The sequence below is a fragment of the Mycobacterium sp. NGS58 genome (assembly GCF_059812385.1).
Window position 1 is genome coordinate 1 of record NZ_JCALCO010000023.1, and the last position, 56,261, is coordinate 56,261.

Sequence of the window (56,261 nt, forward strand, 5' to 3'; positions counted from 1 at the left end):
CGGTGGTCGCGTGGTGGTAACCGACTGCGGCAACGGCGATTCCGTCGATTCGGACTTCGGTGAGACCGGGGCGGCACTGGTGGGCGCCGGCGGCGGAAGTTCTAGCCGCGACGACTCGACGGGCGGGGTTACGCTGCGCACATGATCGGGGGGTTTCTTCCCAACGCCCCCCAGTCGCACCGCCAGCCCGCCGGCCACGAGCAGCACCAATGCGGCCGCGCCGGCGGCGCTGACGAGCACCGCCAGGCGTCGCAACCATCGCCCTCGCCGCCGTCTGGGTGCAACCGCCGGAGCACCGTGTGATACTTCGGCGCTCGGCGGGGCTGCGGCGACGCCCCCATGGTCGACGGCATCGTCATCGGCTGCAGGTATGGGCAGCTCGCCGGAAGCTTCCTGGGACCAGGCCAGGGCGCGGTAGGTCGCCGACTGGTCGCCGTCGGCGGCCGCTTGCCCCGCGGCGCTGTAGGCGGCCCCGGCGGCCCATGCCGTCGAAGCGACGGCGACGCCTTCCGTCAGCGCGGCCGGCGCCTGGCCGATGGTGGTCGGCGCGGCGCTTGCGGCAGCCGGGCCCGGCGCACCGGCCGGCGAACGAAGTTGGGCCAGGACCGCTGCGCCGATGGCCGCACTCAGCAGAGGTTGCGATGTGGTGATAACCGGCGCCTGCAGGCGCTCCGACAGCAAGTCGGTGACCAGCGGGATACACGCGCCGCCGCCGACGGTGGCGATTGCGGCGAGCCGATGCGCCGGAATTCCATTGCGTTGCAATACGTCTACGATGCAGTCGATAAATCGTTGCAGAGGCTCACAGATGAGCCCCTCGAACTCGCCGCGGGCCAACCGGACGTCCGCTCCGACACCGGGAAGATCGGCCGGGATGACGGCGACCGTCGCCGACGACAGCTGCTCCTTCGCGCTTCGGCATTGTTCGAGGCGACGACCCAGCGGCGCCAGCGGCGCCGTGCCGGCGGCGTCGGCACCGGCGTTCGAGGCGACATGTCGCAGGATTATCTGATCGAGTTCGTTGCCGGAGAAACCGGTGTAGCGCAACGTCGGCGCGATCTGACGGAAGTTGGCGGCCGCATCGACAAGGGTTACGCTGCTGCCGCTCGCGCCGAAGTCGCACAGCACCACAGCGCCGTCGCTGGGAAATCCGGGTTGGGCATACAACGCGGCCAACGCGGCCGTGCCGTCGCAAATGAAAGCCGGTGGCGTTTCGGGCGTGAGGGCGGGGTAGCCACGCAATGCCGCGCGCAGGGCTGCGACCTGACGCTCGTTCCAATGCCCGGGCACCGCGATGGCGGCCGGCGCCCCACAACCGACGCTGCGCGCCATCCCGTCGAGCGCGGCGGCGGTGAGGCCCGCGCTGGAGTAGGGCGATCCGTCGGCGGCCAGTATGGGTTCGCTGTCTCCGACCCGCTCGACGAAGCCGCCGATCAGCAGGCCGGGCTCGTTGAGGCGAGGATTCTCGCCCGGCATGCCCACCTCCGGGGGCCGGTGGCCGAACAGCGTCAAAACCGAGGCACGGGTCAGCGGGGCGCTGCCCGTGCGCGCGGCCACCAGGTTGGCCGTCCCGATCGATAAGCCGAGCGGGCCACTCATGTCTTCCCGTAGTCCTTCCTCGTCGGATCAGGTCGACAAAGCAACGCCGCGACGCCGCGACGATCGATTGCCGACTTTTAGTGAGCGATGGACGGCGGCTTGCCAACCGGCGGATACACGGACTCCGAGTCATCGCGCTACGGCGCAGCCATCCCCCGACTCGGCGCTGTTCGTTTAACGCGATAGCCGCCCTTGACCGGTGCACAATCACAGCCGCAAGGGCATGGCGGATCAACCCTGCCGCAGGCTTCCCGATGCAGGGGCACTTCAAACGCCGTTCGCGAGGCCGCTGTCGCCAGCAAACACGAATGGGGCCGGACGACGCAGCGCGCGACCGCCTAACCGGCAGCCGGCGCCAAAAGCGCGATGGTCCAAGGCGAAAGCTACGGCCGCGCGACGATCGGCGCGGTGGTGGCGATCGCGTTCAGCGGCCCCGAACCCGGCGGTTGTGCTTCTTGATCGCGTCGACCAGCTCCGACTTGTTCATGGTGGACCGGCCGGCGATGTCGAGGCGGCGCGCCAGGTCCAGCAGGTGCTTCTTGCTGGCGTTGGCGTCGACGCCCTCGGCCGACTGCCCGGTTGGCCGCAGCCCACCGCGCTCGGCCCGCTCGTCGGATGGGCCCTTCTGATCCTTGGGCTCCCAGTGGTCGCCGACCTTTTCGAAGCTGTGCTTGACCGCGGCGTACGCCACCCGGTGGGCGCGCTCCTCGCTGCCGTATTCGTCGGCGGCCGCGTCATGGGCTTTGGCGAACGTACGCTGGGCCTTGGCGTTCGAACGTCGCAGCGTGCTGGGCAATTCGCTCTTCTTGGCCGCGCCGCCCTTCGTCGTCTTCGGCATCGAACCTCCTCGTCGACCGCACCCGCTTCGGGTAACCGATCGGTTACCCCGTCGCGGCGCGGACAATCGCGGTCTGAACGATGTGCGCAACGGCCCGGGGGAAGTATGTCAATATCGTTGACATGAATCAGGCCGACGACGCTCCGCTGGGCTACCTTCTCTACCGGGTTGGCGCGGTGTTGCGACCCGAAGTCGCCACCGCTTTGGGTCCGCTGGGCCTGACGCTGCCCGAATTCGTTTGCCTGCGGATACTTTCGATGTTTCCGGGGATGTCGAGCGCCGAGCTGTCCCGCCACACCAATGTCACCCCTCAGGCGATGAACACCGTGCTGCGCAAGCTGGAAGAGGTCGGCGCCGTGGCGCGGCCGTCGTCGGTGTCCTCGGGGCGCGCGCTCCCGGCGAACCTGACCGGCCCGGGCCGCGCCCTGCTCAAGCGGGCCGAAGCAGCGGTCCGCGGCGCCGACGCCCGGATCTTGGCCAGGCTCACCGAAACTCAGCAGCGCGAGTTCAAGAGAATGCTCGAGAAGCTCGGCTCCGACTAGCTGTAGTCGGCCGCGGCGGATGGGGTACCTCCCGCTTGCGCGGGATCAGGTTCGAACTAGCCGGTGGCGTTGATACGCGCCCACGGTCGCGCCTCTTCGAGTTCGTAGGCCAATTCGAGCAGCAAAGATTCCCGCCCCATATCGGCCGACAGCATCATGCCCACCGGCATGCCGTGGGCGGATTGAGCCAGCGGCAGCGAGATCGCGGGTTCGCCGGTGACGTTGTGCAGCGGGGTGAACGAAACCCAGTCGATCAACCGGCTGATGACCTGCTGGTAATCGGTGGGCGCCAAGAATCCGACGCGGGGCGTCTCGTCGGCGACGGTCGGTGTGAGCACCGCGTCGTAGGTACGAAAAAACTGTGCGGTGCGTCTGCGCGCTCGGCGCAGCCGGACGATCGACGTGGGAAGGCGATGGACGTTGCGGCTGGTGTGGCGAAGAAGACCGAGCGTCAGGCTGTCCAGCTTGGTCCGATCGAACGTCTCGCCGAACAGGTGGCGCCCGCCGGTTACCTGGGCCAGCGCCAAAAATCCCCAGTACATGACGAAGTCGTCGGCGAAACTGGCCGCGACCGGGGGCTCGTCGACGTGTTCGACCCGGTGGCCCAACTCCTCGAGCAAGCCGGCGGACTTCAACGTCAGTTCCCGCATCTGCGGACTGCACTCCCGCTGCACCGACCGGGTCAGCACGGCGATCCGCAACCGCTGCCGGCCGGGTGCGGTGACGTCCCCGACCGGCGCCAGCTTGCGGTTGCGCCAGATCCTCTCGGCCTCCCGGTAAAAGGCTGCGGTGTCACGAACCGAACGGGTCACCACGCCGTTGACGACGACACCGACCGGCATCCGGCGCAGCGTCGCGTCCAAAGGCAGCCGGCCGCGCGACGGTTTGAGTCCGACCAAACCGTTGCATGCGGCCGGAATCCGGATCGAACCGCCGCCGTCGTTGGCGTGCGCCATGGGCACCACACCGGCGGCGACGAACGCACCCGAACCCGACGACGACGCGCCCGCCGTGTATTCGGTGTCCCAGGGGTTGCGGACCGGACCCAGCCGCGGGTGCTCGGCCGAGGCGCTGAACCCGAATTCGGACAACTGTGTCTTGCCCACCGAGATCAGCCCGGTGGCCAGGAACAGCTGGGTGAAGACGCTGTCCGCGACGGCATTGGAGCTCGTCCACGCGTCGGTGCCGTGCATGCTGGGCTGACCGGCGACGTCGACGTTGTCCTTGATGAACGTCGGGACGCCGGCGAAGTAACCGCTCGCGGGTTGCGCCGCGGCCGCCCGCGCTTGCGCAAAGGCCGCGTACGCCAACCCGTTCAGCAGCGGATCGACGGCCTCGGTGCGCGCGATCGCGGCCTCGACCACCTCGGCCCTGCCGATTCGACCGGACTTCAGAGCGTCGGCCAGGCCGACCGTGTCCAGATCGCCCAGGGCATCATCACCGAACGCGTGCACGTATCGCATGGCACTGACGCTAGCCCGCGCGCCCGTGCCCCCGGGAGATTTCCCGGCTTGTGCCGGCCGGATCGGGGTCAGGCCCGAGTCACGCCTGACCCACCTCGAAGCGGACGAACCGCGTCACGGTGACACCGGCATCGTCGAGCAGCGCCTTGACGGTCTTCTTGCTGTCCGACACCGACGGCTGCTCGAGCAGCACCGCGTCCTTGAAGAAGCCATTCAGCCGGCCCTCGACGATCTTGGGCAGGGCCTGCTCCGGCTTGCCCTCCGCCTTGGCGGTTTCCTCGGCGATGCGGCGCTCGCTGGAGACCACGTCCTCCGGCACGTCGTCGCGGGACAGGTAGCGGGCCTTGAGCGCCGCGATCTGCAACGCGACGGCGTGGGCCGCCTCGGTGTCCGAGCCCTGGTACTCGACCAGCACACCGACCGCGGGGGGCAGGTCGGCCGCCCGGCGGTGCAGGTAGGTCTCGACGGTGCCGTCGAAGTTCGCGACGCGGCGCAGCTCCAACTTCTCGCCGATCTTGGCCGACAGCTCCGCGATCGCCTGCTCGACGGTCTTGTCACCGACGGCGGCGGCCTTGAGCTCGTCGACGTCCTTGGCCTTCGACGACACGGCCGCGGCGACGATCTGGTCGGCCAGCGCCTGGAACTCCGCGTTCTTGGCGACGAAGTCGGTCTCGCTGTTCAGCTCGATCAGCGCGCCGCCCTGGGCCGCGACCAGACCTTCGGCCGTCGCACGCTCGGCGCGCTTGCCGACGTCCTTCGCCCCCTTGATCCGGAGCGCCTCGACGGCCTTGTCGAAGTCGCCGTCGTTCTCGGCCAGCGCGTTCTTGCAGTCGAGCATGCCGGCGCCGGTGAGTTCCCGAAGCCGCTTGACGTCGGCGGCGGTGAAGTTCGCCATATCAGCCTTCCGTGGGTGTTGGTTCGGGGGTGCCCGCAGCGGCGTCGGTGGGGGCGGTGGTGGTAGCGGAGGCCAGCAGCTCCTGCTCCCATTCGGCGAGTGGCTCGGCGGCCTCGGCCTCGGGCTTGCCGTCGCCACGGCCGACTCCGGCGCGGGCCTGCAGGCCCTCGGCGACGGCGGACGCGATGACCTTGGTCAGCAACGCGGCCGAACGGATCGCGTCGTCGTTGCCCGGGATCGGGTAGTCGACCTCGTCGGGGTCGCAGTTGGTGTCCAGGATCGCGATGACCGGGATACCGAGCTTGCGGGCCTCGCCGACGGCGATGTGCTCCTTGTTGGTGTCGACGACCCAGATGGCCGACGGCACCTTGGCCATGTCGCGGATGCCGCCGAGGCTGCGGTCCAGCTTGTTCTTCTCACGGGTCAGCATCAAGATTTCCTTCTTGGTGCGGCCCTCGAAGCCACCGGTCTGCTCCATCGCCTCGAGCTCCTTGAGGCGCTGCAGCCGCTTGTGCACGGTTTGGAAGTTGGTGAGCATGCCGCCCAGCCAGCGCTGGTTCACGTACGGCATGCCGACGCGGGTCGCCTCGGCGGCAACGGACTCCTGCGCCTGCTTCTTGGTGCCGACGAACAGCACGCTGCCGCCGTGGGCGACGGTCTCTTTGACGAACTCGTACGCCTGGTCGATGAAGGTCAGCGTCTGCTGCAGGTCGATGATGTAGATGCCGTTGCGGTCGGTGAAGATGAACCGCTTCATTTTGGGATTCCAGCGACGGGTCTGATGCCCGAAGTGGGTGCCGCTGTCCAGCAGCTGCTTCATGGTTACGACGGCCATGGTGGTGCCTTACTTGTGTCGGTTGTCGCCTGGCATCGGGTGAGGCCGGGCCCTGGCGGCTGCTGCGATGCCGGACCCGTTGTTGGACGGGACCGCCCGGCATGCGGTGCGAACTCCTCGTGGAACCAGAGACGCGATGCAGACGCGCGAAGTCAGCCCGCGAACGAGCTGCGACCAGCAGTTTACACCGACTCAGCAGGTGGTTTTGCCGCGCTTCCCCAGCCGGGCCGGTTCGTCCACAAGACAGGCGAAGCCGGGTGGCCGGGCCGGCGGTGGCGCGCTGAACTGCCTGGATGCGATGGACGGCGCTGCTGCTATGTGCGGGCCTGGTCAGCGCGGTGCCAGCGGGTGCCGCCGAGGACCGCCTGGACTGGCCGCTGCGCCCGCGCCCTGCCGTCGCCCGGGGATTCGACGCCCCGTCGCCGGACTGGAATCCCGGACACCGGGGCGTCGACCTGGCCGGGGCCGCCGGTCAGCCGGTGTACGCGGCGGGCGCCGGAACCGTGGTGTTCGCAGGGCTTCTGGCCGGTCGGGCGGTGGTGTCGGTGGCCCATCCCGGCGGATTGCACACCAGTTATGAGCCGGTCCGGGCGGCAGTGCGGGCCGGCCAGCCGGTGACGGCCGCGACCGTCATCGGCGAGCTGATGGCCGGGCATGCCGGGTGCCCGGTCGCGGCGTGTTTGCACTGGGGCGCGATGTGGGGTCCGGCGTCGCGTGCGGACTACGTCGATCCGCTGGGCCTGCTCAAGTCCACGCCGATCCGGCTCAAGCCGCTAGGGCCGCCGGTTACCGGCGCGCAAAGTCACAGGAGCCACAGGAGTCGCTGCGCGGGTGGACAGGCTCAGTGCCCGTCTTCGAGCGACAATCCCGTGGCGAGCCGATGATCACCGGTACGGGCCGATGACCCGCGGAAACGGCTTGTCGCTTGGAGGCGGGCACCCGCGGTGCGCCTTCCCGCCTGGGTTTGATGTGGCCGCTGCAACTTGTGGGACGCGAAGCGCGGCGACCCCGGCCACCAGGGCTGCGGGCGGGGCTCACGCCCGAGGGTGGGCCTGATCATGCACCGCGCGCAACCGGGACACCGCGACGTGGGTGTACAGCTGGGTGGTCGCCAGGCTCGAATGGCCGAGCAACTCTTGGACGACGCGCAGGTCAGCGCCGCCTTCGAGCAGATGCGTGGCCGCGCTGTGCCGCAGGCCGTGTGGCCCCATGTCCGGCGCCCCGTTTACCGCGGCGACCGTCTGATGCACGACCGTGCGCGCCTGGCGGACGTCGAGCCGGCGGCCCCGCGCGCCCAGCAGCAGCGCCGGACCCGACTCCGCGGTCGCCAGCGCCGGGCGGCCGTCGGCCAGCCAGGCGTTGAGCGCCTCACCGGCCGGCCCGCCGAACGGCGCGCTGCGTTGCTTGTTGCCCTTCCCGAGGACTTTGACCAGCCGGTGATGGGTGTCGACGTCGTCGACGTCCAAGCCGCACAGCTCACTGACCCGGATCCCGGTGGCGTAGAGCATCTCCACGATCAGCCGGTCCCGCAGTGCCAGCGGATCGCCTTGCTGCGCACCGGATTTGGCGGCGGCCATGGCGTCGGCGGCCTGATCCTGGCGCAGCACCGAGGGCAGGGTGCGGTGGGCCTTCGGAACCTGCAGCCGGGCGGCCGGGTCCCCGGTCAGCAGACCGCGCCGCACGGCCCACGCGGTGAAGGCCTTGACCGCCGAGGTGCGGCGAGCCAGCGTCGTGCGGGCGACACCGGCCGCGGCCGCGGCGGACAGCCAGGAGCGCAGCAGGGGCAGGCTCAGCCCGTCCAGACCGGCGCCTCGCTCCCCGATGAAGGCGAGCAGCGAGCGCAGGTCGCCGAGGTAGGCGCGCCGGGTGTGCGCCGAACGGCCGCACTGCAAATCCAGGTACTCGTCGAACTCGTCGAGGATCGCCTGCACGTCCCCACCGTCGCAGGCGCCGTCGGGGCGCTCTAGTCGACGCGCCGAAGTGTGTCCGGGGTGAGATCTTTGAGCGTGGGGTAGCCGTCGACGGCCATGATGAGGTCGGCTTCGGCCAGGATCGAGCGCAGCACGTGCACGATGCCGTCGGCGCCACCGAGCGCCAGGCCATAGGCGTACGGCCGGCCGATGCCCACGGCCGTGGCCCCCAGTGCGAGCGCCTTGACGACGTCGGCGCCGCTGCGGATCCCCGAATCGAACAGGACCGGCAACCCGTCGGCCGCCTCGACGACTCCGGGCAGGCACGCGAGGGCGGGCAGGCCGCCGTTGGCCTGGCGGCCGCCGTGAGTGGAGCAGTAGATGCCGTCGACGCCGCCATCCCTGGCGCGCCGCGCGTCATCCGGATGACAGATTCCCTTGATGATCAGCGGCAGGTTGGTCAGCGACCGCAGCCAGCCGAGGTCGTCCCATGTCAGCGGGTTTCCGAAGGTGGTCACCCACTGCAGCACGGTGCCCTGCGGGTCCTCTTCCGGCGGGCGCTGCAGGCTGGCGCGGAAGACCGGGTCGCTGGTGTAGTTGCTCAGGCAGAGCCCCCGTAACTGGGGGAAGTTGGCGGTGGTGAGGTCGCGCGGGCGCCACCCCGGAATCCAGGTGTCGAGGGTGACGATGATGCCCTGGTAGCCGGCGGCCTCGGCCCGCCGCACCAGGCTGGCGGCCAGGTCACGATCCTTGGGCGTGTACAGCTGGAAGAAGCCGGGGGTGTCACCGAACTGCGCGGCGACGTCTTCCATCGGGTCGGCGGTCAGGGTGGAAACGACCATCGGGACGCCGGTGGCCGCGGCAGCGCGTGCGGTGGCCAGGTCGCCGTGGCCGTCTTGGGCGCAGATCCCGATGACGCCGATCGGCGCCATGAACACCGGCGACGGCAAGGTCAGACCGAACATCTCCACCGAGAGGTCGCGGGCCGCGGCACCGACGAACATGCGCGGTATCAGGCCCCAGTGATCGAACGCCTCCCGGTTGGCGCGCTGCGTGCGTTCGTCGCCGGCGCCGCCGGTGACGTACGACCAGACCGACGGCGGCATGGCCCGCTCGGCCCGCGCCTCCAGCTCCGCGAACGCCATCGGCAGCGGGGGCGCCACCCCACCCAGGCCCTTGAAGTAGATCTCGTTCTGGTAGTCGCCGAATGCCATGCGAAAGACAATGCCAGGCGGGCGTCACGCTGACGAGTTCGCCGACTCCGCCTGCGCCAGTTCCTTCTTCCATTGCCGGAAGGTCTCCTCGGTGCGGCCGCGACGCCAATACCCCGAGATCGACGACGCCCATCGGGCGTCCACGCCGCGCTCCTTGCGAATGTACGGACGCAGATTGTGCATGACGGCCTGAGCCTCACCGTGGATGAAGACGTGCACCTGACCCGGCAGCCAGGGGGCGCTGGTCACCGCCTCGATCAGGGGCGCGTGGTCGCCGGCACGGTCCTCGGGAACCAGGTCGGCGCGGCCGCCGCGATAGACCCAGTGCACCTCGACGCCTTCGGGTGCGGTCAGCGGGATCTCGTCCTCTTGGCCCGCGACCTCGATGAACGCCTTGCCGACCGCGCTGGGCGGCAACGCTTCCAATGCCGTGGCGATGGCCGGCAACGCCGATTCGTCGCCGGCCAGCAGGTGCCAGTCGGCGGCCGGGTCTGGTGTGTACGCGCCGCCTGGGCCCATCAGGTAGATCGGCTGGCCGGGCTGGGCGGTGGACGCCCATTGACCAGCTATGCCGTGCTCTCCGTGCACAACGATGTCGAGTGTGATGCGGCATTTGTCGATGTCGACCTGGCGGACGGTCAGCGTCCGCACCGAGGGCCTTTTCTCCGGCGGCAGGTCCGCGAAGCTGTCGAGGGTCAGCGGCTCGGGCAAGCCGGCCACGTCGACGTCGTCGGCGACAAACACCAGCTTGACGTAGGAGTCGGTGAACTTGCTCGGCACGAAAGCGCCAAAGTCATTGCTCCCGAGCACAATCCGCATCATGTGCCGTGTGAGTTGTTCGGTACCGACAACCTCGAAGCGTTGCAGTGGTCGACCCGCCACCTGTCCTCCTATCCAAACCCCAACCCCCGGTCGACTATACGAGTCGCGTCGTTGATGCGGCCTGACCTGCGGCGACCCGGACAATTCGCCACCGCCCGCCTTGGCGCTGTACCAACCCGGCGAGCTCGAGCATCGCCAACGGCCCCAGCGCCAGCTCGGGCACCATTCCGGATGCGACCGCGATCTCGTCGACCGTGGCCGCGCCGCGGCCAGGCAACGCCTCGTAGACCCGGCGCTCGGCGTCGCTGAGGCCGTCGAGTGGCGTCGTCGGATGCGGCTCGTCGCGAGCCAGTTCGCCGATGTGACCGACGAGCTCGACGACATGGTCGGCGCGGGTGACCAGCTCGGCGCCGTTGCGCAGCAGGGCATGGCAGCCCGCCGACGCCGACGACGTGACAGGGCCCGGCACCGCGGCGACCACCCGGCCCAACGCGCGCGCCCACGCCGCGGTATTGGCCGCGCCGCTGCGCAGACCGGCCTCCACCACCACGGCGGCCCCGACCACGGCGGCGACCAGACGATTACGGGTCAGGAACCGGTGGCGGGACGGGCGGATACCGGGCGCGTATTCGGTGAAGAGCAGCCCCTGCTGGCCGATCCGGTGCAGCAGTGCGGTGTGACCACTCGGGTAGGGGACGTCGAGCCCGGCGGCCAGGACGGCCACGGTGATGCCGTCGCAGTCCAGCACGGCGCGGTGCGCCGCGCCGTCGATGCCGTACGCGCCGCCCGAGACCACCGCGACGTCGCGCTGCGCCAAACCGGCCGCCAGTTCGCCCGCGACATGCTCGCCGTACGTGGTCGCAGCGCGGGTCCCGACCACGGCCGCGGCCCGGTGCGCGGCTTCATCGAGCCGCACGGGTCCCAGCGCCCACAACACCATCGGCGAAACCATCGGCGCACCGCCACCGGGCCGCGTTGCGGCACCGCGGAATGCGGCGAACGCCAGCAGCGGCCACTCATCGTCGTCCGGCGTGATCAACCGTCCGCCACGGCGGCCCAGTATCTCGAGATCGTCTGCGCTGCGGTCGATTTCGCGTCGGGCTTCGGTGCGCCGGGCCAGGTTGTCGTCGACCAGTCCCCGCCGGATCCGCTCGGCGGCCTCCACCGGGCCGACGTGCTGCACCAGGGCGGCGAGTTCGGCGCAGGGCGGCTCGGCCACCCGGGACAGATAGGCCCACGCGCGCAGCGCGGGATCGTCGAGCGCCGTCGTCATCGCCGCGCCTTTCGCTCCAAGGATCCGCCAAGAGTCCTTCGAGCCCCGCACGCGAATGTGGCGTTGTCAGTCACCCGCCGCACACCGGCCCGCAACGAACGGAACGACCCATGATCCTCGACCTGCCGATGGCGTACCGCGTGTCCGAGCGGCCGGTAAACCCCTGGGCCGTCGCGGCCTTCGCGCTCAGCCTGGTCAGCTGGATCGGTTTCCCGATCCCGATCATCGGCATCGGCCTGGCCTGCATCGGGTTGCGGGAGATGGAACAGCGGGGTGAAAGCGGTCGCGCCATCGCCCAATTCGCCCGCGCGTTCGCGATCCTGGTGACCGTGGCGATAGCGTTGCGGGGCGGGCACACCGATTGGCTGACGCTGGTGCGCTGGTAGCGCGCCGGGCCCGTGGGTCGGGGCGCTCATCGCTGCGCCCCGGGTTGGCGGAAGCTGAGCGCTGCGGCGACTTCGTCGGTCCCGGGAGACGTGCGGCCGGCCAGGTCGCTCAAGCTCCACGCGACGCGCAGCGTGCGGTCGAGGCCACGGATGCTCAGCAGTCCGCGATCCAGCGCCCTTTGCAGCGGCTCCATTGCCGCGTTGCTGGGACGGAACTTTCGGCGCAGCAGCGCCCCACTGACTTCGGCGTTGGTGCGAAATCCGTGTGGGAGCCAGCGCTGGGCGGCGGCCGCGCGGGCCAGCGCCACCCGCTGGCGGACCTGCGCCGTCGATTCGCCGTCTCCGCCCGCGAATGCCCCGGCCTTCACCTGATGCATCTCCACGCGGAGATCCACCCGGTCCAGCAGCGGCCCCGAGAGCTTGCCCAGATAGCGGCGTTTGGCCGCCGCCGCGCAAAGGCAGTCCTGCGGGTCGGCCGGGGCGCACGGGCACAGGTTGGCGGCCAGCACCAGCTGGAATCGGGCCGGGTAACACGCCACCCCGTCGCGGCGGGCGAGGCGAATCTCGCCGTCCTCCAACGGTGTTCGCAAGGCTTCCAGCGCGCTGACCCGGATCTCGGCGCACTCGTCGAGGAAGAGCACCCCGCGATGCGCGCGGCTGACGGCGCCCGGGCGGGCCATCCCGGAGCCTCCGCCGACGAGCGCGGCGACGCTGGAACTGTGGTGCGGTGCCACGAAAGGCGGTCTGGTGATCAACGGCGTGTCGCCCGACAGCAGGCCGGCCACCGAGTGAATCGCCGTGACCTCCAGGGACTCGGCCTCGCTCAGCGGCGGCAGCAACCCCGGAAGGCGTTGGGCGAGCATGGTTTTGCCCACCCCCGGCGGCCCGGTGAGCATGAGGTGGTGGGCTCCGGCCGCGGCCACCTCCACCGCGAACCGCGCCTGCGTCTGCCCGACCACGTCGACCAGATCTGCCGCGGGCTCGCCGTCCGTGGGCTGCGCGTCGATCCTGCCGTCCAGGGCGAGGCCGCCGCTGAGCCACTTCTGCAACTGCCCCAGGGTGCGCACGCCCCACACGTCGATGCCGTCGACCAGGCTGGCTTCGGCGAGGTTGTCCAGGGGGACCACCACGGCCGGCCAGCCGTCGCGCTTGGCGGCCAGCACTGCGGGCAGCACCCCGCGCACCGGCCGGACCCGCCCGTCCAGAGACAGCTCGCCGAGCAGCACCGTTTTCTCCAGCCGGTCCCACGGCGCCTTGCGCTGCGCGGACAACACGGCGGCGGCCAGGGCGATGTCGTAGACCGACCCCATCTTGGGCAGCGTCGCCGGCGACAGCGCCAGCGTCAGCCGCGCCATGGGCCAGGTGTTGCCGCAGTTGGTGACGGCCGCCCGGACGCGGTCGCGCGACTCCTGCAGGGCGGCGTCGGGCAGGCCCACCAGGTGCACACCCGGCAGCCCGGAGGTGATGTCGGCTTCGATCTCCACGATCTGCCCGTCCACGCCGCGGACCGCGACGGAGAACGCGCGTCCCAGCGCCATCAGCCGATCCCTTTCAGGTGGGTGATCTCCGGGGTCCGGCGGCGGCCGATCCGCACGCCGATCACGTCGATGCGGATCGCCGCGCAGCGCTGGGCCTGGCCGGCCAGCCACAGCCCGGCCAGCCTGCGCAACCGTAGAACCTTGCGCGGGGTGACCGCGTGCGCCAGTCCCCCGTATCCGTCCCCGGTGCGTGTCTTCACCTCGACGAACACCACTGTCGAAGTGGCGTCGTCGCGGGCGATGATGTCGAGTTCGCCGTAGCGGCAGCGCCAGTTGCGTTGCAGGATGCGCAATCCCATCCGCATCAGATGATCCACGGCGAGCGCCTCGCCCATCGCGCCCAGCTGGATCCGGGTCATCGTCGTTCCGGTCGTCATGGGGTCAAGGTGCCCCGCGCCACCGACGAGACGGGCCATCATCGCGTCCCGTGGGCGCCCGCACCGGCCGGTTATCCCCAGTGCGTCGTCCATCCACAGCCGACGGCGACACCCGGTGCTGCCAAGTAAACGGGTCGGGCGAAAAACGGCTCGCCCCTTGCGCTCTCACGCCCCCGCGGCCAGCGCCTCCAACGTCTCGGCCGAAGTGTGCAGCGGACGCCAGCCCAGTTGGGTCTTGGCCTTGGTGGTGTCCATCACCATCGACGTCCGCGCGGTGTGCAGCCATTCGAGCATGGACGGTACCCCCGGCATGCGAGAGATCGCCGCCGAGGCCGCCGTGGCGGCCACGGCGGGAACCCGCACCGGGCGACCGCCCAAAGCCCTGGCCACGTCGGCCACCGTCACGACCCCGTCGCCGGCGATGTTGTAGACCCCGGGCGGCGCCGGGGTGGTGGCCGCCAGCGCGATCGCCGTCGCGACGTCGTCGTGGTGGACGAGTTGCAGTGGGTAGCCCGGATCGGGCACCACGGGCTTCAGGATCGGGACGGCCTTGACCACGGCACGCATCGGGCCGGGCAGCTGGTTCCACGGCATGGCGTCGGCCAGGGCGGTGGCGCTGGGCCCCGCCACCACGCAGGGCCGCAGGACGAACACCTCCAGCGATGAGCCCTTGGTGATGTCGGCCAGCAGCTCCTCACAGGCCGCCTTCTGCTCGGAGTAGTAGTGCTCCGCGGATCCCCGCGCGGCCACGTCCTCGGTCAGCGGGATGGGGTTGTCGGAGTGGTAGCCGTATGCCGCCACCGACGAGGTGTACACCAGGCGCCGGGGCCGCTCGGCGGCCACCGTCGCCTCGAACACGTTGCGCGTGCCTTCGAGATTCACCCGGGCGCTCTCGTCGCGCGAACCCATGATGATGAAGGCCAGGTGGATCACCACATCGGCCTGCGCGACCAAGGCGTCGACTGCCTCACGATCCAGGATGTCGCCCTGCTGGTAGCTGGTCTTCAGCCAGCCGCGCGACGACGGGTCGAACGGCCTCCGAGCCATCCCGATGATCGCGTCGACGGCGGGCTCGCGCTCCAGCGCCGTCACCGCGGAGATACCGATCTCCCCGGTTGGTCCGGTCACCGCGACGGTCACTCCCATCAGAACGTCCTTCCCTCCCGCTGCCGGCCGAAACCCCGTATCGGAACGTCGCGGTGCCCCCGGCGCGCGCAATCGGCGCGTGATAGAACCATCTTTCCAGCGTCCCGCGATTCGTGAGGGGTTGGACGTGCGGGGTCCTCCGCATGGTCAGCGAGGGCTCTGCGGTCAACCGTGACCGGCCAGGATGCCCGGATCGACGGAACGGGACGAAACAGGGTGTAAGGCTGGTCACGGCAACCGATAATCTACGGCGATCGGAGCGGTCACACCGCCGACACCGAAACGAGGAAGCAGCATGGCGGACGAATCGAAGACCGGCGCGGACGCATCCGCCAGCGGTGGGGAGAAGGCTGACCCCTCGACGGTTTTCGCTGCCCTCGCCGAGATCATCTACCAGGGATCGGACGTCAACCAGATGTACGCCGCCATCTGCGTGGCCGCCACCCTGACCGTCCGGGGCTGCGACCACGCCAGCCTGTTGGTGCGCGAGAACGACAAATACATCACCGTCGGTGCCAGCGACCGGCTGGCGCAGGCCATCGACGACCTCGAACGGCGTGCCGGCGACGGCCCGTGCATCGACGCCATCGAGGAGGAGACGCCGCAGATCGACACGGACCTGACCACGCCGTCGCTGTGGCCCAAGCTGGCGGAGGTCCTGGTCGCAGAAACTCCGGTGCGCGGCGCGATGGGATTTCGCCTGCTGGTCGACAAGCGCAAAGGCGCCGCGCTCAACTTGTTCAGCGACACCCCGAACATGTTCGACGCCGAGTCCGCGGGTCGGGCGGCCGTGCTGGCCGCTTTCGCCAGCGTCGCCATCAACGCGGTCGCCAAGGGCGAGGATGCGGCGAGCCTGCGGCGCGGGCTAATCAGCAACCGCGAGATCGGCAAAGCCGTCGGCATGCTGATGATGCTGCACGAGATGAGCGAGGACGAGGCTTTCGACCTGCTGAGGCGCCACTCCCAGGCGCTGAACATCAAGCTGGCCGACGTCGCCCGAGAGGTCATCGACCGGCGCGGCCAGTTGCCCGTCCCCGGCGATGACCAGCTCCCGCCGAATAGCTAGCGCCGGCTACTCGGGAAGCCGCAGTTCCGGCTTTTCGACCTCTTCGATGTTGACGTCCTTGAAGGTGACCACACGCACCTGCTTGACGAACCGTGCCGGCCGGTACATGTCCCACACCCAGGCGTCGGAGAGTCGCAGCTCGAAGTAGACCTCACCGTCGGCGTTCCGCGGCGTCATCTCCACGCTGTTGGCCAGGTAGAACCGCCGTTCGGTCTCCACGACGTAGCTGAACTGGCCGACGATGTCCTTGTATTCGCGGTACAGCGAGAGCTCCATCTCGGTTTCATACTTTTCGAGATCTTCTGCACTCATCTGCTCAGACGTCCTTTTCCCAGACAGCTCTCCCCGGGCATCCCGGCGCTAGCTGCCGTTCGCCGGGGCGGCAATCCTGGTCCCATCTTTCCTCACCGATATCCGTCGCGCTGCAGCGGTGGGTCCGGTTGGCAGTCGGCCACCACCCGCTCGCCCCACCCGTCGGCCACGCGCCGCACGTTGATGAACGAACGACGATGTTCGGGGCACGGGCCCAGCTGCGCCAGCGCCGTGCTGTGCGCCGGTGTGCTGTAGCCCTTGTGCAGGGCGAAGCCGTAGCCGGGATGGTCTGCTTCCATCGCGACCATCAACCGGTCCCGGCTGACCTTGGCCAGCACACTGGCCGCCGCGATGCACGCCGCGACCGCATCGCCACCGATCACCGGCAGCGACGGGACGGCCAGCCCCGGCACCCGGAACCCGTCGCTCAGCACGTAGCCCGGCCGCACCGACAGCCCGGCGACGGCACGGCGCATCCCCTCGATGTTGGCGACATGCACGCCGCGCCGGTCCACCTCGGCCGGCGGGATGAACACGACGTGATAGGCCAGCGCATAACGGCGGATCAGCGGGAACAGCCTCTCCCGGGCGGCCTCGGTCAGCTTCTTGGAATCATCAAGCGCGGCAAGGCTTTCCATTCGCCCCGACCCGAGCACACAGGCCGCCACCACCAGGGGCCCGGCGCAGGCGCCGCGGCCGACCTCGTCGACGCCGGCCACTGGCCCCAAACCGCTGCGGTACAGCGCGGACTCCAGGGTGCGCAACCCCGACGATTTACGGATCACCGTCCGCGGCGGCCACGTCGTGGCCACGGTTATCGATTTTGCTGTGGGTTCACCGAGCCCACGCCGCCCCAGCGGGACGGCGGCCACACGATGAACCTTGCTTTTCCGATCACGTTGGACACCGGCACGGTTCCCGACGTCGGGTCGCCGGTGCACAGGACGCCCTTGAGGGCTTCGGCGGGCACGCTGGTGCAGTGGGCCCGCGAATCCGCCGAGTGCGTGCGGTTGTCGCCCATCACCCACAGCCGCCCGGCCGGGACGGCCACCGGCCCGAACTCGCTGCCCAGGCAGGGGTACACCGCCGGGTCGGCGGCCATGGTGGTGCGGTCCAGGTACGGCTCCTTGAGCGGCTTGCCGTCGACCGTCAACCCGGTGTCGGCCCGGCACTGCACCGTCTGTCCGCCGACCGCGATGACCCGCTTGACCAGGTCGTTCTCGTCGGGCGGCACGAAGCCGACGAAGGACAGCGCGTTTTGCACCCAGCGCAGCACGGTGTTGTTGGACCGGATCGACTTGTAGCCGAGGTTCCACGGCGGCGGACCCTTGAAGACGATGACGTCACCGGGGCGCGGCGTGCTGAAACGGTAGCTGACCTTGTCGACCATGATCCGGTCGCCGACGCACCCGGTGCACCCGTGCAGCGTGGGCTCCATCGATTCCGAGGGGATCAGGTACGGCCGCGCCACGAAGGTCAACATGACGTAGTAGAGGACGACGGCGATCACCGCGAGGAGCGCGAATTCGCGCAACGTCGAACGCTTGGAGTCCGCCGGCTCGCCCTCGTCGGGCGCGTCCGCCGTCGGCGCCGGTTCGGGGACCGAGCCGGTCGTGGTCTCGGCCTCGTCCGGGTCCGGGTTGCGGGTAGAGACCTTCGGATCTGACTCGCCGGTGTGGGACTCGGGCTTCGATGAATCCGCGGTATCGGTCACGAGATCAGCGTAGCCAGCGCACGTTGTGGGCCGGTCAACCGGCGCACCGGAGAAATGATGGGACGAATCAGCAGCGCCGCCAAGGCGTCCCGGCTCAGCGCTTCTCCTTGATCTTGGCCTTCTTGCCGCGCAGTTCACGCAGGTAGTACAGCTTCGCGCGGCGGACGTCACCGCGGGTCACCACCTGAATGTGATCGATGTTGGGCGAGTGCACGGGGAAGGTCCGCTCGACGCCGACGCCATAGCTTTCCTTGCGCACCGTGAAAGTCTCGCGGATGCCACCGCCCTGGCGACGGATCACCACGCCCTTGAACACCTGGATACGCTCCTTGGCGCCCTCGATGACCTTGACGTGCACGTTGACGGTGTCACCCGGGCCGAACACCGGGATGTCGTCGCGCAGCGACGCCTGATCGACGAAGTCCAGCCGGTTCATGCGAGACACTTCCTTGCGGTCGCGGCCGACGACAGCTACCCACACACAGGTGTGAGGCGGTCGCCGAGCCGAATGGTTTCGGGCTTTCTGGCGTATCTCGCAGCAGGCGGAAAACGGCTCAACCGGCCTGCAACCGCTGGAGACAACTGGTCAATTGTGCCAGACGGGGCGCTTGCCGCGAAAATCACAGCGAGTCGGCGGTTCACAGCGCGCCAAACGCGCTGGTAAATGGTAAATATGACTGGGGTCAGAACGCGCTACCCGCACAGGAGCGTGATGGCCGGTGCAGGTGGCGCGAGGGGCCCGCTGTTGCACTGTGCCGAGGTCACGCCGGAGGAGGGGCATGCGGGTACATCCGCTGACGCTGATCACCGCCACCGCGGCGGTGACGTTGGTGGTTGCCGCCGGTTCCGAGGCGCTGGTCCAGGCAAAGGTGTACAGCCTGCCAGTCACCGCACCCGTTCGGGTCGTCTCCGCGCCGCCCACCTCGGCGCCCCCCCAGTCGGCCGCGCTGATGGTCGAGGCGGCCGCTCCCCCGCCGCAGGCCCAGGCGCTACCGAGTCCGGGATTCGGTCAGCTCCAGGCGCGCGTCCAGCACGCCGCCGACGAGGCCGCCGGCAGCGGCGCCGCCCTGTCAGTGGCCATCCTCGATCGATCCACCCATCAGTTGATCGCGAACGGAAACAGCCAGGTCATCGGCACCGCGTCGGTAGCCAAGTTGTTCATCGCCGACGACCTGCTGCTGCACGAAAGCGAGGGCAAGACACCGCTGAGCGCCGATGACCGCCAGGCCCTGGACATCATGCTGCAGTCGTCCGACGACGGCGCGGCCGAGAGGTTCTGGGGTCAGGGCGGCGGAGCCGCCATCATCACCGAGGTGGCCGCCCGCTACGGCCTGTCCTCCACCACCCCGCCCGGCGATGGGCGGTGGTGGAACACCATGAGCTCGGTGACCGACCTGATTCGCTACTACGAGATGCTGCTGGACGGATCGGGTGGCCTGCCGGCCGATGACGCCAAGATCATCGTCAACGACCTGGCGCAGTCCACCCCCAACGGGCTCGACGGCTACCCGCAGCGATTCGGCATCCCGGACGGCCTGTACGCCGAGCCGGTCGCGGTCAAGCAGGGCTGGATGTGCTGCATCGGCAGCGACTGGATGCACCTGTCGACCGGGGTGATCGGCGCCGACCGCCGCTACATCATGGTGGTTCAGTCCCTGCAGACCACCGATGACGCCACCGCCCGCGACACCATCACCCGCGCGGTGAAGACGATCTTTCCCGAGGGCCGCATCGACGCGCCCCGACACGGTCTCTAAGGAGTCCCATCGGCGTCCGGCTCGACCCGACGGCCGGGCTCGAGCAACTCGGGGCGGCGTTCGCGGGTGCGTTGTAGCGAGATCTTCCGGCGCCACGCCGCGATTCGCGCGTGGTCACCCGACAGCAGCACGTCGGGGACCTCGAGCCCACGCCAGCTCGGCGGCCGGGTGTAGCTGGGCCCCTCCAGGCGCCGGTCCAGCCGCGGGGAGTGCGAATCCTCCTGGTGCGACGCGGGATTGCCGAGTACCCCGTCGAGCAGGCGCAGCACGGCCTCGATCATCACCACCGCCGCCGACTCGCCGCCGGGCAGCACGTAGTCGCCGATGGAAACCTCCTCGACCCGCATCCGCCGCGCGGCATCCTCGATGACCCGCTGGTCGATGCCCTCGTAGCGACCGCATGCGAACACCAGGTGGGTCTCGACGCTCCAGCGGGCGGCCGTCGCCTGCGTGAACAACCGGCCGGCCGGGGTGGGAACAACCAAAAGCGTTTCCGCAGAAGCGATCTCGTCGAGCGCCTCACCCCACACCGGCGCCTTCATCACCATTCCCGGGCCGCCGCCGTAGGGCGAATCGTCCACCGAGCGGTGCACGTCATGCGTCCAGCGCCGCAGGTCGTGCACTTGCAGATCGACCAGGCCGGACTGAATCGCCTTGCCCGGCAACGATTGCCGCAGCGGATCCAGATAGGCCGGAAAGATCGTGACGACGTCGATTCTCATACCGAAGGCCTACAGGTCCAGCAGGCCTTCGGGCGGGTCGATGTCGACGGTTCCGTCGGCCAGCGACACCGCCGTGACGATCGCAGTCACGAACGGCACCAACACTTCCCGCTCCTGGTCACCCGTCTCGCACCGCACCGCCAGCAGTTCACCCGCCGCGGTGTGCAAAACCTCGGCCACGACACCGACTGGTTGTCCCGCGGTGGTGCGCACGCGCAGGCCCTCGAGCTGATGGTCGTAGTACGTGTCCGCCTCGTCGATGTCGGGCAAGTCCTCGGAATCGACGACGAACATGGTGCCGCGCAGCGCGTCGGCCGCGTCACGGTCGGTGACGCCGGCCAGGCGCACCAGTAGCCGGCCGCCGTGCTCGCGCACACTCTCGATGACACAGCTGCGTTCGGCGCCGCCGCGAGACAGCTTGGCGCGCAACGTGTTACCGGGCGAGAAACGGGCGTCGGGATCGTCGGTGCGGATCTCCACCACCAGCTCGCCGCTGACGCCGTGGGCTTTCACCACGCGCCCGACGGTCAACTCCAAGGGAGTTCCATGAGCAGCGCTGGCCTACTGGTCGGTGTCCACCACGTCGACACGGATGCCGCGCCCGCCGATCCCGGCCACCAGCGTGCGCAGCGCGGTCGCGGTGCGGCCTCCGCGGCCGATCACCTTACCCAGGTCGTCGGGATGAACGTGGACCTCGACCGTCCGCCCGCGGCGGCTGGTCACCATGTCCACCCGGACGTCGTCGGGGTTGTCGACAATCCCGCGAACCAGGTGCTCAACAGCGTCAACGACAACCGTACTCATCGCCGCGGTCAGCTTTCGGTGGTCGGCTCGGCCTGCTCGCCGCCCTCGGCGGGCGCCTCGGCCTCAGCGGCGGTCTCCGCGGGCGCCTCGGCCGCGGCCTCCGGCTCAGCAGACTCTTCTGCGGCCTTCGCGGCCTTCTTGGCGGGGGCCTTCTTCTTCGGCTTCGCGGCCTCGGTGCTCGGACCGCCGTCGGCCTCGGCCAGCGCGGCGTTGAACAGCTCCAGCTTGCTGGGCTTGGCCGGGGCGACCTTCAGGCGGCCCTCGGCGCCCGGCAGGCCCTTGAACTTCTGCCAGTCGCCCGTGATCTGCAGCAGCTTGCGGACGGGCTCGGTGGGCTGGGCACCCACGGACAGCCAGTACTGGGCGCGCTCGGAGTTGATCTCGATCAGGCTCGGCTCTTCCTTCGGGTGGTAGCGGCCGATGACCTCGATGGAGCGGCCGTCGCGGCGCGTGCGCGCGTCGGCGACGGAGATGCGGTACTGGGGATTGCGGATCTTGCCAAGCCGGGTGAGCTTGATCTTCACAGCCATGGTTAAGCGCTCCTGTGTGTGTCACGCTGCAATTCGGCGATCGGGGCGGGATGCCCGGATCCGGTTTTGCCTCGCGTGTATGACCGGTCGGCGATGCGTGATCGCTCGGCGGACAGCCGCCCATTGTGCCAGACCAGGGGCGGTGATCAGAAATCGCGGACGCGGCGATCGCAAGCGCGGCGGGTCAGCCGGAGCGGCGCAGCCGCGCGCGGCGGGTCACCGCCATCGGACACGCGCCTCACATCACTTTCTGGAAGACCTTGGTCTCCGCCCGCCGCGTCATACGCCAGCCGTCGGGCGTGCGCACGAACTCGTCGTCGTACCAGAGTCCGCAGAACAGCACCTGGTCCTTGTCGCCGCCCAGCACCATCGGGTTGAAGCAGATCACCCGCGACGACGCCTTGTCCCCGTCGATCCGGACCGAGAAGTTGCCCAGCATGTGCGCGTAAACCGGGAAGTTGGGCAGCACCTCGGCCAGCCACTTCTTCACCTCCGGGTAGTGGCCCTCGATGCCGCCAAGCGCTGTGTAGTCGATGTAGGCGTCGGGCGTGAAGACCTTGTCCAGGTCGTCGAATCGCCGCTGGTCGATTGCGGTGGAGTAATCCACCAGAAGCTGCTGGATCTCGAGGCGGTCGGATATCTCGGCCAGGCTCAACATGCAACGGACAGTACTGAACATCGGACTCGGACACGGGCGGAAGTTAGACTTTGCGGCCATGCGGAAGCTCACGGCCACAGCCGCTACCCTGCTCGCGCTCGGTACCTGCGCCGCCACCGTCACCTTGTCCACCGCGTCGGCCGACAACACGCAGCCGGTCGGCTCGATCCCGATTCCCGACGGCCCCGCGCAGACCTGGATCGTCGCCGACCTCGACAGCGGCCAGGTGCTGGCCGGTCGCGACCAGAACGTGCCGCACCCGCCGGCGAGCACCATCAAGACGCTGTTGGCGCAGGTGGTCCTGGATTCGGTGAGCCTGGACTCGACGGTCGTCGCCGACGTCGCCGACACCCAGGTGGAGTGCAACTGCGTCGGCATCAAACCGGGCCGCACCTATACCGCGCGCCAACTCCTCGACGGCCTGCTGCTGGTCTCGGGTAACGACGCCGCCAACACCCTGGCGCACATGCTGGGCGGGCCGGACGTCACGGTCGCCAAGATGAACGCCAAGGCGGCGTCGCTGGGCGCCACCAACACGCACGCGGCGACGCCGTCCGGCCTGGACGGCCCGGGCGGTTCGGGCGCGTCGACGGCGCACGACCTGGCCGTCATCTTCCGCGCAGCGATGGCCAACCCGGTGTTCGCGCAGATCACCGCCGAGCCGTCGGCGATGTTCCCCGGCGACAACGGCGACCACCCGATCACCAACCAGGACGAACTGTTGCAGCGCTATCCCGGCGCGATCGGCGGCAAGACCGGCTTCACCAACGCCGCCCGCAAGACCTTCGTCGGCGCCGCCGCGCGCGGTGGCCGCCGGCTGGTGATCGCCATGATGTACGGGCTGATCAAGGAGGGCGGCCCAACGTACTGGGATCAGGCGGCGACATTGTTCGACTGGGGTTTCGCGCAGAGCCCGCAGTCCAGTATCGGCTCGCTCTAGAAGGCGGGATCCTCAAGAGCCGCTCTCAGCAGCGCCGTCAGCACAGGGATCCGCTGTTCGTCGAGCTCCGGCTGCGGGATGATGCTTTGCACCAGAGCGGCGCCGTCGAAGACGTTCGTCAGCAGTCCGACGATCACCGGGAACTTGTCCTTGGGGAACCGCTCCGCACCCGGCAGCGTCCGCGCAGCATCGATGATCTTCTCGGCATACTGCCCGAGTTCCTGCTGCAGGGTGGCCTTGAGTTTCTCGTCGGTACGCGCGGCGACCAGCAGTTCGTAGAGCACTGCGTTCCCCGGACTGTGGGTGATATCCCGCAGAATCGTCAGGCCCGCCTCCAGCGGAGGCTCCTCGGGCGGTATCGCGGCGACCTGCTTGATGCCCCGCTCCATCAGGCGGCGCAGCACCTCCGATGCCGTGGCCGCCATGAAGTCGCCCATGGTGTCGAAGTGCCGGAACAGCGCGCCCACCGACACCCCGGCCCGCTTGGTGATCACCGCGGCGGACGCCCGGGCGTAGCCGACCTCGATGATGGTTTCGATGCAGGCGTCCAGGAGCCGTCCGACGGTTTCTTCGCGCCGCTGCTGCTGGGTTCTGGCCATGTCAGGCGTTGACTGTCCGCGCTCCGCGCTCCCTGCGGACGCGCTCCCCCGCCCGCAGGTAGCGGCCCGACCGCACGGATTGTCCGTAGCCGTCCCGGAATTCGCCTTTGAGGTGGCTTCCGCCGAAGACGACGACGCCGCCCACACCGGTGGCGACGACGGCGTCGTCGTTGCGGTTCACCATGCGCCGCAGGCCGCCGTAGAAGGGCACCGCTTCCTCGTGGTAGCCGTCGACGGATTCGTTGAGACCGGCCGGGTCGATCACCACGAAGTCCGCACGGTCACCCTGCCGCAGCGTGCCGGCGTCGACGCCGAACCACTCCGCCAGTTCACCGGTGAGCCGATGCACCGCGCGCTCGATCGACATGAACGGCGCGCCGGCGCGGTAGGCGTCGCGGGTGCGCTTGAGCATCCGCAGTCCGAAGTTGTAGAACGCCATGTTGCGCAGGTGCGCCCCGGCATCCGAGAAGCCCATGTGCACGCTGCCTTCGTTGGCGAGCGCGTCCAGCAGTTTGGGGCGATGGTTGGCGACGACGGTCGTCCACCGGACGTTGCGTTCACCGTTTTCGACGAGCACGTCCAGGAAAGCGTCGAGCGGGTGCAGCCTGCGCTCGTCGGCGATCGCGCCAAAGCTCTTGCCGATCAACGACTTGTCCGGGCATTCGACGATGACCGCGTCGTGGAAGTCGCGGTGCCACAGCGACGGTCCGAGCTTGATGCGGTCGAATTCGCGCCGGAACTTGCGGCGGTACTCCTTGTCCGCCAGTAACGCGTTGCGGTCCAACTGGTCTCGCAGGTGCAGGGCGGCCGTTCCGGCGCCGAACTCCTCGAAGACCGGCAGGTCGATTCCGTCGGAGTACAACTCGAACGGCACCGGCAGGTGCTGGAATCGCACTTGCGAGCCCAGCAGCTTGTTCAGCAGACGAGTCCCCGGGCCGAACACGTAGACCGACAGCGGCATCGACTTGGCGTCGGCGGACACCAGCATGCTCATCCGGACGCCCTTACCCCGGTTGAGCAACCGGCTGCTGGCCAGGAAGAAGAGCATTCCGGTCGACGGCTTCGCCACGTTGGGGGCGCTTTGCAGAATCCGGCCACGCTTGCGCAGGACCTTGATCAGCCTGCGCCGTTCCCGCCACGTCGCGAAGGTGGACGGCAGCGCGCGTGAGCGGAACCGTTCGCCGTCGAGTTTGTCGATGGGCGCGTCCATCCCGGACATGCCGAGCAGACCGGCGTCGAGGGCCTCGTCCAGCAGCTCGGCCATCTTCTCCAGCTCGCCCTCGGTGGGCCGCGCGGTGGCGTCGGTGGCCCGATCCAGCCCCAGCACCGCGGCCCGCAGGTCCGAATGACCAAGCAGTGAACCGACATTGGGCCCCAGCGGCAGGGCGTCGATGGCCTTAGCGTACTCCGCGGCCGTCGACCAGGTCCGGTGGGAATCCAGCGCGCCGAAGACGTATTCGCGGGGCACCGCTTCGACCCGGCTGAACAGGTCGGCGGCGTCCTGGGAATCGGCGTAGACCGTCGACAGCGAGCAGTTGCCCAGCAGCACCGTGGTGACGCCGTGGCGCACCGACTCACGCAAGCCGGGATCCAGCAGCACCTCGGCGTCGTAGTGGGTGTGCACGTCAAGGAAACCCGGGACGACCCACTTGCCGGCCGCATCGATCACCTCGGGGCACCCGGTCTCATCCAGCGCCTCCGTGGAGACCGTGGCCACCACGCCGTCGCGGATACCGAGCGTGCGCGTCAGGGGTGGGCTCCCCGTGCCGTCGAACCACAATCCGTCGCGAATGATCACGTCGTAGGCCATGGTTCCTCCATGTCGTCGATTGCCGAAACGCTAACATAGATAGCAAGCGCTCGCAATCTTTTTACCCGCCGGCACAACCAGCGAAGTATTCGGTGCCGGTGGTAAGTGTGCGTCATCGAGGCAAGCCGGAGCCGCAATCGCGGTAAGCTCGGCGCGGCGGGGCGGCCGTGCGCCGGCCCCGCGGCGCGCGGCTAGGCCGGTGACCGGAAGATGTTGCCGCGCAGCATGATCAGGTCGGGGCTGTTCAGCACGGCGATGCCCGAGCGCGGATCGCTCGGGTAGCACAGCAAGTCCGCCGAGGCGCCGTGATCGAGGCCGGGCCGGCCGAGCCATCGGCGCGCGTCCCAGCACGCCGCGCCCAGCGCCTCGGTTGGGCTCATCCCGATGCTCTTGAGCGCTTCGACCTCGTCGGCGATGCGCCCGGGCGCGACCATGGTGCCGGCGTCGCTGCCCGCGTAGATCGGCACGCCCGCGTCGCGGGCCGCCGCGATCCGGGACAGCCCGCGCGCATGCAGGTCACGCATGTGCGCGGCATACGCGGGGTACTTCGAGGCGGCGTCGGCGATTCCGGGGAAGTTCTCCACGATGTTGACCAGCGTCGGGACCAGGACCGTCCCGTGCTCGACCATCAGCTCGATGGTGTCGTCGTCCAGGCCGGTGCCGTGCTCGATGCAGTCGATGCCGGCGCTGATCAACCCGGGCAGGGCGTCCTCACTGAAGACGTGCGCGGTGACCCGGGCGCCGTGGGCGTGCGCGGTCTCGATCGCGGCCTTGAGCACGTCGTCGGACCACAGCGGGGCCAGATCGCCGACGCTGCGGTCGATCCAGTCGCCGACCAGCTTGATCCAGCCGTCGCCGCGCTTGGCCTCTTCGGCCACCGCCTGCGGCAGTTGCCATTCGTCTTCCAGCTCACGTGAGAAGCCCGCCGCATACCGCTTGGGTCTGGCCAGATGCTTTCCCGCACGGATGATGCGGGGCAGATCGTCGCGGTCGTCGAGGCTGCGGGTGTCGGTGGGCGACCCGCAGTCGCGTAACAGCAGCGCGCCGACATCGCGTTCGATCTCGGCCTGGGCGATCGCGTCGTCCAGCGGAATCTCGCCGTGATCGCCCAGGCCGACGTGGCAATGCGCGTCGACGAGCCCGGGCACGATCCAGCCGCCGTCGAAAACCGTGTCGGCACCCGCGACGGGTTCGGCGCTGATGCGGCCGTCGACGATCCACAGTTCGATCTCGGTTTCGTCGGGCAACCCCACGCCCCGCACGTGCATGCGCACCGGGCGGCTACCTGCTTCCCGTCCAACGGTGACGACCCACTCCGCGCGGCACAGCCGTCGTCACGGCTTGCCCGGGAACTTCAGCTTGGACAGATCGAAATCGGCCAGCCCGGGCGGCAGTTCGTTGAGGCCTTCGGGCATCTGTGACAGATCGGGGAATCCGGCGGGCATGCCGGCGCCCAGCGGGTTGCGCGCCTTCGGCGGCGTCGGACCGCGTCCGCCCTTCTTGCCCTTCTTGCCGGCCTTGCCCTTCGCGCCCTTGGACTTCCGCGTCGCCGACTTGCGGCCGATACCGGGAATGCCCATGCCGCCGAGCATCGACGACATCATCTTGCGGGCCTCGAAGAAGCGGTCCACCAGCTGGTTGACCTCGGACACGGTGACACCCGAGCCGTTGGCGATGCGCAGCCGCCGCGACGCGTTGATGATCTTGGGATCGGCGCGCTCCGCGGGGGTCATGCCGCGGATAATGGCCTGCAGTCGGTCGAGCTGGCGATCGTCGACCTGGGCCAGCGCGTCCTTCATCTGTCCGGCTCCGGGCAGCATGCCCAGCAGGTTGCCGATCGGACCCATCTTGCGGATGGCCAGCATCTGTTCCAGGAAGTCCTCGAGGGTGAGCTCGCCGGTTCCGATCTTGACGGCGGCGGCCTCGGCCTGCTCGGCGTCGAAGACCTGCTCGGCCTGCTCGATCAGGCTCAGCACGTCGCCCATGCCCAGGATGCGGCTGGACATCCGGTCGGGGTGGAAGACGTCGAAGTCCTCCAGCTTCTCGCCGGTGGAGGCGAAAAGGATTGGGACGCCGGTCACCTCGCGGACCGAGAGCGCCGCACCACCGCGCGCGTCGCCGTCGAGCTTGGTCAACACCACACCGGTGAAGCCGACGCCCTCGCGGAACGCCTCCGCGGTGGTGACGGCGTCCTGACCGATCATCGCGTCCAGCACGAACAGGACTTCGTCGGGATTGATCGCGTCGCGGATGGCCGCGGCCTGGGCCATCAGCTCGTCGTCGATACCCAGGCGGCCGGCGGTGTCGACGATGACGACGTCGAAGTGCTTGGCCTGCGCCTCGGCCAGTCCGGCCGCCGCAACGGCGACCGGGTCGCCGGGCCCGGATTCGGGGGAAGCGCCCGGATGCGGCGCGAAGACCGGAACCCCGGCGCGCTCACCGACGACCTGCAGCTGGTTCACCGCGGCCGGGCGTTGCAGGTCGCACGCGACCAGCAGCGGGGTGTGCCCCTGCCCACGCAGCCAGGCGGCCAGCTTGCCGGCCAGCGACGTCTTACCGGAGCCCTGCAGACCGGCGAGCATCACCACGGTCGGCGGGGTCTTGGCGAACGCGAGCCGACGGGTCTCCCCGCCCAGGATGCCGATGAGTTCTTCGTTGACGATCTTGACGACCTGCTGCGCCGGATTGAGGGCACCGGAAACCTCGGCGCCCTTGGCGCGGTCCTTGATCCGGGTGACGAAAGCCCGCACCACGGGCAACGACACGTCGGCTTCCAGCAGCGCCAGCCGGATTTCGCGAGTGGTGGCCTCGATATCAGCGTCGGTCAACCGACCCTTGCCGCGCAGCCCTGCGAGGGCACCGGTCAATCGGTCGGACAGCGATTCAAACACCCCGCCAGCCTAGTGGGGGCCTCAGGCCGGTCGCCCGGCGCAGGCTCGGCGACACATAAAACACGCAGAAGACACGCCGGGTAACGCCGCCGTGGCTTATGTTTCGGCAGGAGACGGCGAAAGGTCAGGCTCATGCTCGAGGTGATCGACAAGGGGTCCTGCAGCGAGGCGCATCCGGTGCCGCTGCTCTTTGTTCACGGCGGCTGGCATGGCGCGTGGTGCTGGGAGCACTTTCTGGACTTCTTCGCCGACGCCGGCTACCGCGCGGTCGCGATGAGCCTGCGCGGGCATGGCGCGAGCCCCACCTCCAAACCGCTACCGAAGGTGTCCATCGGCGACTACATCGACGACGTCCGTTCGGTCGCCGACGACCTGGGCGGCGGGCCGGTCCTCATCGGCCACTCCCTCGGTGGTTTCGTGATCCAGCGCTACCTCGAAGATCGAAGCGCGCCGGCCGCGGTGCTGGTGGGCTCGGTGCCGCCGCAGGGGGTACTCACCCTGGCGTTGCGGGTGTGGCGGCGGCGGCCGTCGATGACGATGGAGTCGTGGAGCGATCCCACGCTGCTGAAGTTCCTCGCCACCCCGGCACTCGCCCGTGAATATCTGTTCTGCGCCGACACGCCCGAGGCCGTCGTCGAATCCTGCCGGCAACGTGCCGGGGCCGAGAGCGTTCGCGCGGCCATGACTGACCCGATCCTCCGCCGCGTGAAAACCAAGCGGGTGACCACGCCGATCTTGGTCCTGGGCGCCGAGTACGACGGCTTCGTCAGCGTCCGCGAGGTGCGCAACACGGCGCGCGCCTACCGAACCGAACCGGAATTCTTTTCCATGGGCCACAACATGATGCTCGAACCGGGCTGGGCCGACGTTGCCGGACGCATCCACGAATGGCTGCAGAACCGCGAAGCGGTTAGCCCGCCACGATAGCCGGTCGAGTCGTTACTGCGCCGAAAAGCGTTGGCGTGCTAGATTTCACAGCCGCGACTCAATAGAGTCAGCCGCGTCGGCGAGCAACGAACGGGGGGCCTGTGTCGATGCCGCTCAGCGACATCCAGGCGCGCGCCGACGGCGATCCCAGCGACACCGGCGTGCTGCGTGGCTGGCAGCGCAGGGCGCTGGTGCGCTACCTCGCCGCCCGGCCGCGTGACTTCCTTGCGGTCGCCACGCCGGGCTCGGGGAAGACGACGTTCGCCCTGCGGGTGGCGACCGAACTGCTCGCCCAACGGACCGTCGAGCACGTCACCGTCGTGGTGCCCACCGAGCACCTGAAGGTGCAGTGGGCGCAGGCCGCGCAGCGCTACGGCCTGGCGCTGGATCCGAGGTTCTCGAACAGCAACCCGCGGATCGCGCCGGAGTACCACGGCGTGATGGTCACCTACGCGCAGGTCGCCGCGCATCCGACGTTGCACCGGGTGCGCACCGAGCAACGCAGGACGCTGGTCATCTTCGACGAGATACACCACGGCGGCGACGCCAAGACGTGGGGCGACGCCATCCGCGAAGCCTTCGGCGACGCCACCCGCCGGCTCGCCCTGACGGGGACGCCCTTTCGTAGCGACGACAGCCCCATCCCGTTCGTGACCTACGAGGCCGGCCCCGACGGAATACGTCGTTCGCAGGCCGACCACACCTACGGCTATACCGACGCCCTCGCCGACGGCGTGGTCCGTCCGGTGGTGTTCCTCGCCTATTCCGGCGAGGCGCGGTGGCGCGACAGCGCCGGCGAGGAGCACGCGGCGCGCCTCGGCGAGCCGCTGTCGGCCGAGCAGACCGCACGCGCATGGCGCACGGCGCTGGACCCCGCCGGCGAATGGATGCCCGCGGTGATCACCGCCGCGGATCTGCGGCTGCGCCAATTGCGCACGCACATCCCCGATGCCGGCGGAATGATCATCGCCTCGGATCAGACCGCGGCGCGCGCCTATGCCGACCTGCTGGCGAAGCTGACCGGCGAGGCCCCGACGCTGGTGCTCTCCGACGACCCGGGATCGTCGGCACGGATCAGCGAATTCGCCGCGAGCACCGGCCGCTGGCTGGTCGCGGTGCGCATGGTCTCCGAAGGCGTCGACGTGCCGCGGTTGTCGGTCGGGATCTATGCCACCAGCGCCTCGACGCCGCTGTTCTTCGCTCAGGCCGTCGGGCGGTTCGTGCGGTCGCGCCGCCCGGGGGAGATCGCGAGCATCTTCGTGCCGTCGGTGCCGAACCTGCTGCAGCTGGCCAGCGAGCTGGAGGCGCAGCGCAACCACGTGCTCGGCGAGCCGCACCGCGTCTCCGAGGGCGATCCGCTCGAGGACGATCCCGCCACCAAGACGCAGGACGAGAAGAGCGACCTCGACAAGGGGTTCACCTCGTTGGGTGCCGATGCGGAACTCGATCAGCTCATCTTCGACGGATCGTCGTTCGGCACCGCCGCGGCGGCCGGCAGCGACGAGGAGGCGGACTACCTCGGCATTCCCGGGCTGCTCGATGCCGATCAGATGCGCAGGCTGTTGCATCAGCGTCAGGACGAACAGCTGCAGAAGCGGGCCCAGCTGCAGAAGGAGGGCGGCCCGCTGTCGGCCGTCGGTACCCCGCCCGCCACCGTGCATGGCCAGCTTCGGGAGTTGCGCCGCGAGCTGAACACCCTCGTCTCGATCGCCCATCACCGCACCGGCAAGCCGCACGGCTGGATTCACAGCGAACTGCGCCGACGCTGCGGTGGCCCCCCGATCGCCGCGGCGAGCCGCGAACAGCTGCGCGCGCGCATCGACGCCGTGCGTCAGCTCAACGCCGAGCATTCGTGAACGGCCGCCGCCGCCAGGCTCGCGGCGATCGCGAGCGCGGCGAGCCGGGCGAAGCGGGTCGCCGCCGTCAGGCTCGCGGCGAGCCGCGCGAAGCGGGTCGCCGCCATCAGCGTTAGTCGCCGACGGGTTCCTCGAGCACCTCGACCGCCGGCCCGCCCAGCACGGCCAGCAGGCTCTGCTCGACGCCGTCGCGCGCACCGTGCTCGGCGCCCGCGGCCGCGGCGTCGGCAGCTTCGGCCGGCACCGTCACGCAGAAGACGTCCGTCGCCGTCGAGCCGAAGGTGTTGACCTTCGCCCAGACGATGTCGGTGCCCGCGAGCTCCAGCGCGCGGGTGAGCAGCGCGAGCAACCCGAGCCGGTCCATCGCGCGGACCTCGACGATCAGCTGGTCGGGTGAGGCCGAGTCGACCCACAGGATGCGGGGCGGCGCGCTCGACCGCGTGACGGGCACCCCGACCTGAACCTCGCCGGCCCGGCTGGTCGCCGCGTTCACGGCGTCGCTGTCACGCTTTTCCAATGTGCCCAGCACGTCGACGTCGCCGGCCAGCGCGCCGGTGAACTGCTGGCGCAGCAAGCCCGCTTCCGGCGGTGAGCCGAACAGCGGCGACACCACGAATTCGACGATCGCGAATCCCTCGTGGGTGCTGGCCGAGGCCGAATGGATGCGCAGCGAGTTCAGCGCCAGCACCGCGGCGGCCTTCGATACCAGCCCCCGCTGATCCGGCGCGGCCATCACCACATCCAGACGCTCGCCGCCGCTGGGCTCGATGCCCACATGGACGCCACGATCGGCGGCCAGCAAAAGATATTGCGGCGCAGCGGGTTTCGCTTCGGGCAGCGGCTCCCCCGCCATCACCAGCCGGCAGCGCCGGACCAGGTCCTCGATCAGCGACGCCTTCCACTCGCTCCATACGCCGGGGCCGGTGGCTCTCGAATCCGCCTCGGTCAGCGCATGCAGGATTTCGAGCAGCAGCGCGTCCCCGTTCAGCGCCTTCACCACGCGCTCAATGGTGTTGGGGTCATTGAGGTCGCTGCGGGTCGCCACCATCGGCAGCAGCAGGTGGTGGCGGACCAGCTGCGCGAGCAACTCGGCCTCGGCCGACGGGATGCCCAGCCTCGGCCCGATGTCGAGCGCCAGGCCCGCGCCCAGCACGCTGTGGTCGACGCCGCGCCCCTTGCCGATGTCGTGCAGCAGTGCGCCGAGCGCCAGCAGGTCGGGTCGCGCCACCCGGGTGGACAGCGGTGCGGCGTTGACGGCCGTCTCGATGACGTGGCGGTCCACCGTCCATTTGTGCGCGACGTCGCGGGGCGGCAGGTCGCGGATCGCATCCCATTCGGGCAGCAGCCGGCCCCACAGCCCGGTGCGGTCGAGCGCTTCGATCGTCGCCACCGTGGTCGGCCCGGAGGACAGCACAATCAGCAAGTCGTCCAACGACTCTCGCGGCCACGGCACCGGCATCTCCGGCGCGCTGGTGGCCAGCCGGCTCAGCGTGGCGGCGCCTATCGGCAACCCCGTATCGGCCGACGCGGCGGCCAACCGCAAGACCAAACCGGCGTCGGCGTCGGGGCGCGCGTCGCGGGCAAGGACGATCTCCCCGGCATACTCGACGACGCCCTCGTCCAGCGGGCGGCGCTTGGGCCGCCGCACCAGGGCCGTCACCCCGCGCCGCGGCAGCGCGTTCTCGGCGGTCCGGATGCCGGTCTCGGCGTGGTAGGCGATGGTGCGCCCTGCATCGGATAGCTTGCGGGCCAAGTCAAATCGGTCTCCGATGTGCAGGGCTGCGCTGATCTCGTCGGCGTACTGGGCCTGCAACTGGTCGCGTCCGCGTCCCGACACCCGGTGCAGCTCGGTGCGCACGTCGAGCAGCGTCAGGTGGGCATCGTCGAGGGAGCCACCGGGTGATTCCGGCCGCGCCATGCCGTGGCGGTCGATCAGCTGGGCAACGCCCAGCGCGTCGAGCAATTGCACGTCGCGAATGCCGCCGCGGCCCGACTTCAGGTCCGGCTCGGCGCGCTGCGCGATCCGTCCGCACCGGTCCCAGCGGGCCTGCGTCATTTCCACGAGCTCGTTCATGCGGGAGCGAATTGCGCTGCGCCACTGCCGTCGTGCGCCGGCGATCAATTCGTCGGACAGCCGGGCGTCGCCGGCGATGTGGCGGGCGTCCAGCATGCCCAGGGCCGCGATCATGTCGGCGTTGGCGACCCCGAGGGCCCCGGAAACGGTTCTCACACTGTGGTCGAGCCGAACGTTGGCGTCCCACAACGGATACCACAACTTGTCGGCCACCGTGCCCAGCACGTCGTCGGACTTGTTGTCGTGCAACAGCATCAGGTCGAGGTCGGAGTACGGCAACAGCTCGTGGCGGCCCAATCCGCCGATCCCGACGATCGCGAAGCCGCTGTCGTCGGTGATTCCGATCTCGGCCGCCTTGGCCATCAACCACGATTCGTGCAGATCCAGCCAGGCGTGCCGCAGCTCGGCGGCGTGCAGCTTGCCGCCCCCAGACAAGAGTTGGCGCCGCGAGGCAGCCAAATCGACTGCCCCGCAGGCGCTTTCTGTCCCCGCCGGGTGCCCGGACGAGTCGGGGTCGTTCGGGGTCACGCCGTCGGCGCCCGCCCGGGTCCAATCAGCAATTGACGGCGGTTGTCATAGCGCATCGGTTCCGCGCTCGCCGGTGCGCACCCGCACAATGGTTTCCACGGGACTCACCCACACCTTGCCGTCACCGATCTTGCCGGTGCGCGCCGCCCGGACGATGCTGTCCACGACCTTGTCGACGATGGAGTCGTCGACGACGACCTCGATGCGCACCTTGGGCACGAAGTCGACCGAGTATTCGGCACCCCGGTAGACCTCGGTGTGACCCTTCTGCCGCCCGTAGCCCTGAATTTCGCTGACTGTCATCCCCAGGACGCCCGCGTCCTCCAGGCTGGTCTTCACGTCATCGAGCGTGAACGGCTTTACGATCGCGGTGATCAGCTTCATGACTGTTCTGCCTCCACTTTGTCGCCCACTCGCTCCTCCTCCAGGCCGTTGCGGGTATCCGCCACAGGGACCCGGGGCGGCAGAACCGAACCGGTAGCCACGGCGAAATCGTATCCACTCTCGGCATGCTCGGCCTCGTCGATACCCGCGGCTTCCGCCTCTGGGTTGAGACGAAGCCCGATCGTGTACTTCAGGATCAAAGCCAGGATCAGCGTAACCACCCCAGAGTAGATGAGGACACTGAACGCGCCGACTGCCTGCCGCTCGAGCTGGGCCCAGCCGCCGCCGTAGAACAATCCCTTGGACACCCCGGTGACACCGTTGATGGCCGGGCTCTCCGGCGCGGCGAGCAGCCCCACCAGCAGGGTGCCCGCCAAGCCGCCGACCAGGTGCACCCCGACCACGTCGAGCGAGTCATCGAAGCCCAGCTTGAATTTCAGGCCGACCGCGAGCGCGCACACGACGCCGGCCACCAGGCCCACCACCAACGCCCCGAGGACGTTGACCGACGAGCACGACGGCGTGATGGCGACCAAACCGGCGACGATGCCCGAGGCCGCGCCCAGCGTCGTCGCCTTGCCGTCGCGGATGCGCTCGGTGAGCATCCAGCCCAGCATCGCGGTGGCCGTCGCGACCGTGGTGGTCATGAAGGTCGACCCGGCGACACCGTTGGAGCTGGTGGCCGATCCGGCGTTGAACCCGTACCAACCGAACCACAGCAATCCGGCGCCGAGCATCACGAACGGCAGGTTGTGCGGCCGGAACAACGTGGTGGGCCAACCGCGCCGCTTGCCCAGCACGATGGCCAGCATCAGGCCCGCCACACCGGAATTGATGTGGACCGCGGTCCCGCCGGCGAAGTCGATCGCGTGCAGCTTGTTCGCGATCCAGCCGCCCTTCTCGGAGGCGAAGCCGTCGAACGCGAAAACCCAGTGGGCGACCGGGAAGTAGACGAACGTCGCCCACAGGCCGGCGAACACCAGCCAGGCGCCGAACTTCAGGCGGTCGGACACCGCCCCCGAGATCAGGGCGACGGTGATGATCGCGAACATCAGCTGGAACGCCACGAACACGGTGGCGGGCAGGGTGCCCGCCAGCGGGATGTCCGTCGCCGCAACGCCTTTGCTCGGGTCGGCGGCCACCGCGTTGACGCCGATGAGGCCCTTCAGACCCCAAAACGACGTCGGCTTTCCGACGACGCCGGCGCCGGCGTCATCGCCGAAAGCGAGCGAATAGCCGTAGAGCACCCACAACACGGTGACCACGCCCATCGCGCTGATGCTCATCATGAGCATGTTCAGCACGCTTCTGGCGCGCACCATACCGCCGTAGAAAAACGCCAGACCCGGCGTCATCAACAGCACCAGCGCGGAACTGGCCAGCATCCAGGCGGTATCGCCGGTATTGGGCTGGCCCAGTATTGGGTATGTCACTCGCAATCTCCTCCGGTCGGCCCACGACTGGCCGTCAGACGCACGTCTGATGACCTGTGCGAAGAACATTGCGAGATTGTTGTTTCGGCGATGGTGCCGCCATGTTTCGGCGGGATTAACGTCCCGCTCGTCGTGTAAGCGTTTTCAGCCGAGCAGCGCGTCGACGAAGGCGGCCGGTTCGAACGGCGCGAGATCGTCGGGGCCTTCGCCGAGCCCGACCAGCTTGACCGGCACGCCGAGTTCCTGCTGAACCCGAAAGACAATGCCGCCCTTGGCCGTTCCGTCCAGCTTGGTCAGCACCGCACCGGTGATCTCGACAACCTCGGCGAACACCCGGGCCTGGGCCAGCCCGTTCTGCCCGATGGTGGCGTCGAGTACCAGCAGCACCTCGTCGACCGCGGCGCGCCGTGTTACCACCCGCTTAACTTTGTCGAGCTCGTCCATCAGTCCGACCTTGGTGTGTAGCCTGCCCGCGGTGTCGATGAGCACCACGTCGGCGCCGGCGGCAATGCCCTTGTCGACGGAGTCGTAGGCCACCGAGGCCGGGTCGGCGCCCTCGGCGCCCCGCACCACCTCCGCGCCCACCCGCGACGCCCAGGTCTGCAGCTGGTCGGCTGCGGCGGCGCGGAACGTGTCGGCGGCGCCCAGGACGACGCGCCGCCCGTCGGCGACCAGGACCCGGGCCAACTTGCCGACGGTGGTGGTTTTTCCGGTGCCGTTCACGCCGACGATCAGCAGCACCGAGGGATGGTCGTCGTGCGGCAGCGCCCGGATCGACCGGTCCATGCCGGGCTGCAGCTCCTTGATCAGCACGTCGCGCAGCACGGCCTTGGCGTCGGCCTCGGTGCGCACGTCGCTGCTGGCCAGCCGGCTGCGGAGCTGCGTAATCACCGATTCGGCGACCACCGGGCCCAGGTCGGCGATCAGCAGCGTGTCCTCGACGTCCTGCCAAGCGTCCTCGTCCAGGTCCCCGCCGCCGATCAGGCCCAGCATGCTGCGCCCGAGCGCGTTCTGCGACCTGGCCAGCCTGCCGCGCAACCGCTCGAGCCGGCCCTCGGTGGGGGCGATCTCCTCGATCTCTTGGATGGGGGCTTCGGGCGCGGCCGGGGCTTCGGGTGCGGGCGGGGCTTCGGGTGCGGGCGGGGCCGCAACGTCCGGCGGTGGTGGGGCGGGGGCCTCGGGCGCCGGCTCGGGAAGCTCGACCTCGGAAATGGTGCGCCGCGGCGCGTCGCGGGGAATCGCCGCGTCGTCCCCTACCGCGGGCAGCCCGGTGGTGTCGAGCCGATCGGCCGTCGTGGTCTGGCTGAAGGTGATGCCCGAGGACGCGGTGTAGCCGCCGGACCGGTCGATCGCCCCGGGTTCGGGCCGGGTCGAGAAGCTGATGCGGCGGCGTCGATACCGCAGCAGGCCCAGGACCAGCGCGGTGATGACGACCAGGGCAGCGACGACCGCGATCGCGATCCAAAGACCTTGGGACACGCTGACATTGTTTCAGGGGCGGCGTTGGCGCCCGGCAGCCACCACCTTCGCGGCGCTACGACGAACTGGTGACCAGCTGCTCCACCTGCTGGCCACGCATCCGCTGGGAGATGACGGCGGTGATGCCGTCGCCCTGCATGGTCACGCCGTAGAGCGCGTCCGCGACCTCCATCGTCGGCTTCTGGTGCGTGATGATGATGAGCTGAGAACGCGCCCGCAGCAGCTCGAACAGCGAGATCAGCCGCCGCAGGTTGGTGTCGTCGAGGGCGGCCTCCACCTCGTCCATGATGTAGAACGGCGACGGGCGGGCCCGGAAGATGGCCACCAGCATCGCCACCGCCGTCAAGGCCTTTTCGCCACCGGACAGCAGCGACAGGCGGGTGATCTTCTTGCCCGGTGGGCGGGCCTCGACCTCGATGCCGGTGGTGAGCATGTCGTCGGGATTGGTCAGCCGCAGCCGTCCCTCACCGCCGGGGAACAGCACGGTGAAAACGTCGGCGAACTCGCGTTCGACGTCGGTGTAGGCCTCGCTGAACACCTGCAGGATGCGGGCGTCGACCTCGTCGACCACACCGAGGAGGTCCTTGCGGGCGGCCTTGACGTCCTCGAGCTGCGTGGACAGGAAGTTGTAGCGCTCTTCGAGCGCGGCGAACTCCTCCAGCGCCAACGGGTTGACCCTGCCCAGTTCGGCCAGCTCACGCTCGGCGCGCTTGGCCCGGCGTTCCTGGGTGGGCCGGTCGTACGGAATCGGCGCGGGGGCGAAAACCTGTTCGCCGCGCTCCTTGGCCTGTTCGTATTCGGCCATCTCCAGTTCCGAGGGCGGCAGTTGATTCTCCGGGCCGTACTCGGCGATCAGGTCGGCCGGCGCCATCCCGAACTGCTCGAGCACCATCTGCTCGAGCTGCTCGATCCGCATCGCCGCCTGGGCGTTGGCCACCTCGTCGCGGTGCAGCGAGTCCGTCAGCGAGGCCACCCGGGCGCTCAACGCGTTGACCTCGTCGCGGACCGCCGCCATCGCGGTCGCACGCTGCTGGCGTTCGGCGGCCAGCGCGTCGCGAATTGTGGAGGCGGCGTTGACGACGCCGTTCAACCGCTGCGCCAGTAGCCGCCCGGAGTCGGCCACCGCCGCCGCCACCGTGGCGGCGCGCAGCCGCGCCTCCCGCGCCTGCTGGGCCCGCAGCCGGGCTTCGCGTTCGGCCGCCGCCGCGCGGCGCAACGAATCCGCCCGCCCGCGAACCGCATTCGCGCGCTCTTCGGCGGTCCGCACCGCCAGCCGGGCCTCGACTTCGACGCTGCGGGCGGCCTCGGTGGCGGCGGCGATCTGCTGACGGTTCACGGGTTCTTCCGTCGGCGCGTGCTGGGTCTCCTGGGCGTTGCGCAGCCGGGTTTCCAGTTCGGTGACTTCGGCGACGGTCTGGGTCCGCCCCACCTCGAGTTCCTCGCGCTGCCGCAGCAGCCTGCTCCACTCGTCTTCGGACGTCCGGGCCTCCTGACCGAGCCGACCCAGCTGCTCGTACATCCCCGAGATCTCGCTGTCGGACTCGTTGAGCGCGGCCAGCGCCTGCTCGGCCGAGTCCTGACGGGCGATCTGCTCGGTCAGCGCGCCGGACAGCGCCGCGCTCAGCTGGGCCACCCGGGCCTCCGCGGCGGTGAGCTCGCCGCCGGCCTTGTCGATCTCGGAGGTCACCTCGAGCGTGGACGGCTTGCGATCCGACCCCCCACTCACCCAGCCGGCGCCCACCAGGTCACCGTCGAGCGTTACCGCGCGCAGGTGAGAGTGCGCCGCCACCAGCGCCAGGGCCTGGTCCAGGTCGTCGACCACGGCGACGCCGGCGAGCATGGCCGTGATCGCGCCGCGCAGCCGGGCCGGCGCGTCGATCAGGTCGAGCGCCCACACCGCGCCCGCCGGGGCGGCCTGCGGCGCCGGCTGATCGGCGGGCCAGTCGCCCAGCACCAGCGCGGCGCGGCCACCGTCGGCCGCCTTGAGCGCGGCGACCGCCGAACGCGCCGCGCCGAAGTTTTCGGCCGCCAGTGCGTCGGCCGCCGATCCCAGCACCGCGGCCAGCGCCGCCTCGTAGCCGGAGCGCACCTTGACCAGCTTGGCCATTGGGCCCAAAAGACCTGTGCCACCGTGGTTTTGGGTGAGCCAGGCCGCGCCGTCCTTGCGCTCCAGCCCGATCGCGAGCGCGTCGATGCGGGCCCGCAACGAGGCCACCTGGCGTTCGGCGTCCCGCTCGGCGGACTGCAGCTCGGCCACCCGCTCGTCGGCGAGCCGCAGCGCGACGACGGTGCGCTCGTGATGTTCGTCGAGGCCCACCTCGCCCTGATCGAGCTCACCGACGCGGCCCTGGACGGTCTCGAATTCCACCTTCGCCTGCTGCGCGCGGGCGGCGGCCTGTTCGATGCGTTCGGACAGCCGGGCCACGCTGTCGTCGATCGATTCGACGCGCGCTCGCATCGTCTCCACCTGACCGGCCAAGCGGGCCAGGCCTTCTCGGCGATCCGCCTCCGCGCGCACCGCCGCCATGTGGGCCCGATCGGCCTCGGCGGCCTCGCGCTCCCGCTCGGCCAATTCGGCGCGCGCGCCATCCAGCCGGGTGCGCGCCCCGGCCAGATCGGCGAGCAGCTGACGCTCGGCGACCGCGACCTGCTCGGCCTCGGCTTCCAGCGCGTCGGGGTCGGTGTCGCTGGTGGCAACCGGCTCCACATCCAGGTGCTGCGCGCGCTCGCTGGCGATGCGCACGGTCGCGGCGACCCGTTCGGCCAGCGCGGACAGCGCGAACCAGGTGTGCTGCACCGACTCGGCCCGGCTCGACAGTTCGCCAACCGCCGTTTCGTGCGTGGTCAGCTCCGCGGATGCCTCGGCCAGCCGCGAGGAGGCCTCGTCGTGGTCGCGACGCATCGCGGCCTCGGCCTCGAAGATGGCCTCGCGCTCACCCTGCCGGTTGACCAGGTCGTCGGCGGCCAACCGCAGCCGGGCGTCACGCAGGTCGGCCTGGATCGTCTGGGCGCGGCGCGCCACCTCGGCCTGGCGGCCCAGCGGTTTGAGCTGGCGGCGCAGTTCGGTGGTCAGGTCCGTGAGCCGGGCCAGGTTCGCCGACATCGCGTCGAGTTTGCGGAGGGCTTTCTCCTTGCGCTTGCGGTGCTTGAGCACGCCGGCGGCTTCTTCGATGAATGCACGACGGTCCTCGGGCCGCGATTGCAGGATCTCGTCGAGCTTGCCCTGCCCGACGATCACGTGCATCTCGCGGCCGATCCCGGAGTCGCTCAGCAGCTCTTGGACATCCATCAAACGGCAACTGCTGCCGTTGATTTCGTATTCACTGGCGCCGTCGCGGAACATCCGCCGGGTGATGGACACCTCGGAGTATTCGATGGGCAGCGCGTTGTCGGAGTTGTCGATGGTGACGGTGACCTCGGCGCGGCCCAGCGGGGCCCGCGACGAGGTCCCGGCGAAGATGACGTCCTCCATCTTCCCGCCCCGCAGCGTCTTGGCCCCCTGCTCCCCCATCACCCAGGCCAGCGCGTCGACGACGTTGGATTTGCCGGAGCCGTTGGGCCCGACGACGGCGGTGATGCCCGGTTCAAAGCGCAGAGTCGTCGGCGAGGCGAAGGACTTGAAGCCCTTCAGCGTCAGACTCTTGAGGTACACGGCGAGCCAGACTACCGCTCGAATCGCCCCGGACGGCTGCACCGAGGGGTGTCGGCCCGCCCGAAACATTGCCGCGCTGTGAGTGGTAGACGCACTGGTCACAGTGGTCACATCAGCCACGGAAAGATGGCGACTACGGCTTTGCGGAACGCGCTAGGCCGCGACGTGCCTCAGCGCTCGACGAAACCCTCGAGCCGCTCCTGCGGCTGGGACCAGTCGGCCTCGACCTTGTCGACGTGCCCGGGCCGCGACGGCCACGCCTTACCACCTTCCAGCAGGTGCAGCAGCTTCTCCCCCGCCGCCCGCGGCCCCTGAGCGACCACCAGAACGCGGCCGTCGGCCTGGTTGGCCGCGTAACCGGTGAGGCCCAGCTCGAGCGCCCGGCAGCGCGTCCACCAACGAAAACCGACCCCCTGGACCCGGCCGTGCACCCACGCGGTGAGCCGGGCGTCAGGCTCCGGCATCGCTGACCTCGAAGTTGACGCTGGTGCCGGACTTGAGTGTTCGCCCCACGGTGCAGACCTGGTCGATGGCCCGGTTGACCACGACCAGCAGGCGCTCCTTGTCGCCGTCGGCCAGGCCGGTCAGGTCCAGTTCCATCGTCTCTTCCAGCAGCGGGTAACGCTCCTGCTCGCGGTCGGCGGCGCCGGAGACCTTGATGACCACCTTGTAGTCCACGCCCAGCCGGCGGGCCAGCGGTAGATCGCTGGACATCCCGCTGCACGCCGCGAGCGCGATCTTGAGCAGCTCACCGGGCGTGAACACGCCCTCGACGTCCTCGGAACCGACCAACACCTGGGCGCCGCGTGAGCTGTAACCGGTGTAGCGGCGAGTTCCGGTGCGTTCCACCCACAGTTCGGCCATGGCTCATTTCTACCGGGCGCCCGAACTCCGGCGCGCGGGCATACTGCTTTGCATGGCCACCGTGGTCGCATTCCACGCCCACCCCGACGACGAGGTCGTGCTCACCGGCGGCACCCTGGCGCGGGCGGCCGCAGCCGGGCACCGGGTGGTCGTGGTCACGGCGACCGACGGGCGCATCCACAACGAAGAAGAAAACCATCGCATCGACGAATTACGGTCGAGTGCAGAGGTTCTCGGGGCGCAGCGGGTGGAGTGCCTCGGGTACGCCGACAGCGGCTACGGTCCGCTGTTCTACCCGGATCCACCCGGGCGCGTGAGATTCGGGCGTGCGGACGTCGACGAGGCGGCCGGGCTGCTGGCCGGCATCCTGCGCGACGAACGCGCCGACCTGCTGCTCAGCTACCAGCCGAACGGGGGCTACGGCCACCGCGACCACGTGCAGGTGCACCACGTCGGCAAGCGCGCCGCCGAACTCGCCGCCACTCCTCGGGTGCTCGAGGTGACGATGCCGCGCGAAATGCTGCTCCGTGTCAGCGATATCGCGCACCTGCTGCGGCTGCCGGGGCCTTACGAGCGCGACGTCGTGCGCGGCGCATATGCTCCGCGCGCGACAATCACCCATCGGGTCAACGTCTTTCGCTTTGCGCGCCAGAAGCGAGATGCTCTGGCCGCGCACCGCTCTCAGATCGGCGCTTCCGGACCGGCCGCGCGGGCGTTCGGACTACTGCTGCGGTTGCCGCCCCAGGTGTTCGGTGCGCTGTTTTGCCACGAGTGGTTCGTGGACCCGGCGTTGCCCGCGGGGACGCTGCGCCGGGACATATTCGATGAGCCGCGGTGAACGCTCAACCCCGCGGTCGCGGTTGGCATTTCGGGCAGTAGAACGACGAACGGTTCATGAATTTCTCCCGTCGCATCACCGCCCCGCAGCGCCGGCAGGCTTTACCCTCGCGGCCATAGGCGTCCAGTGACCGGTCGAAGTATCCCGATTCGCCGTTCACGTTGACGTAGAGCGAATCAAACGAGGTCCCGCCCTTGGCCAGCGCATCGCGCATGACCTCGGCGGCGGCGTCGAGCACGGCGGTCAGCTGTTTGCGGCTCAGCGTGTCGGCGATCCGCGCGCCGTTCAGCTTGGCCCGCCACAGCGCCTCGTCGGCGTAGATGTTGCCGATGCCGGATACCACCTGCTGATCGAGAAGCTGCCGCTTGATCTCGGAATGCTTGCGCCGCAACACTTTTACCACGGCGCCGGCATCGAAACGGGGGTCCAGCGGGTCACGCGCCAGATGCGCGACCGGCTCGGGCACCACGCTGCCGTCTACCTCGGCCAGGTCGGCGAGCATCCAGCCACCAAAAGTGCGCTGGTCGGCGAAACTCAGCACGGTCCCGTCGTCGAGCAGCGCGGAGATCCGGACGTGGTCGGCGCGCGGCACCTCACCCAGCAGCATCTGCCCGCTCATGCCGAGGTGGACCACCAGCGCTGTGTCCGATTCCTGGCCGGCGGGTTCCGTGTCCAGCAGCAGCCACAGGTACTTGCCGCGCCGGTCGGTACCGGTGATCCGCGCGTCGAGCAACCGGGCGGTGAGGTCCGCGGGCCCCGCTTCGTGCCGACGCACCGCGCGCGGGTGGTGCACCCGCACCGCGGTGATCGTCTTGCCGACGACGTGGGAGTGCAAGCCGCGGCGCACCACCTCGACTTCGGGCAGTTCGGGCATCTAGACGGACGTTTTTCCCGCGGGGTCCAGCACGTCGAGTGCCTTCCAGGTGGCCGCCGCGGCCTTCTGCTCGGCCTCCTTCTTGGAGCGGCCGACGCCCGTGCCGTATTCGATTTCCGCCACCACGACCACCGCGGTGAATTCCTTGTCGTGATCGGGGCCGGTGGAGGTGACGACGTAGGACGGCGCCCCCATGCCGCGGGCCGCGGTCAGCTCTTGCAGGCTGGTCTTCCAGTCCAGCCCGGCCCCCAGGGTCGGCGCCGCATCCAGGAGCGGGCCGAACAACCGCAGGATCACGTCGCGCGCAACGTCGATGCCGTGATCGAGGTAGATCGCGCCCAGCAACGATTCCATGCCGTCGGCCAGGATGCTCGATTTGTCGGCGCCGCCGGTGTTGGCTTCCCCGCGCCCCAGCAGCAGGTGGACGCCGAGACCCCCGTCGCACAGCTTGCGCGCGACGTCGGCCAGCGCCTGCGTGTTGACCACGCTGGCGCGCAGTTTGGCCAGGTCACCCTCGGTGCGGTCGGGATGGCGGTGGTACAGCTCGTCGGTGATGGTCAGGCCCAGCACGGCATCGCCCAGAAATTCCAGGCGCTCGTTGGTCGGCAGTCCCCCGTGTTCGTACGCGTAGCTGCGGTGCGTCAGCGCCAGGGACAGCAGTTCCTCCGACAGCTCGACCCCGAGGGCATCGAGTAGCGCTTGCCGTGAACTCACCGCTTACCCCGCGGCTCGTCCGATTCGGCGCCGAACATGCCCGCCAGCTTGGCCCACCGAGGGTCGATGCGATCGTGGTGATGGGCCGGCTCGGCGGCCAGCGAAACGCCGCACTCGGGGCACAGCCCCGGGCAGTCCGGCGTGCACACGGGCGAGAACGGGAGCTCCAGTCCCACGGCGTCGACGATGGACTGCTCGAGGTCGATGGTGTTGTCAACGATGTGGCCCACCTCGTCTTCCTCGGTGGTCGCCTCGGTGGTGCTGTCCGGGTAGGCGAACAACTCGGTGAGCCGCACTTGCACCTGTCCGTCGAGCCTGGTCAGGCAACGGGCGCAGTCGCCGACCGTGGGCGCGGTGACCGTCCCGGTCACCAAGACGCCCTCGGACACCGATTGAATCTGTAAGTCCAGCTCGAGCGGGGCATCCGCCTCGATCGCGACCATGTCCAGCCCGATGCGCGACGGGCTGGGCACGGTTTTCTGCAACGTCACCATCGCGCCGGGGCGGCGCCCGAGCCGGGTGATGTCGAACACCATCGGGCCCGCCAGCCGTGACGTCGCGCCGCGGGCCGATGATGTGCTGTGCTGGCGCGTCATAGTAGGAAATCCTACGGCGCTGACCGCATAATTCCAGGGCGCGCCCGCCCGGCCTACGGCCGCGAAACGGCTAGCGCACGGCGTAGTCGTGGGTTCCGGCCGCCGTCCGCAGTTGGTGACGGCCGCGCCCTACCGACCGCAGGGTGCCGTTGAGGAATTCCTCGAATTCGGCGAGTTTGTTGTCGACGTAGATGTCGCACTCGCCGCGCAACCGGTCGGCCTCGGCGTGCGCCGAGTCGATGAGCCGCGTGGCCTCCGCGTTGGCCGCCTCCACCACGCTGTTCTGCGAGACCAGGCGCTGCTGTTCCTTGATGCCCTCTTGCACGGCCTTCTCGTAGGAGATGTTGCCGTTTTCCAGGAGCCGGTCGGCTTCGGCCTGGGCGCGGCTGACGCTGGCCTCGTACTCACGCTTGGCCGCCGTGGCGATGCGCATGGCCTCTTCGCGGGCCTCGCCGACCATCCGCTCGCTGTGCTGGCGCGCTTCGCTCACCATCCGGTCCGCTTGCGCCTTGGCATCGGACAGCAGCCGGTCGGCCTCTGAGCGGGCATGGTTGAGCATCGACTCCGACTCGGTGGTCGCCGAGGACACCATGGACTCGGAGTGCGCCTTGGCGTCGGACAGCATGGAGTCGCGCGCGTCCAGGACGTCCTGGGCGTCGTCCAGTTCGCCCGGGATCGCGTCCTTGATGTCGTCGATCAGCTCCAGCACGTCGCCGCGAGGCACCACGCAGCCGGCCGTCATCGGAACGCCACGGGCTTCTTCCACGATGGCGCTGAGTTCGTCCAGCGCCTCAAAGACTCGATACACGGCCATACCCTCCTGGCGTTTGCAAAGCTTTTGTTGTTACCAGTGTGCCTGGTGTTGTCCCTGTGACAGCGGTGGCGACACCGGTGTGTCGGGTATTTGCCCATCCGGGCCGATATTCGTTGCCGGCCCCGGTCGATGCAGCAAGGGCGCAGGCCCTTGGTTGCGTCGATGGGTGGGGGCGCGGCTGTTTGCCAGCGATTCTAGTTGGCGGACGACTGATGGCACTATCCCGACCGTCATTTAGTGCCGACGGGCGGGCACCGTCTCGCGGATGAACACCGCGTTGCTCCCGGTATATACCCCCAAGGGGTATACTCGCCCGGGGGCGTGGCCGCCCGGGCGCGTGTCGGTTTACCGCAGGAGGATTCTCAATGACGGTGATGTCCGCGGTCGGGCACGCATTGACGATCGCAGGGTCGATGACGTGGGAAATCCTATGGGCGCTGATTCTGGGCTTCGCGCTGTCGGCGGTGGTGCAGGCGGTCGTGCGGCGCTCGACGATCGTGGCGCTGATGGGTGACGACCGGCCGAGGACCCTGGCGGTCGCGGCCGGGCTGGGCGCGGCATCGTCGTCGTGTTCCTATGCCGCGGTCGCGCTGGCGAGGTCGCTGTTCCGCAAGGGCGCGAGCTTCACCGCCGCGATGGCGTTCGAAATCGGGTCGACCAACCTGGTCGTGGAGTTGGGCGTCATCCTGGCCCTGCTGATGGGCTGGCAATTCACCGCCGCCGAATTCGTCGGCGGCCCATTGATGATCGTGGTGCTGGCCGTCCTGTTCCGGCTGTTCGTGCGCTCGCGGCTCGTCGACGCCGCGCGGGAGCAGGCCGAGAAGGGAGTCGCCGGCTCGATGGAAGGCCACGCCGCCATGGATATGTCCATCCAGGGAGAAGGCCCGTTCTGGCGACGCCTGTTCTCCCCGGCGGGCCTGACCTCGGTGTCGCACGTGTTCGTGATGGAGTGGCTCGCCATCCTGCGCGACCTTGTCCTGGGCTTGCTGATCGCGGGTGCCGTCGCGGCCTGGGTGCCCGAAAAATTCTGGCAGATCTTCTTTTTGGCCGATCACCCAGGCCTCTCGGCGATCTGGGGGCCGATCGTGGGGCCCGTTGTGGCGATCCTGTCCTTCGTGTGCTCGATCGGCAATGTCCCGCTGGCCGCGGTGTTGTGGAACGGGGGGATCAGCTTCGGCGGCGTCATCGCGTTCATCTACGCCGACCTGTTGATCCTTCCGATCCTGAACATCTACCGCAAGTACTACGGGACTCGGATGATGCTGACGCTGCTGGGTACCTTCTACGCCGCGATTATCGCCGCCGGGTATTTGGTCGAATTGATCTTCGGCACGACTCATCTCATTCCCGCGCAGCGCAATGCGACGGTGCTCGAAGCGTCGATCTCGTGGAACTACACGACCTGGCTCAACATCGCGTGCCTGGTGCTCGCGGTCGTCCTGGTCGCCCGTTTCATCATGTCCGACGGTCTGCCGATGGTGCGCATGATGGGCGGTTCGCCCGATGCCGGCGAGCATCAGCACTGACCGGCCTCAGGGTTGCGGCAACCGCACGTCGAGCACCGCGCAGCGCCCTTGCTCGGCCTCGGCGAGCGCCCATTTGACGGCCTCGCCCATCTCCGCCGGCGTGTGCACACTGCGTCCGCTGCCCCCGCAGGCCTTGGCCAGAGCGGCGTAATCCGCGCCCGGGGTGAGCTGCGTTTCGCCGAAGTCGTTCTCCCGCACCGACACTCCGTCCGGATACAACGCCATCACCGGCAACTTGGAGGCCAGATACGACTGGTTGTTCAAGACGACCGTCACGAACGGCGCGCCGTGGCGATGCGCCGACCACAACGCCGCGGTGGGCACGCCGAAGTTGAACGAGCCGTCCCCGCATATGGCGACGACGGGTGCCTCCGGCCGGGCCAGTTTGACCCCGAAGGCGCCGCCGAGCGCCCAGCCCAAAGCCGGTGCGCCCGTGTCGAAGAAGTGCCCGGGCGCCCGGCGTACCTGTCGAGCGACGGCGGACCGGTTGGTCACGGCCTCCTGGACCACCACTGCGTCTTCGGGCAGGGCGCTTGCCAGCGCGGCCATCATCGCATCGGCGGCGTCCTCCGGGCTGTCGGAGGCCGCGCGGCGGGCCGCTTCGCAGATGCGTTGCGCGATGTCGGCCTCGGCCGCCTGCCGCCGTGCGGCCCACTTCTCCCGCAATTCATCGGTGGCCAGCCGCAACAGGGTCTGCTCGAGAAGTACCAGCGCGACGCGGGTGTCGGCGGTCAAGGCGACCTCGACGGGATACGACCACAGCGGCATGCTCGCTTTGACCGGATCCCCGTCGATCTGCACCACGCGGGCATCCGCGGGCGGGCCCAGCTGCGACGGCACCCAGGGCACTTCGGAGTCCAGCAGCAGCACGGTATCGGCATTTCCCAGCGGGGCGGCGTCGCCCACCACGTGCAGCGGATGCCCCAGCGGCAGGTTGGCGCGGTCGCCTTGATCGATCACCGGCGCGCCGAGCAACTCCGCGATGCGGCCCAGCACGGTCGCGGCCCCCGGGTCGGCGCCGGTCCGGGCGGTGACGATGGCAACCCGCTTGCCCGCCACCAGGATTCCCGCCAGGCGTCCGAGCGCGCCCGGATCCGGGCCGGGCGGTATGGCCGGCGGCAGCCTGCGCGGCATTACGCCGGCGCCGGGCTCCATCAGCGCTTCCCGCGGCAGCATGACGTAGGCCGGACCGGTCGGGCACGACTGGGCGACCTGGAACGCACGGCGGACGATCGGCGCCAGCTCGCGGCCGCGGGGAACCTCCATGTGCCACTTGGCGTAGTTGCGTACGACGCCCGGCTGGTCGAGTTGCTCTTGCTGCCAATGGATGTAGGTATCGCGGTGACCGCGCACCTGCGGCGCCGAACTGTAGGGAGTCCGCCCGGCGAACAGCACCACCGGGGTTCCGTTGCGCTGGGCGTTGTGCAGCTGGCAGCCCAGGTTCAGCGTCCCGGCATCGACGTGCACCATGACCGCCTGTGGGCGGCCGCTGGCCATGTGATGGCCGATGGCCGCGGCCAGGGCGATGCTCTCGTGCACGCACAACACCGCCCGCGGGCTCGGCGTGCCGGCCGCACGCGCCGCCGCCAGCGCCTCCTGGATCGGGGCGGAATCGGTTCCGGGGTTGATGAAGAAGTGCGCGACTCCCTCGTCGGCCAGCAGCGCGATCAGGTCGGCCGCGGCCTCGGGTACCTCGGATGGGATGTCTTCCGTCATGGCTGCCGTTCTCCTATCGATGTCGGCGACCTCAGGTACCCCGGATCAGGACCGTTCCGAAAGCCTTTCCCGCAAGCGACGATTCACCGGTTCTGGCAGCAGCTCCGACACGTCGCCACCGAGCATCGCGACCTCTTTGGCCAGCGACGACGACACGAACGAATAACGTGGGGCGGTGGCGACGAAGAAGGTGTCCACGCCTGCCACGTGTTTGTTCATCTGCGCCATCTGCAGCTCGTATTCGAAGTCGGTGCCGGTACGCAGGCCCTTCACGATCGCCGTCATGCCGCGTGCGCGGACGAAATCGACGACCAGACCCTGCCCGGCTTCCGCTCGCAGGTTGGGCAGGTGCGTCGTCGATTCGTTGATCATCGCGATCCGCTCGTCGAGGTCGAACATGCCCTTCTTGGCGGGGTTGGTCAGGATCGCCACCACCACCTCGTCGAACTGAGCCGACGCGCGCTCGAAGACGTCGATGTGGCCCAACGTCACCGGGTCGAAAGAACCCGGGCACACCGCGCCGCTCATGCGGGCGCTCCGGCGCCAAGGGGCGGTCTCCGCACATCGGCGATCATGACGAATGACGGTACACGCCCGCCTCACTGACGCTCGGCCAGTTCCAGACGGGTGTCGCCGTAAACCCGTTGCGGCCATACCGACCAGCCGGCCGGCCAGTTCAGCGGCGGGCCGCCGGCCGCCCGCTCCACCACCGCAACGCTGCCCTCGTGCACCCAGCCATGCGCGGGCAACGCGGCCAGCACGGCCCCGATCTCGGCGGCGTCGACGTCGTAGGGCGGGTCGGCCAGCACCAGATCGAACGCGACTGCGGCCCCGGCCGCCAGCACGGTGGCGACCTCCCCCCGGCGCAGCGTCGCGCCGCGCAGACCCAGGGTTTCGATGTTGCGCGCGATGACCGATCCGGTTCGGGGGTCCGACTCCACGAAGAGCGCGGCGGCCGCGCCGCGGGACAACGCCTCCAATCCCAGTGCGCCCGAACCGGCGAAGAGGTCCAGCACGTTGAGGCCGGTCAATTCCAGGCGCGCGGTCAGGATGTTGAACAGCGACTCGCGGACGCGGTCGGTGGTGGGCCTGGTGCCGCGCGGCGGGACCGCGATGCGCCGGCCCCCGGCCGCCCCGCCAATGATCCGAGTCACCTGCAGCTACCTACAACAGCGTCGACCAATAGTCCCAGAACCGCGCCATGATCAATAAGAACACCGCGGTGAACCAGAGGGCGGCGATGGACCAGCGCCATTGGAAGAGCACCCACCCAAAACCCCGGCGCTGCGGGCGATAGGCGATCGAGGCGACCACCACCAGTAGCGACATGGTGACGGCCCACACCACCATGCAGTATGGGCACAGCGCGTTGATCCGATACAGGCTCTGGAAGATCAGCCAGTGCACGAACACCGCGCCGACCACCACACCGATCGTCAGTCCAACCCAATACCATTGCGGCAGGGCCACTTTCGTCAATGCCAGCAGTCCCGTGACGACCACCACGGTGAAGGCCACCAGCCCCAGCAGCGGATTGGGGAAGCCCAGCAACGACGCCTGGGGGGTGATCATCACCGAGCCGCAGGCCAGGATCGGGTTGATGTTGCAGGACGGCACGTACGACGGGTCGAGCAGGATGTCGATCTTCTCGACCGTCAGGGTCATCGATGCGGCCAGGCCGATCAGACCGGCGATCAGCACCCACCAGGCGCTGAGCGGCGGCACCCGCGGCGCTGAAGGGGGATCCGGTGTCAGGTCGCCGGTGCGATCGGCAGCTTCGGTCGACACCGCACCGGTCACATGGAGGCCGGCGCGACCGCGCCGTCGATACCCGGGATGTTGCCCACGATTTCTTTGATTCTGTTGACCAGCGCGTCGGGCGTCGAGGGGTCGTAGTCGTCGCCGTTGATCTTGATGGTCGGCGTGGCGTTGATATGTCCGGCCGCCGCTTCGCCGGTGACCTTGGACAGGTACTTGCCGCTGTTGACGCAGTCCGGCACCTTGCCCGCCGCACCCGCCTCACGGGCGAGTTCGATCAGCCGCGCATTGTCCGGGAAGGTCTTGCCGGTTTCGCTCGGCTGGATGTCGGTGCTGAACAGCGCGGAGTGGAAGCGCCGGAACGCATCCTGGCTCTCGTCGGCGACGCACAGCGCCGCGGCACCCGCGCGCGACGAGTAGTTCTGGTTTCGCGAGCTGTCGAGGATCGACACCATCGAGTAGTCCGCCGCGATGGCACCGATGTCGATGAGCCGAGAGACAGTCGGGCCGAAGGTGCGCTCGAAGTTGCCGCAGGCCGGGCACAGGAAGTCCTCGTAGAACGTCACCACGGCCTTGGGGTTGCTGCTGCCCGGCTGGGTGACCAGCTTGCTCGATGTCACCCGCACCGTGTCGCCGGCGCCGGTGGGACCGGGCTTCTTGTGGTGCGAAGTGACGATGTAGAAGACGAGGGCGACCGCGAAGATGACCACGAATGCGGTGCCGCCGATTTGGACGAGCCGGCTCGACTTACCGCCGGAGGCCGACTTCATGTCGAATCGCGGGGGACGTTTGGGTGTGTCGGCCACAGGTTCCCTGATCTTTCGCTACGAGTTGTCGGTCTGCCCGGTTGCGGACAAAGCGATCGGACAAAGCGCCTCTAGGGTACCGGCGCCGGCGCCTCAACGAATCAAACCCGGCTCAGGTGTGCGCGCAGCGCCGAAATCAGCTCGCTGGTCGCCACCATGCTGTCGCCCCCCAGCGGGAACAGATTGACGAAGCCATGTGTGAGCGTCCCGAGGTACCGCAGGTCCACCGCGATTCCGGCGGCCCGCAGCGCCTCGGCGTAGGTCTCGCCTTCGTCGCGCAGCGGATCGAAGCCGGCGACCGCGATCAGCGCGGGCGCCAGCCCGGCCAGCGATTCGGCGAGCGCCGGCGACACTCGCGGATCGGTCCGGTCCAGTCCCGAATGCCGCAGGTACTGGGATTCAAACCAGTCGATGTCCCGTTTGGTGAGCAGGAAACCACGTGAGAACAGGGTCAGCGACCGGTTCTTCGCGGTGAAGTCGGTCCGCGGGTAGATCAGCCATTGCAGCGCCGGGGCGGGGCCGTTCTCGTCGCGCGCTATCTGGCTGACGACGGCGGCGAGATTGCCGCCGGCGCTGTCCCCGCCGACGGCGACCCGTCCCGGAATCGCACCGAGCTCGCCGGCGTGTTCGTATGCCCAGGTGAACGCGGCGTAAGCGTCTTCGATGGCGGCCGGGGCCGGATGTTCGGGGGCCAGTCGGTAGTCGATCGACAACACGTGAATGCCGGCGTCGCGACAGATCAGCCGGCACAGCGCGTCATAGGTGTCCAGGTCGCCGATCGACCAACCACCACCGTGGTAGAAGACCAGCAGCGGTGCGGCCGCGCCGTCGGCCGGACGGTAGTGGCGCGCCCCGATCCCGCCGGCCGGACCGGGCAGCGACAGCTCGTCGACGTCGACGTGGATCTGCGGGCCGGGCAAACCCACGATCGATTCGCGCAGCTGGGTGCGCGACGCGTGTGCGTCGTCGTCGACGACCAGCCCGTCGATGCCGACGGCGCGCAGGCCCGACAACATCAGTTGCAAAGTTGGGTCCAGCGTGTTGCCGTCGATGATCACCGAACGACTGCGAACCAGGCCTCGGCGCAGCGCGGTCGGGATCCAGGGGATGACCTTGGTCCCGACGCTGGTGAGGGCGCCCTGGATGCGGCTGGTTAGCGGCACCGATGTGTGCTCGGCGCCAACCTGAACTCGCGGCGCGCTTGACAGAGGCCTGGTCATGAACAACCCCCTTACGACAACACGTGCTAACGCCCGACGACGAACGGTTATCGCTGACGCCGCACGTCGCCTCTCAAGGCTTACCGGCCCGGGCGGCCACCAAACGGGCGGTCAACGCCGCCGTCGGTTACCGGCCTCGCGGCATCACCGGCTTCGCCGCATCAGAGACCAGCCGACACCGGTGTGCCGCGCGACTAACTGTACGGGGTGGTCTGCGCGCGGCCGACGGCACGCATAGACACCCGTCCAGGTGTTGATTAGGTTGCCTTTATAGACTCGGTAAGATCCTGATCCCCAAGTCGGTGAGCTTTCATCGGATTGCGAGCAACTTCGACGTGTTCTATACCGAACTGAGCGCCTCGAACACGGCGCCACACGGCGCCGATCTCGCCCGGTGACGGAACCCGGCTCGGTACACAGTCTCGAACCTTCAATTTCACAGGCAGGTGAATGAATTGGCCGGCGAGTCGGGCTCCGCCTTACCCTCAATTGCTCTCAACGACGAAAACACGATCCCGGCCCTGGGCCTGGGTGTCGCGGAATTGTCGGACGACGAGACCGAACGGGCGGTCTCGGCCGCGCTGGAGATCGGCTGCCGGCTGATCGACACCGCCGCCGCCTACGGGAATGAAGCCGCCGTCGGGCGCGCGATCGCCGCCTCCGGCATTCCCCGCGCCGAGCTGTTCGTCACCACCAAGCTCGCCACCGCGGACCAGGGTTTCAAGGGGGCGATGGACGCGTGCCAGGCCAGCCTGGAGCGCCTCGGCCTGGACTACGTCGACCTCTACCTGATCCACTGGCCAGCCCCCGCCATGGGTAATTACGTGAACTCCTTCGGCGGCATGATCCAGTCCCGCGCGGAGGGTCAGGCCCGCTCGATCGGGGTCTCCAACTTCACCGAGGAATTCCTGACGACGGTCATCGACCTCACCTTCGTCACCCCGGCGGTCAACCAGATCGAGCTGCACCCGCTGCTCAACCAGGAAGCGGTGCGCAAGACCAACGCCGAGCACAACGTGCTCACGCAGTCCTACACGCCGTTGGCGCTGGGCAAGCTGAACGACAACCCGACGGTGAATTCGGTCGCCGGCGAATACGGCAAGACCGCCTCGCAGGTGTTGCTGCGGTGGAACCTGCAGCTGGGCAACGCGGTCGTCTTCCGATCGGCCAACGCCGAACACATCGGGTCCAATCTGGATGTGTTCGACTTCGAGCTGGCCGATGAGCACATGGATGCGATCAACGCGCTCAACGACGGCACTCGGCTGCGCCCGGATCCGGAGACCTACGAGGGCGCGTAACCCGCTACCCCGTCGGGCAGGTCGTGGCGGCCTGACGCAGCACGCCGGTCGACGCCTGGTCCACCGGCAACGAGTAACCGCGCAGCACCGCGATGAACTGCATGGCGTACTGGCATGCGAACGCCCCGTTCGGCGGCATCCACTGCGCCGGCGCCGAATCGCCCTTGTCCTGATTGGCCTGCCCGTCGACCGCCAGCAGGTTGGCCGGATCGTTGGCGAAGCGCAGCCGTTCGGGGGCGGGCCAGCCGTATGCGCCCATGTCCCAGGCGTAGGCGAGCGGGACGATGTGGTCGATCTGGACAGATTCGCCGACCTTGGGGCCGCGCCGGAACGCGATGGTCTTGTTGGTGTACGGGTCGTGCAGCGTGCCGGTCGCGACGGCGTCCGGGCACCGCTTGACCGACACGTAGGTCTTGTCGACGAGGTCGCGGTTGAGGATGTCGTCGCGGGTGTCGCAGCCGTTGTGTCCCATCGGCGCGTCGTTGTCGTCGTCCCAGGCATCGCCGAAGGCCGACCGCAGGTAGTCGTAGCGGTGCTGACGCAGGGGCACGACGGCGATGCCCCCGAGCACATCGGTGCCGGGCTGGACCGTCGGAACGTCGGCGCGCGCAGCGTATTCGGCGGAATGTCGTGCGGTCGAGGATCCCACCGTCTGATAGGCCACCAGCAACGCGAGCGCCGCCGCCGCGGCCAGCCACAGCAGGACTTTGCGGTTCACGACTTGTCCAAGTACTCGATGCGGTCGGTGTCGGTGAATCGCGCGGCAAGCACGGCCAGCCCGGGATTCGAGCGGTCGTCGGCGTAGGCCCCGACGCAGAAATCCCGGGCCGCCTCGATGAACTCCCGGTGGTCGGCGAGGGACAACAACCGCAACGTGATCGCCTTACCGGACTGGTTGCGGCCCAACACATCTCCCTCCCGACGTTCCTTGAGGTCGAGATCGGCCAGGGCGAAGCCGTCCAGCGTCTCGGCCACCGCGCGCAGCCGGCGGCCGGCTGACGAATTCGGCGCGGACCAGCTGGCGAACAGGCACAGGCTGGGATGGCGGCCGCGGCCGATACGGCCGCGCAGCTGATGCAACTGGCTGATCCCGAACCGGTCGGCGTCCATCACCAACATGATGGTGGCATTGGGGACATCGACGCCCACCTCGATGACGGTGGTGCACACGAGCACATCGACCTCGCCGGCCCGAAAGGCCGCCATCGCGGCGTCCTTATCCTCGGCCGACAGCCGCCCGTGCATCAGGCCCAGGCGCAGCTTCGCCAGCTCACCGGAGCGCAGCCGCGCGTACAGGCCCTCGGCGGTCTCCGGCGCCTTGGCGTTCTGCTCCTGGTCCCCCGGGTCATCGCTCTCGTCGATGCGCGGCGCCACCACGTAGGCCTGCCGGCCGGCGGCCACCTCCTCGGTGATGCGCTGCCAGGCCCGGCTCAGCCACGCGGGCTTGTCCTTGACGAAGATCACGTTGCTGGTGATCGGCTGGCGGCCGCGCGGAAGTTCGCGCAGCGTTGAGGTTTCCAGGTCCCCGTATACGGTGAGCGCCACGGTGCGCGGAATCGGCGTCGCCGTCATCACCAGCAGGTGCGGCGTCACCCCGGGACGGGCCTTGGCCCGCAACTGATCTCGCTGCTCGACCCCGAAGCGGTGCTGCTCGTCGACCACCACCATGCCCAGGTTGTCGAATTCCACCGCGTCCTGCAGCAGCGCATGGGTGCCGACGACGATGCCGACCTCGCCGCCGGCGATCTCGGCGCGGATCTGCTTCTTCTGCGCGGCGGTCATCGAACCGGTCAACAGAGCCAGCCGGGTGCCGTTGTCGGCGCCACCCAGCTGGCCCGCCATCGCCAGCGGACCGAGCACATCGCGGATCGACCGAAGATGTTGAGCTGCAAGTACTTCCGTGGGAGCGAGCAGCGCGCACTGATATCCGGCGTCGACCATCTGCAGCATCGCCAGCACCGAGACGATCGTCTTGCCGGAGCCGACCTCACCCTGCAGCAGACGATTCAGCGGTCGGGTCGCCGTTAGCTCGTCGGTCAGCACACCGAGCACCTCGCGCTGCCCCGCGGTCAGCTCGAAAGGCAAGCGCCCCAACAGTTCTGCGGCCAGACCGTCCGGACGCGGCGGCGCCGGCGGCCCCGATGCCGACAGCTCGCCGTGCCGGCGGGCAACCAGCGCCCACTGCAGGCCGACTGCTTCGTCGAAGGTCAGGCGCTCGCGGGCCCGCTGGCGCCGTGGCTCGCTCTCGGCCAGATGGATG

The 56,261-nt window shown here is 69.1% G+C and carries 53 protein-coding genes and 3 pseudogenes (1 of these 56 running past the window's edge); 11 read left to right on the plus strand and 45 right to left on the minus strand.

The annotated features are described in order from the left end of the window. Both AC5Y4H_RS19965 and AC5Y4H_RS19970 read right to left on the minus strand, forming a co-directional pair. The coding region (locus AC5Y4H_RS19965; protein ID WP_499984290.1) for an Hsp70 family protein at positions 1-1,599 on the minus strand (1,599 nt) is incomplete at its 3' end. Positions 1,600-2,023: 424 nt separating this feature from the next. After that, positions 2,024-2,437 carry a ChaB family protein gene (locus AC5Y4H_RS19970; protein WP_499984291.1) on the minus strand — a complete coding sequence of 138 codons (414 nt, stop codon included), beginning with the start codon at positions 2,435-2,437 and terminating at the stop codon, positions 2,024-2,026. A 122-nt stretch (positions 2,438-2,559) separates the two neighbouring features. On the opposite strand from AC5Y4H_RS19970, the gene AC5Y4H_RS19975 reads away from it, so the two are divergent. After that, on the plus strand, positions 2,560-2,979 hold the full coding sequence (locus AC5Y4H_RS19975) for a MarR family winged helix-turn-helix transcriptional regulator (RefSeq protein WP_499984292.1): 420 nt from the start codon (positions 2,560-2,562) through the stop codon (positions 2,977-2,979). Positions 2,980-3,035: 56 nt separating this feature from the next. Here the strand turns inward: AC5Y4H_RS19975 and AC5Y4H_RS19980 are convergent, their stop codons facing one another. From AC5Y4H_RS19980 to rpsB, 3 genes are all read right to left on the minus strand, one after another. Beyond that, positions 3,036-4,442, minus strand: a complete 1,407-nt coding sequence (locus tag AC5Y4H_RS19980) for an amidase (RefSeq protein WP_499984294.1) — start codon at positions 4,440-4,442, stop codon at positions 3,036-3,038. A 79-nt stretch (positions 4,443-4,521) separates the two neighbouring features. After that, positions 4,522-5,337: a translation elongation factor Ts gene (gene tsf, locus AC5Y4H_RS19985; RefSeq protein ID WP_499984296.1), complete on the minus strand. Its 816-nt coding sequence runs from the start codon at positions 5,335-5,337 to the stop codon at positions 4,522-4,524. A 1-nt stretch (position 5,338) separates the two neighbouring features. Then, positions 5,339-6,172, minus strand: a complete 834-nt coding sequence (gene rpsB, locus AC5Y4H_RS19990) for a 30S ribosomal protein S2 (protein ID WP_499984298.1) — start codon at positions 6,170-6,172, stop codon at positions 5,339-5,341. A gap of 293 nt (positions 6,173-6,465) precedes the next feature. Between rpsB and AC5Y4H_RS19995 the strand changes: the two are divergent. After that, positions 6,466-6,948: pseudogene (locus AC5Y4H_RS19995) on the plus strand (M23 family metallopeptidase); the annotation flags it as partial. Between the two features lie 258 nt (positions 6,949-7,206). Here the strand turns inward: AC5Y4H_RS19995 and AC5Y4H_RS20000 are convergent. The 4 genes from AC5Y4H_RS20000 to dprA are packed head-to-tail and all read right to left on the minus strand — an operon-like array spanning position 7,207 to position 11,391. Beyond that, a complete protein-coding gene (locus AC5Y4H_RS20000) occupies positions 7,207-8,103 on the minus strand; it encodes a tyrosine recombinase XerC (protein WP_499984300.1) in 897 nt (298 codons plus the stop codon). Between the two features lie 32 nt (positions 8,104-8,135). Further along, on the minus strand, positions 8,136-9,296 hold the full coding sequence (locus AC5Y4H_RS20005; protein WP_499984301.1) for a lactate 2-monooxygenase: 1,161 nt from the start codon (positions 9,294-9,296) through the stop codon (positions 8,136-8,138). 24 nt (positions 9,297-9,320) lie between these two features. Beyond that, positions 9,321-10,178 carry a siderophore-interacting protein gene (locus tag AC5Y4H_RS20010; RefSeq protein ID WP_499984302.1) on the minus strand — a complete coding sequence of 286 codons (858 nt, stop codon included), beginning with the start codon at positions 10,176-10,178 and terminating at the stop codon, positions 9,321-9,323. 34 nt (positions 10,179-10,212) lie between these two features. Beyond that, positions 10,213-11,391, minus strand: coding sequence for a DNA-processing protein DprA (dprA, locus tag AC5Y4H_RS20015; protein WP_499984303.1), 1,179 nt, complete (start codon positions 11,389-11,391; stop codon positions 10,213-10,215). 110 nt (positions 11,392-11,501) lie between these two features. Here dprA and AC5Y4H_RS20020 point away from each other — a divergent pair, with 110 nt between their 5' ends. Beyond that, positions 11,502-11,777 carry a DUF4190 domain-containing protein gene (locus AC5Y4H_RS20020; RefSeq protein WP_499984305.1) on the plus strand — a complete coding sequence of 92 codons (276 nt, stop codon included), beginning with the start codon at positions 11,502-11,504 and terminating at the stop codon, positions 11,775-11,777. Between the two features lie 26 nt (positions 11,778-11,803). Here AC5Y4H_RS20020 and AC5Y4H_RS20025 read toward each other — a convergent pair whose 3' ends face one another. The 3 genes from AC5Y4H_RS20025 to AC5Y4H_RS20035 form a co-directional block, all read right to left on the minus strand. After that, positions 11,804-13,315 (minus strand): YifB family Mg chelatase-like AAA ATPase, encoded by a 1,512-nt coding sequence (locus AC5Y4H_RS20025; protein WP_499984307.1) that lies wholly within the window; start codon positions 13,313-13,315, stop codon positions 11,804-11,806. Continuing rightward, positions 13,315-13,692 (minus strand): YraN family protein, encoded by a 378-nt coding sequence (locus tag AC5Y4H_RS20030; RefSeq protein WP_499984308.1) that lies wholly within the window; start codon positions 13,690-13,692, stop codon positions 13,315-13,317. The genes AC5Y4H_RS20025 and AC5Y4H_RS20030 overlap by 1 nt, the downstream gene beginning before the upstream one ends. A gap of 165 nt (positions 13,693-13,857) precedes the next feature. Continuing rightward, positions 13,858-14,838: an NAD-dependent epimerase/dehydratase family protein gene (locus tag AC5Y4H_RS20035; protein ID WP_499984310.1), complete on the minus strand. Its 981-nt coding sequence runs from the start codon at positions 14,836-14,838 to the stop codon at positions 13,858-13,860. A 295-nt stretch (positions 14,839-15,133) separates the two neighbouring features. Between AC5Y4H_RS20035 and AC5Y4H_RS20040 the strand changes: the two genes are divergently transcribed. Then, positions 15,134-15,904 (plus strand): GAF and ANTAR domain-containing protein, encoded by a 771-nt coding sequence (locus tag AC5Y4H_RS20040; RefSeq protein WP_499984313.1) that lies wholly within the window; start codon positions 15,134-15,136, stop codon positions 15,902-15,904. Between the two features lie 6 nt (positions 15,905-15,910). On the opposite strand, the gene AC5Y4H_RS20045 is transcribed toward AC5Y4H_RS20040, so the two are convergent. The 4 genes and pseudogenes from AC5Y4H_RS20045 to rplS all read right to left on the minus strand — a co-directional run bounded on the left by AC5Y4H_RS20045 (position 15,911) and on the right by rplS (position 18,366). Further along, positions 15,911-16,216, minus strand: coding sequence for a DUF2469 domain-containing protein (locus AC5Y4H_RS20045; protein ID WP_003875077.1), 306 nt, complete (start codon positions 16,214-16,216; stop codon positions 15,911-15,913). A gap of 4 nt (positions 16,217-16,220) precedes the next feature. Further along, positions 16,221-17,028 (minus strand): annotated as a pseudogene (locus AC5Y4H_RS20050) (ribonuclease HII). A gap of 2 nt (positions 17,029-17,030) precedes the next feature. Next, entirely contained in the window at positions 17,031-17,930 is a 900-nt protein-coding gene (lepB, locus tag AC5Y4H_RS20055) for a signal peptidase I (RefSeq protein ID WP_499984315.1), read from the minus strand. 94 nt (positions 17,931-18,024) lie between these two features. Beyond that, entirely contained in the window at positions 18,025-18,366 is a 342-nt protein-coding gene (rplS, locus tag AC5Y4H_RS20060; protein ID WP_067130769.1) for a 50S ribosomal protein L19, read from the minus strand. A gap of 343 nt (positions 18,367-18,709) precedes the next feature. On the opposite strand from rplS, the gene AC5Y4H_RS20065 reads away from it, so the two are divergent. Then, positions 18,710-19,687: a serine hydrolase gene (locus AC5Y4H_RS20065; protein WP_499984316.1), complete on the plus strand. Its 978-nt coding sequence runs from the start codon at positions 18,710-18,712 to the stop codon at positions 19,685-19,687. On the opposite strand, the gene trmD is transcribed toward AC5Y4H_RS20065, so the two are convergent. From trmD to AC5Y4H_RS20090, 5 genes are all read right to left on the minus strand, one after another. Further along, positions 19,684-20,409 carry a tRNA (guanosine(37)-N1)-methyltransferase TrmD gene (gene trmD, locus AC5Y4H_RS20070; RefSeq protein ID WP_499984318.1) on the minus strand — a complete coding sequence of 242 codons (726 nt, stop codon included), beginning with the start codon at positions 20,407-20,409 and terminating at the stop codon, positions 19,684-19,686. The genes AC5Y4H_RS20065 and trmD overlap by 4 nt on opposite strands. A gap of 9 nt (positions 20,410-20,418) precedes the next feature. After that, a complete protein-coding gene (gene rimM / locus AC5Y4H_RS20075; protein WP_499984319.1) occupies positions 20,419-20,946 on the minus strand; it encodes a ribosome maturation factor RimM in 528 nt (175 codons plus the stop codon). Between the two features lie 24 nt (positions 20,947-20,970). After that, positions 20,971-21,213, minus strand: a complete 243-nt coding sequence (locus AC5Y4H_RS20080) for an RNA-binding protein (RefSeq protein WP_003878715.1) — start codon at positions 21,211-21,213, stop codon at positions 20,971-20,973. A gap of 8 nt (positions 21,214-21,221) precedes the next feature. Further along, the gene (gene rpsP, locus AC5Y4H_RS20085; protein WP_499984320.1) at positions 21,222-21,743 is read right to left on the minus strand and encodes a 30S ribosomal protein S16; all 522 of its coding nucleotides are present in this window, start codon (positions 21,741-21,743) and stop codon (positions 21,222-21,224) included. A gap of 238 nt (positions 21,744-21,981) precedes the next feature. Further along, entirely contained in the window at positions 21,982-22,401 is a 420-nt protein-coding gene (locus AC5Y4H_RS20090) for a nuclear transport factor 2 family protein (RefSeq protein ID WP_499984322.1), read from the minus strand. A 58-nt stretch (positions 22,402-22,459) separates the two neighbouring features. Between AC5Y4H_RS20090 and AC5Y4H_RS20095 the strand changes: the two genes are divergently transcribed. Next, entirely contained in the window at positions 22,460-23,341 is an 882-nt protein-coding gene (locus AC5Y4H_RS20095) for a D-alanyl-D-alanine carboxypeptidase family protein (RefSeq protein WP_499984323.1), read from the plus strand. On the opposite strand, the gene AC5Y4H_RS20100 is transcribed toward AC5Y4H_RS20095, so the two are convergent. The 4 genes and pseudogenes from AC5Y4H_RS20100 to ffh all read right to left on the minus strand — a co-directional run bounded on the left by AC5Y4H_RS20100 (position 23,338) and on the right by ffh (position 28,641). Beyond that, positions 23,338-23,940 (minus strand): TetR/AcrR family transcriptional regulator, encoded by a 603-nt coding sequence (locus AC5Y4H_RS20100; protein WP_499984324.1) that lies wholly within the window; start codon positions 23,938-23,940, stop codon positions 23,338-23,340. The genes AC5Y4H_RS20095 and AC5Y4H_RS20100 overlap by 4 nt on opposite strands. Before the next feature lies 1 nt (position 23,941). Next, a pseudogene (locus AC5Y4H_RS20105) lies at positions 23,942-25,787 on the minus strand (N-acyl-D-amino-acid deacylase family protein). Positions 25,788-25,941: 154 nt separating this feature from the next. Further along, on the minus strand, positions 25,942-27,018 hold the full coding sequence (locus tag AC5Y4H_RS20110; protein WP_499984434.1) for a metal-dependent hydrolase family protein: 1,077 nt from the start codon (positions 27,016-27,018) through the stop codon (positions 25,942-25,944). 66 nt (positions 27,019-27,084) lie between these two features. Further along, positions 27,085-28,641 (minus strand): signal recognition particle protein, encoded by a 1,557-nt coding sequence (gene ffh, locus AC5Y4H_RS20115; protein WP_499984325.1) that lies wholly within the window; start codon positions 28,639-28,641, stop codon positions 27,085-27,087. Positions 28,642-28,773: 132 nt separating this feature from the next. Here ffh and AC5Y4H_RS20120 point away from each other — a divergent pair, with 132 nt between their 5' ends. Further along, positions 28,774-29,568: an alpha/beta hydrolase gene (locus AC5Y4H_RS20120; RefSeq protein ID WP_499984327.1), complete on the plus strand. Its 795-nt coding sequence runs from the start codon at positions 28,774-28,776 to the stop codon at positions 29,566-29,568. A 107-nt stretch (positions 29,569-29,675) separates the two neighbouring features. After that, positions 29,676-31,424 (plus strand): DEAD/DEAH box helicase, encoded by a 1,749-nt coding sequence (locus AC5Y4H_RS20125; RefSeq protein WP_499984437.1) that lies wholly within the window; start codon positions 29,676-29,678, stop codon positions 31,422-31,424. Here the strand turns inward: AC5Y4H_RS20125 and AC5Y4H_RS20130 are convergent. The 8 genes from AC5Y4H_RS20130 to AC5Y4H_RS20165 all read right to left on the minus strand — a co-directional run bounded on the left by AC5Y4H_RS20130 (position 31,400) and on the right by AC5Y4H_RS20165 (position 41,838). Beyond that, complete coding sequence (locus AC5Y4H_RS20130; protein WP_499984328.1) at positions 31,400-31,531, minus strand: hypothetical protein; 132 nt, start codon at positions 31,529-31,531, stop codon at positions 31,400-31,402. The two genes, AC5Y4H_RS20125 and AC5Y4H_RS20130, sit on opposite strands and share 25 nt — an antisense overlap. Positions 31,532-31,536: 5 nt before the next feature. Continuing rightward, complete coding sequence (locus tag AC5Y4H_RS20135) at positions 31,537-34,026, minus strand: [protein-PII] uridylyltransferase (RefSeq protein ID WP_499984330.1); 2,490 nt, start codon at positions 34,024-34,026, stop codon at positions 31,537-31,539. A 45-nt stretch (positions 34,027-34,071) separates the two neighbouring features. Further along, positions 34,072-34,410 (minus strand): nitrogen regulatory protein P-II, encoded by a 339-nt coding sequence (gene glnB, locus AC5Y4H_RS20140; RefSeq protein ID WP_003878721.1) that lies wholly within the window; start codon positions 34,408-34,410, stop codon positions 34,072-34,074. Beyond that, complete coding sequence (locus AC5Y4H_RS20145; protein WP_499984440.1) at positions 34,407-35,795, minus strand: ammonium transporter; 1,389 nt, start codon at positions 35,793-35,795, stop codon at positions 34,407-34,409. Before AC5Y4H_RS20145 ends, glnB begins: the two co-directional genes overlap by 4 nt. Positions 35,796-35,987: 192 nt before the next feature. Continuing rightward, entirely contained in the window at positions 35,988-37,322 is a 1,335-nt protein-coding gene (gene ftsY / locus AC5Y4H_RS20150; RefSeq protein ID WP_499984331.1) for a signal recognition particle-docking protein FtsY, read from the minus strand. A 55-nt stretch (positions 37,323-37,377) separates the two neighbouring features. Then, positions 37,378-40,974 carry a chromosome segregation protein SMC gene (gene smc, locus AC5Y4H_RS20155; RefSeq protein ID WP_499984333.1) on the minus strand — a complete coding sequence of 1,199 codons (3,597 nt, stop codon included), beginning with the start codon at positions 40,972-40,974 and terminating at the stop codon, positions 37,378-37,380. Positions 40,975-41,144: 170 nt separating this feature from the next. Next, on the minus strand, positions 41,145-41,438 hold the full coding sequence (locus tag AC5Y4H_RS20160; RefSeq protein WP_499984335.1) for an acylphosphatase: 294 nt from the start codon (positions 41,436-41,438) through the stop codon (positions 41,145-41,147). After that, entirely contained in the window at positions 41,425-41,838 is a 414-nt protein-coding gene (locus AC5Y4H_RS20165; protein WP_499984336.1) for an OsmC family protein, read from the minus strand. Before AC5Y4H_RS20165 ends, AC5Y4H_RS20160 begins: the two co-directional genes overlap by 14 nt. 52 nt (positions 41,839-41,890) lie before the next feature. Between AC5Y4H_RS20165 and AC5Y4H_RS20170 the strand changes: the two genes are divergently transcribed. Beyond that, positions 41,891-42,676 (plus strand): PIG-L deacetylase family protein, encoded by a 786-nt coding sequence (locus AC5Y4H_RS20170; RefSeq protein ID WP_499984337.1) that lies wholly within the window; start codon positions 41,891-41,893, stop codon positions 42,674-42,676. Positions 42,677-42,680: 4 nt separating this feature from the next. Here AC5Y4H_RS20170 and mutM read toward each other — a convergent pair whose 3' ends face one another. The 4 genes from mutM to sepIVA all read right to left on the minus strand — a co-directional run bounded on the left by mutM (position 42,681) and on the right by sepIVA (position 45,668). Continuing rightward, entirely contained in the window at positions 42,681-43,550 is an 870-nt protein-coding gene (mutM, locus tag AC5Y4H_RS20175) for a DNA-formamidopyrimidine glycosylase (RefSeq protein WP_499984338.1), read from the minus strand. Next, positions 43,551-44,264: a ribonuclease III gene (gene rnc / locus AC5Y4H_RS20180; RefSeq protein ID WP_499984340.1), complete on the minus strand. Its 714-nt coding sequence runs from the start codon at positions 44,262-44,264 to the stop codon at positions 43,551-43,553. Continuing rightward, on the minus strand, positions 44,261-44,860 hold the full coding sequence (locus AC5Y4H_RS20185; protein WP_499984342.1) for a YceD family protein: 600 nt from the start codon (positions 44,858-44,860) through the stop codon (positions 44,261-44,263). The genes rnc and AC5Y4H_RS20185 overlap by 4 nt, the downstream gene beginning before the upstream one ends. 70 nt (positions 44,861-44,930) lie before the next feature. Beyond that, on the minus strand, positions 44,931-45,668 hold the full coding sequence (gene sepIVA, locus AC5Y4H_RS20190; protein ID WP_499984442.1) for a cell division protein SepIVA: 738 nt from the start codon (positions 45,666-45,668) through the stop codon (positions 44,931-44,933). 371 nt (positions 45,669-46,039) lie between these two features. Between sepIVA and AC5Y4H_RS20195 the strand changes: the two genes are divergently transcribed. Next, entirely contained in the window at positions 46,040-47,200 is a 1,161-nt protein-coding gene (locus tag AC5Y4H_RS20195) for a permease (RefSeq protein WP_499984345.1), read from the plus strand. A gap of 6 nt (positions 47,201-47,206) precedes the next feature. Here the strand turns inward: AC5Y4H_RS20195 and AC5Y4H_RS20200 are convergent, their stop codons facing one another. The 6 genes from AC5Y4H_RS20200 to AC5Y4H_RS20225 all read right to left on the minus strand — a co-directional run bounded on the left by AC5Y4H_RS20200 (position 47,207) and on the right by AC5Y4H_RS20225 (position 52,700). Continuing rightward, on the minus strand, positions 47,207-48,916 hold the full coding sequence (locus AC5Y4H_RS20200; RefSeq protein WP_499984348.1) for a thiamine pyrophosphate-requiring protein: 1,710 nt from the start codon (positions 48,914-48,916) through the stop codon (positions 47,207-47,209). A gap of 45 nt (positions 48,917-48,961) precedes the next feature. Beyond that, positions 48,962-49,444 (minus strand): pantetheine-phosphate adenylyltransferase, encoded by a 483-nt coding sequence (gene coaD, locus AC5Y4H_RS20205; protein WP_499984349.1) that lies wholly within the window; start codon positions 49,442-49,444, stop codon positions 48,962-48,964. A gap of 71 nt (positions 49,445-49,515) precedes the next feature. Further along, positions 49,516-50,070 (minus strand): 16S rRNA (guanine(966)-N(2))-methyltransferase RsmD, encoded by a 555-nt coding sequence (rsmD, locus tag AC5Y4H_RS20210; protein WP_499984351.1) that lies wholly within the window; start codon positions 50,068-50,070, stop codon positions 49,516-49,518. A gap of 10 nt (positions 50,071-50,080) precedes the next feature. Beyond that, on the minus strand, positions 50,081-50,716 hold the full coding sequence (locus AC5Y4H_RS20215; RefSeq protein ID WP_499984352.1) for a vitamin K epoxide reductase family protein: 636 nt from the start codon (positions 50,714-50,716) through the stop codon (positions 50,081-50,083). Next, a complete protein-coding gene (locus AC5Y4H_RS20220; RefSeq protein WP_499984354.1) occupies positions 50,713-51,480 on the minus strand; it encodes a DsbA family protein in 768 nt (255 codons plus the stop codon). Before AC5Y4H_RS20220 ends, AC5Y4H_RS20215 begins: the two co-directional genes overlap by 4 nt. A gap of 101 nt (positions 51,481-51,581) precedes the next feature. Continuing rightward, positions 51,582-52,700: an alpha/beta hydrolase gene (locus AC5Y4H_RS20225; RefSeq protein ID WP_499984355.1), complete on the minus strand. Its 1,119-nt coding sequence runs from the start codon at positions 52,698-52,700 to the stop codon at positions 51,582-51,584. A gap of 455 nt (positions 52,701-53,155) precedes the next feature. On the opposite strand from AC5Y4H_RS20225, the gene AC5Y4H_RS20230 reads away from it, so the two are divergent. Then, positions 53,156-54,001: an aldo/keto reductase gene (locus AC5Y4H_RS20230; protein ID WP_499984444.1), complete on the plus strand. Its 846-nt coding sequence runs from the start codon at positions 53,156-53,158 to the stop codon at positions 53,999-54,001. A 4-nt stretch (positions 54,002-54,005) separates the two neighbouring features. Here the strand turns inward: AC5Y4H_RS20230 and AC5Y4H_RS20235 are convergent, their stop codons facing one another. Together AC5Y4H_RS20235 and recG are read right to left on the minus strand one after the other, a co-directional pair. Then, a complete protein-coding gene (locus AC5Y4H_RS20235; RefSeq protein WP_499984357.1) occupies positions 54,006-54,719 on the minus strand; it encodes an HNH endonuclease family protein in 714 nt (237 codons plus the stop codon). Continuing rightward, positions 54,716-56,261, minus strand: the 3' portion of a protein-coding gene (gene recG, locus AC5Y4H_RS20240) for an ATP-dependent DNA helicase RecG (RefSeq protein ID WP_499984358.1). Its footprint extends 674 nt past the window's final position; only the last 1,546 of its 2,220 coding nucleotides appear in the window; its start codon lies beyond the right edge, outside the window; the stop codon is at positions 54,716-54,718. Before recG ends, AC5Y4H_RS20235 begins: the two co-directional genes overlap by 4 nt.

Bases quoted from the DNA above. Each gene is read 5' to 3' on its own strand.
- AC5Y4H_RS20045 (WP_003875077.1), bottom strand. From the start codon at position 16,216: ATGAGTGCAGAAGATCTCGAAAAGTATGAAACCGAGATGGAGCTCTCG.
- rpsP (WP_499984320.1), bottom strand. From the start codon at position 21,743: ATGGCTGTGAAGATCAAGCTCACCCGGCTTGGCAAGATCCGCAATCCC.
- mutM (WP_499984338.1), bottom strand. From the start codon at position 43,550: ATGCCCGAACTGCCCGAAGTCGAGGTGGTGCGCCGCGGCTTGCACTCC.
- AC5Y4H_RS20195 (WP_499984345.1), top strand. From the start codon at position 46,040: ATGACGGTGATGTCCGCGGTCGGGCACGCATTGACGATCGCAGGGTCG.
- glnB (WP_003878721.1), bottom strand. From the start codon at position 34,410: ATGAAGCTGATCACCGCGATCGTAAAGCCGTTCACGCTCGATGACGTG.
- AC5Y4H_RS20185 (WP_499984342.1), bottom strand. From the start codon at position 44,860: ATGACGCGCCAGCACAGCACATCATCGGCCCGCGGCGCGACGTCACGG.
- tsf (WP_499984296.1), bottom strand. From the start codon at position 5,337: ATGGCGAACTTCACCGCCGCCGACGTCAAGCGGCTTCGGGAACTCACC.
- AC5Y4H_RS20040 (WP_499984313.1), top strand. From the start codon at position 15,134: ATGGCGGACGAATCGAAGACCGGCGCGGACGCATCCGCCAGCGGTGGG.
- trmD (WP_499984318.1), bottom strand. From the start codon at position 20,409: ATGAGAATCGACGTCGTCACGATCTTTCCGGCCTATCTGGATCCGCTG.
- rplS (WP_067130769.1), bottom strand. From the start codon at position 18,366: ATGAACCGGCTGGACTTCGTCGATCAGGCGTCGCTGCGCGACGACATC.
- coaD (WP_499984349.1), bottom strand. From the start codon at position 49,444: ATGAGCGGCGCGGTGTGCCCGGGTTCTTTCGACCCGGTGACGTTGGGC.
- AC5Y4H_RS20200 (WP_499984348.1), bottom strand. From the start codon at position 48,916: ATGACGGAAGACATCCCATCCGAGGTACCCGAGGCCGCGGCCGACCTG.
- AC5Y4H_RS20020 (WP_499984305.1), top strand. From the start codon at position 11,502: ATGATCCTCGACCTGCCGATGGCGTACCGCGTGTCCGAGCGGCCGGTA.
- AC5Y4H_RS19975 (WP_499984292.1), top strand. From the start codon at position 2,560: ATGAATCAGGCCGACGACGCTCCGCTGGGCTACCTTCTCTACCGGGTT.
- AC5Y4H_RS20025 (WP_499984307.1), bottom strand. From the start codon at position 13,315: ATGGCGCTGGGACGCGCGTTCTCCGTCGCGGTCCGCGGCGTGGACGGG.
- AC5Y4H_RS19980 (WP_499984294.1), bottom strand. From the start codon at position 4,442: ATGCGATACGTGCACGCGTTCGGTGATGATGCCCTGGGCGATCTGGAC.
- AC5Y4H_RS20130 (WP_499984328.1), bottom strand. From the start codon at position 31,531: ATGGCGGCGACCCGCTTCGCGCGGCTCGCCGCGAGCCTGACGGCGGCG.
- AC5Y4H_RS20100 (WP_499984324.1), bottom strand. From the start codon at position 23,940: ATGGCCAGAACCCAGCAGCAGCGGCGCGAAGAAACCGTCGGACGGCTC.
- AC5Y4H_RS20160 (WP_499984335.1), bottom strand. From the start codon at position 41,438: ATGCCGGAGCCTGACGCCCGGCTCACCGCGTGGGTGCACGGCCGGGTC.
- AC5Y4H_RS20125 (WP_499984437.1), top strand. From the start codon at position 29,676: ATGCCGCTCAGCGACATCCAGGCGCGCGCCGACGGCGATCCCAGCGAC.
- AC5Y4H_RS20095 (WP_499984323.1), top strand. From the start codon at position 22,460: ATGCGGAAGCTCACGGCCACAGCCGCTACCCTGCTCGCGCTCGGTACC.
- AC5Y4H_RS20225 (WP_499984355.1), bottom strand. From the start codon at position 52,700: ATGACCAGGCCTCTGTCAAGCGCGCCGCGAGTTCAGGTTGGCGCCGAG.
- AC5Y4H_RS20110 (WP_499984434.1), bottom strand. From the start codon at position 27,018: ATGCACGTGCGGGGCGTGGGGTTGCCCGACGAAACCGAGATCGAACTG.
- AC5Y4H_RS20035 (WP_499984310.1), bottom strand. From the start codon at position 14,838: ATGGGAGTGACCGTCGCGGTGACCGGACCAACCGGGGAGATCGGTATC.
- AC5Y4H_RS20170 (WP_499984337.1), top strand. From the start codon at position 41,891: ATGGCCACCGTGGTCGCATTCCACGCCCACCCCGACGACGAGGTCGTG.
- dprA (WP_499984303.1), bottom strand. From the start codon at position 11,391: ATGACGACGGCGCTCGACGATCCCGCGCTGCGCGCGTGGGCCTATCTG.
- AC5Y4H_RS20145 (WP_499984440.1), bottom strand. From the start codon at position 35,795: ATGCTGGCCAGTTCCGCGCTGGTGCTGTTGATGACGCCGGGTCTGGCG.
- AC5Y4H_RS20165 (WP_499984336.1), bottom strand. From the start codon at position 41,838: ATGGCCGAACTGTGGGTGGAACGCACCGGAACTCGCCGCTACACCGGT.
- AC5Y4H_RS20090 (WP_499984322.1), bottom strand. From the start codon at position 22,401: ATGTTGAGCCTGGCCGAGATATCCGACCGCCTCGAGATCCAGCAGCTT.
- AC5Y4H_RS20080 (WP_003878715.1), bottom strand. From the start codon at position 21,213: ATGAGTACGGTTGTCGTTGACGCTGTTGAGCACCTGGTTCGCGGGATT.
- AC5Y4H_RS20065 (WP_499984316.1), top strand. From the start codon at position 18,710: ATGCGGGTACATCCGCTGACGCTGATCACCGCCACCGCGGCGGTGACG.
- AC5Y4H_RS19970 (WP_499984291.1), bottom strand. From the start codon at position 2,437: ATGCCGAAGACGACGAAGGGCGGCGCGGCCAAGAAGAGCGAATTGCCC.
- AC5Y4H_RS20030 (WP_499984308.1), bottom strand. From the start codon at position 13,692: ATGACGACCGGAACGACGATGACCCGGATCCAGCTGGGCGCGATGGGC.
- rpsB (WP_499984298.1), bottom strand. From the start codon at position 6,172: ATGGCCGTCGTAACCATGAAGCAGCTGCTGGACAGCGGCACCCACTTC.
- AC5Y4H_RS20120 (WP_499984327.1), top strand. From the start codon at position 28,774: ATGCTCGAGGTGATCGACAAGGGGTCCTGCAGCGAGGCGCATCCGGTG.
- AC5Y4H_RS20005 (WP_499984301.1), bottom strand. From the start codon at position 9,296: ATGGCATTCGGCGACTACCAGAACGAGATCTACTTCAAGGGCCTGGGT.